The following is a 42,610-nucleotide window of genomic DNA, read 5'->3' on the forward strand; positions in this document are numbered from 1 at the left end:
TTCGCTACCGTCTCCGGTTAGCAAGGCGGCTAAATCTAAAGGGCTCACGGGTAAAATCTGCCCTGTACTATCCTGTCGCGTTTCTATCTCCAAACTTAACAGGTTTCCCGGTTGACTAATCCGGACTAAATTCTCCCCCGGTACAGCCGCAATGGTAATTGTTCCTCCCGGTGCAGTGATGGCTCCGGTATTTACTACTATTCCCCCAAGTAGGGTTAAATTCTGCCCCTGAGTTACGGCTAAATCCCCGGCATTAACCAGACTTCCCGATTGTGATGAGTCAAAGGCAAACTGATTGGGAGTCCCGATTAAGGTTTCGTAGTTATTTTCACCAAAGGCATTAAACCAAAGGTTCTCCCCAAAGCCAATTCCCGTAGCCGTCGTTGCCGTAAAATCCCCCATCACATTTAACTGGGCATTATTCCCAAACACAATCCCGGCTGGATTCATCAGGAATAAATTGGCGTTGCTTCCAGTTACCTGAATTAACCCATCAATTAAGGAGGCATTTCCCCCCACCACCCGCCCTAAAATGTTCTGGATTTGGGGAGTAGACAAAAAGTTAGCCACTTGATTGGCATCGAGTCCAAAGTCTTGGAAACTATGAAATAAATTGTTGCCATCCCCAGACAAAGAGCCACCGGAAATGTTATATTGCTCACCATCAATCGTGACAATTGTACCGGCACTATCCGGCTCTGCGGTGATAGATTGGGCGTTGATGGGGTGAACTTGCCCGTCTAGCAGGGAAATAAACAGCCAAAGCAGGGGAACGATGTGGCTAGCTTTGCTCATGACAGATGCTCCAACTTTCCTGAGTAAAATTATACTCAATTTCAACCACAATCCACAATAAGAAATAGTTGTTAATGTTTATTCGATTGGCGGCAAAGGTGCGTTACGCTCCTTCTCAGCTTCGGGTTATAGCTGGTTTATTTTGTCTTAGTCTAAAGTCTAGTAGTATAGCAACCGCCATAGCGGTTAGGACACATCATTTTGGGTTCTGTTTAAACCTGTTGTGTTTGCCCGCTTCATGGTCTCACGCGATCGCTAAAATCCTGCAACACTTTCCTGTACCCGATGCGACTGATTCAACCTGTGCGATCGCGAATTATTATATAGCTACAGGCGCAAACATTTTCCCATGGTAAAACTATACCATAAAACGTTAGTTTTGCAGCGCCTTTTGAAAAGTTTTAATGGCATCCACATGATTTACCATAGTGATGCAACGTAATAACAAATCCAGATTAATCCCTTTAACCTCCTCACTACTCTTAATCTGTTCATAGTCAAGTGTTTTCCCCTCGCCTCGCAGGTGATAAAGCTCCAACACCCCATCTTCCCAAAACCAAACTTCCTTAATCTTCAGTCGCTTATAGATCTCCAACTTGTTGATACCGCCACTGGTAAACACTACCTCAATTGCCAGATCAGGATTGGTTCGACCCGGCGCTAGTTTATAGGATTCATCAGCTTCTCGCTTAACAACGACTCCTTCACTTTCCAAGGTCATCGAACCAGTTGGAGTAAAGTCAAATCCTGCCATCAACAGGTAAAGCTCCAACAAGGCAGCAATCCTCTTTTTAACGGTTTCATGGGGTTCTCCAGGCATTCGTCGTATCTCCAAAACTCCATCTAAAAAAGAAAGTCTATATCCTGGGCGGTCTAACAATTGCTCAACAGCTTTGAACTCTCTCCAAGTCATTCCCTCAAACAAAAGGGGGGATTCCTTTTTGGGTGTTGCGATCGTGGCTAAAGTCATTTGATCCTCCCGTTTTTTTCGATTATAGATCAACTCAAAGTTGGACAGGTTTACCACCCACCCTTTCTTTTCAAGGCAATGACTATTTTAACTTAAAAGTCAAGAGCGACTGGAACCTTTGAAGCGAGATTGCTGTCAACAGCAAAACAGCCTATGTAGAATTTAGCTTTGATTCTTGAACTAATTCGCATAATATACATACAATACAGTAATTATGTCTATCTGTATGGTTAAACGTTAATTCATGTCACACCAAAGCAAAGATTATGACCAATGTTTTCTCACGGAATAAAGCCAAAATTGTGATCGGACTCTTAGCCATTTGTACTTCATTCCTAAATTTAGCCGCTCAACGTGTTAATTCTACAGAATCCCTAGTAATAGAAAGTCTAACCATGGGGGAAATTCTGCAACGTTTAGTCGTTCAGTCTACCCTTGAACTCGATCGCGCATTAGTAGAAGCTGAAGCCGTTAATCCCTCGCCTCAGATTCAAACGTTGGCTCAAACCCCCACTCAAGTCCTTGGCACAGGGACAAAACTCTCATTAAATGGTCGTATTGTACCCCTTGCTTGGAAACAGTGGCAGGTTGAGGGAGTCATTCGCACAGGTATCAGTGATGTAGGAGTTCAACAACTCTTCGGACTAGAATTGTTGAGTACCCGCAATTGGACACAACAACCGATACAATGGTTCTCTAATCCCCTGACGACGCCCCTCTCTTTCGTGGCTCACCATCGTGATGCTTATCGCTATTTAGATGTTACAGAGTTTGCCCAACAGGTGGGATGGCAATTTCAAGGTCAAGGAGATACATTAGCGCTAACTTCTGTACCTGCACGATTAGACAGTATTCGACAAGAGACGCAGTTATGGGGGTTTAGAATTGTCCTTGATTTAGATCGTCCCACACCTTGGCAAGTGAGCAGAAGTCCTGGTGAAGGGGCGATTATCTTAAACGCGATCGCGAATCCGATTCTAGTTGAACAGTTTACCCCACCTCCGGTGGAAGATGAGGGAGATAGGGAAGATGAGGAAGTTGAGGGAGATGAGGAAGATGAGGAAGCCTTAGACAATCAACCGACTCTCCAAGTTGAAACCAATCAAACTCAAACCACTATTGGGATCTCGATTCCAGAGGGTTTACAGTTGCACGTTTTTAGCTTACCGAATCCCAATCGCTTAGTTGTCGAACTGCGTCCCAATGCCATGGTGGAAAAAGATATTCTGTGGGCGCCAGGTATTTGGTGGCGTCAGAGAACTGTAACCTTGGGTGATCATCAATTTCCTTTAGTCTGGCTAGAGGTTGATCCAAAGAATCCCCAAGTTAAATTAAGCCCGATGTGGAGTAATCCCACAACTCAAGTGGGAACCGCCCCCCTGATTAAGACAGCGCAGTTATGGAAAGCCGCTGCTGCAATTAATGGTGGCTTCTTTAACCGCAATAATCAATTACCATTAGGTGCGATCCGCCGGGATGGATATTGGTATTCTGGTCCCATTCTCAACCGAGGTGCGATCGCGTGGACAGATCAGCATCAATTTAAGTTTGGACGCTTTAGCCTCCAGGAAACCTTAATTACCGCTAATGGAGAACGTTTTCCGAGTCTATTTCTGAATAGTGGTTATGTGCAAGCCGGGATGTCTCGCTATACCCCAGCTTGGGGCGTAACCTATACCCCTTTAACCGATAATGAAGTGATTTGGGTGGTGCAGAATAACCAGATTACTGCTCAATTACCCGGAGGAGTCGCTGGAGAGGAATCCTTTGTGATTCCGGTTAATGGTTATCTGCTTACCAACCGAGGGCATGATCCAAGTGCGATCGCTAAATCACTCACTATTGGTACAACCGTTCAGATTGAACAGAAAACGTTGCCCATTGAGTTTAATAATTATCCTCATATCCTGGGTGCTGGTCCGTTGTTACTGCAAAATCGCCAAATTGTGTTAGATGCCAAAGCCGAAAACTTTAGTAATGCCTTTGCTCAACAATCTGCCATTCGGAGTGCGATCGGTATCACTGCAAATGGCACAGTAATTATTACGGCTATGCACAATCGTGTCGGTGGCAGGGGACCCAACTTGACCGAAACGGCACAGTTGATGCAACAACTAGGAGCCGTTGATGCGCTCAATCTCGATGGGGGGAGTTCGACTGGACTCTATTTGGGAGGTCATCTTCTCGATCGTTCTCCTCATACAGCCGCCCGGGTTCACAATGGTTTAGGGCTTTTCCGACCTTATAAGTAAGTAGGTGGACACAATAAAAGAAGAGCGGTGGAGGTCGTCCTATGTCATTTGTCCTTAGTCCTTTGTAAGGGTTTGAGAATTATTCACAAAACTTAATGAGTCACCTTTTCTTGTGTCCGACTCTTTATCTTAAAGTTTTGATAAAGCTCAAGCCTCTAAATGTAAAGACTTCCTACAATTTTACGAATCCACCCCCTAATGTATTCAAAATCTTAGCTGAATTTGCTAATGTTGATTGTGGTTAGGTTTTGTGTTGTTGAAAACATGGCAATAGCTAAAAACCAAATAAAACGTTTTTACGTGCGATTAATGTCGTAACTATTTTCAGGAGAAAGACTATGGTTCAGCAAGCAGTTCCTCAAGATGCGGCGATCACCCTACCTAGATCGTTGACTGCCGAAGGCGCTGCCGCTACAGAACTAAGACCTTGGGGTTCATTTACTGTTCTGGAAGAGGGGCGAGGATACAAAATTAAGCGGATTGAGGTGAAACCCGGTCATCGCCTCAGTCTGCAAATGCACTACCATCGCAGTGAACACTGGATTGTTGTGAGTGGTATGGCAAAGGTGATCTGCGGAGATAAGGAGTTATTGATTCATCAAAATGAGTCCAGTTATGTGCCTCAAGGACACGCTCATCGCCTAGAAAATCCGGGTGTTATTCCGCTCGTCTTAATTGAAGTCCAGAATGGCGAGTATCTTGGCGAAGATGACATTATTCGCTATGAAGATGACTACGCCCGCAGCGAGTCCACCTCAGAATAGGTGGTGAGGAATCACCGCACTTATAGGGCGGTGAGGATGTCAATAGCTTGACGCCAAATTTACTCCTCCCTAATACTAGGGGAGGAAATTTTTTTGCCCCAGGTGACCAATAGAAGGAGTTTTCGAGAATTGCCTGTCAAGATGATTACACTGAGTCAAGCGGCGACTGATGAAATAAGACGCCTGCAAACCAAGCGCCAGCAACAGCAAGCTCGATTACGCTTAGGCGTGAAGCCAGGAGGATGTGCAGATTTATACTATACTATGGAGTTTGATGATGATGCCGTCAGATCGAGCGATCGCGTCTATGACTGTCAGGGCATCGTCGTTGTCGTGGATGAGGCAAGTACCAAGCATTTAACTACCCTCACCTTGGATTATTCCGAAGATCTCATGGGCGGTGGGTTTCGCTTTTATAATCCCAATGCCATTGAAACCTGTGGTTGTGGTAACTCGTTTCGAGTTAAGACGTAAGGAATGATCCTAGGTTGAAGGAGTAATTAAAGGACAAAGGACGTAGCTTGCTTCTCGCTCTTCGAGTATGACCAAGGACAAAAGACCAAAAAATTGACATTGTTACCTAAAAGTCAGTACAATCAGAATTTGTCAATACTTACAAACGATTCAAGGAATTTCACGCGCCTTAACTCATGCCCACTATCCAGCAGCTTATTCGTAGCGAACGTGCCAAAATTAAGGCGAAAACAAAATCGCCTGCACTGAAACAATGTCCACAACGGCGGGGTGTTTGCACCCGCGTCTACACGACAACCCCCAAGAAACCGAACTCAGCCCTGCGGAAAGTGGCAAGGGTACGTCTGACCTCGGGTTTTGAAGTGACGGCGTATATTCCAGGGATTGGTCATAACCTTCAAGAACACTCGGTCGTCATGATTAGAGGAGGACGGGTTAAAGATTTACCCGGAGTTCGATATCACATTATTCGAGGAACTCTAGATACGGCGGGTGTGAAAGATCGCAAGCAGGGTCGTTCCAAGTACGGAACCAAGCGTCCTAAGTAAACCAAGAGAGCTTTTCTAAATCTGCCAAAACCCTGCTAGACTTACCCATAGCGGTTTGTTCGGGTTAACTTGATCAGGAAAATAGGGAGATGAAGTGGCTTGTTTTTTTCAAGCAACTCCTAAAGCTGGAGAAAAAATAATCAGTTCCAGGATAAATAGTTAAATTTGCCGTGTATGTATTTTGTAAAGGCTTACTATGTCTCGTCGTACAGTTGTTAAAAAGCGTCCAGTCCCCCCTGACCCGGTTTATAACAGCCGTCTGCTTAGTATGATGGTGCGCCGGATTATGCATCATGGGAAAAAATCAGTAGCATCTCGGATTATCTATGACGCCTTCAAAATTATTGAAGAACGCACCGGAAAGGAACCGCTAGAGGTATTTGAAGAAGCGGTACGGAATGTCACTCCTTTAGTAGAAGTGAAAGCCCGTCGGGTTGGAGGGGCAACCTATCAAGTTCCTATGGAAGTCCGCTCAGAACGCGGAATAACATTAGCCATGCGCTGGCTGATCCAGTTTTCCCGAAGTCGTTCAGGGAGAAGTATGGCGAGTAAATTCGCCAATGAGCTGATGGATGCGGCAAATGAAACGGGGAATGCCATTCGTAAGCGGGAAGAAACCCATCGGATGGCAGATGCCAATAAAGCGTTTGCTCATTATCGCTACTAATTCAGTAAGCTAATAACTGACAGCGCCAAGGAGGCTAAAGGTTAATTTTGGGGATTTCGTGGGAAAAAAATAACGTCGCTGTCTGAGTTTTCGAGGAGCGAGTAGGACAACGAACAAAGGACAAATCCCTAAAAAGTTAAACAAAGTATAGAATTGTAAAGAGATAGCAACGCAACGTGTAAACTTGCGGCACAGACGAAGGAGGTAGCTGTGGCACGTACCATCCCGCTTGAGAAAATACGCAATATCGGGATTGCCGCCCACATTGATGCGGGCAAGACAACAACAACAGAACGAATCCTGTTTTACTCAGGAATCGTTCATAAACTAGGCGAAGTCCATGAAGGGACAGCCGTGACCGACTGGATGGAGCAAGAGCGGGAACGGGGAATTACAATTACTGCTGCTGCCATCAGCACGAACTGGCTGGATCACCGGATTAACATCATTGATACACCGGGTCACGTAGACTTCACGATTGAAGTTGAGCGTTCGATGCGGGTTTTAGATGGTGTAATTGCTGTGTTCTGCTCAGTGGGAGGTGTCCAGCCCCAATCGGAAACCGTGTGGCGGCAAGCGGATCGCTACAAGGTGCCGAGGATTGCCTTTGTCAACAAGATGGATCGCACGGGTGCTAACTTTTTCAAAGTATACGATCAACTCCGCGATCGGATGCGTACCAATGCGGTGGCAATCCAAATTCCCATCGGCAGTGAAAGTGATTTCCACGGGATTGTCGATCTTGTGCAAATGCGTGCCCGGATTTATACCAATGACCTGGGTACGGATATGCAAGACACCGAAATCCCGGAAAAGGTTCAAGAGCTAGCCCAAGAGTACCGAGTTAAGCTGATCGAAGCTGTAGCTGAGACCGATGAAGCGCTCTTAGAAAAATATCTGGCAGAAGAAGAACTCACCGAAGCCGAAATTCGCTCTGCCCTGCGTAAAGGTACGATTGCCGGTACGATTGTGCCGGTGCTGTGTGGTTCAGCCTTCAAAAATAGAGGAGTACAGTTACTCCTTGATGGAGTGGTGGATTATCTACCCTCTCCGCAGGAAGTTCCGCCAATTCAGGGACTATTGCCAGATGGGACAACGGACAACCGACCAGCAAAAGATGAAGCTCCTCTATCGGCGCTGGCATTTAAAATCATGTCAGACCCTTATGGTCGTTTAACCTTCATGCGGGTCTACTCCGGAATTCTGCGAAAAGGTAGCTATATTCTCAACTCCACCAAAGATCAGAAGGAGCGTATCTCCCGGCTGATTATTTTGAAATCCAACGAACGGATTGAGGTCGATGAGCTACGAGCTGGCGATCTGGGTGCGGCAATTGGTCTCAAGCAAACGACAACGGGTGATACAATTTGTGGCGAAGAAGCCCCGATTATTTTGGAATCGCTTTATATTCCAGAGCCGGTGATTTCGGTAGCCGTAGAACCCAAAACCAAGCAGGATATGGAGAAGCTTTCCAAAGCACTCCAATCCTTATCGGAAGAAGATCCGACATTCCGGGTCAGTATCGACCCAGAAACCAATCAAACCGTGATTGCGGGAATGGGTGAACTTCACCTGGAAATTCTGGTTGATCGGATGCTGCGGGAGTTCAAAGTCGAAGCCAATGTGGGTGCCCCTCAGGTGGCTTACCGAGAAACCATCCGCAAATCCGTGCAAGCTGAAGGCAAGTTCATCCGTCAAAGTGGCGGTAAAGGTCAGTACGGTCATGTCGTCATTGAATTGGAGCCAGGTGAAACCGGTAGTGGGTTTGAATTTGTCTCCAAGATTGTTGGTGGTTCCGTACCGAGAGAATTTATTTCCCCGGCTGAGCAGGGTATGAAAGAAGCCTGCGAATCGGGTATCCTAGCTGGGTATCCCCTCATTGATGTCAAAGCCACATTAGTTGATGGTTCGTACCACGATGTTGACTCTTCGGAAATGGCGTTCAAAATTGCTGGTTCGATAGCAATTAGAAACGGCGTAACGAAGGCTGCACCCGTGTTACTTGAGCCTATGATGAAAGTGGAAGTTGAAGTGCCTGAAGACTTTCTCGGAGATGTCATGGGCGATCTCAACTCCCGCCGTGGTCAAATCGAAGGGATGGGTACCGACGAAGGGATAGCCAAAGTTTCTGCTAAAGTTCCATTAGCCGAGATGTTTGGTTATGCTACGGATATACGGTCAAAAACCCAAGGTCGAGGTATCTTCTCAATGGAGTTTAGCAACTATGATGAAGTGCCTCGTAACGTGGCTGAAGCTATCATTGCTAAGAGCAAAGGGAACGCATAACTAAGAAAAGGAAAACGTAATTCATGGCACGCTCAAAGTTTGAAAGGACTAAACCCCACGTCAACATTGGCACAATTGGTCACGTAGACCACGGCAAAACAACGTTGACGGCTGCCATTACCATGACTCTGGCTGCATCAGGTCAAGCAACCGCCAAGAAGTACGAAGACATTGATGCGGCACCAGAGGAAAAGGCGCGGGGGATTACCATTAACACCGCTCACGTTGAGTATGAAACGGCGAATCGCCACTACGCTCACGTTGATTGCCCAGGACACGCTGACTACGTGAAAAACATGATCACGGGTGCGGCTCAAATGGATGGGGCGATCCTGGTAGTTTCCGCCGCTGACGGTCCGATGCCGCAAACACGGGAACATATCCTCCTTGCCAAGCAGGTAGGCGTCCCCAACTTGGTGGTCTTTTTGAATAAGAAAGACCAGGTGGACGATGAAGAATTACTGGAATTGGTGGAACTGGAAGTCCGCGAACTCCTCAGTGATTATGAATTCGATGGAGATAATATTCCCATCGTGGCAGGTTCGGCGTTAAAGGCGCTTGAATCTCTTACCTCTAACCCAAACATTAAGAAGGGTGATGATGAGTGGGTTGATCAGATCTACGCGTTAATGGACGAGGTCGATGCTTACATTCCTACCCCAGAACGGGATGTAGATAAGCCCTTCCTGATGGCAGTCGAAGACGTCTTCACCATTACCGGTCGGGGGACAGTCGCCACGGGTCGGATCGAGCGCGGTAAAGTCAAGATTGGCGACGAAGTTGAGCTAGTTGGACTCCGGGATACGGTCAAGAAAACCGTCACTGGCATTGAGATGTTTAAGAAGAGTCTCGATGAAGGGATGGCGGGTGACAATGCCGGAATTCTGCTCCGAGGTGTTGAGAAGAAAGATATTGAGCGGGGAATGGTAATTGCCAAGCCCGGTTCTATCACTCCTCATACTCAGTTTGAGTCGGAAGTCTATGTCCTCAAAAAAGAAGAAGGAGGACGTCATACTCCGTTCTTTTCCGGTTATCGCCCTCAGTTCTACGTTCGTACCACCGATGTGACGGGAACAATTAATTCCTACACCGCTGATGATGGTAGCAATGTGGAAATGGTTATGCCGGGAGACCGAGTAAAAATGACTGTGGAGTTAATCAACCCGATCGCGATTGAACAAGGAATGCGCTTTGCCATTCGCGAAGGCGGTCGCACCATCGGTGCAGGTGTTGTCTCCAAAATCCTCAAGTAGCACTGTTCTCACTCCAAAGAGTAGGAGCAGAGAGGCTGATGCTGTTCTCTGCTCCTTATTCTCTGTGTTGGCAAAACGTTATGAATTCTGAGTGTTGAGTTCTGAGTTCGGGAACATTCATTCAACACTCAACACTTCACAACTCCTAATTATTTCAGAACCTAGACAACTCAAAAAAATGGCAACGATTCAGCAGCAAAAAATTCGGATTCGTCTTAAAGCATTTGATCGGCGATTACTAGACACTTCATGCGAGAAGATTGTGGATACAGCAAATCGCACCAATGCTGCCGCCGTCGGTCCAATTCCCTTACCGACCAAACGTCGTATTTATTGTGTCTTGCGATCGCCCCACGTTGATAAAGATTCGCGGGAACATTTTGAAACCCGTACTCATCGGCGACTTATTGACATTTATCAGCCATCGTCCAAAACCATTGACGCCCTGATGAAACTGGATTTACCGGCTGGTGTGGATATTGAAGTGAAGTTATAGGGTGGAAAATGAGAAGGGTAGGAGGGTAATGCTCTTGCCCCAATCAGTACAAGTAATCGACATGCCATAAAGCCGGACAAGATATGAGTTAGTACCGCTTTAACGGATTTTGTGGCTTCTTGTCCCCAAAAAATCCGTTAAAGTAGGTAAAGAAGCGCAGTTACCCTTTTCTCCAAGGCACAATGGCATCCTCTTCCTCAATTGCTGTTAGAGAACTTCCTTTGTTTCCACTGCCAGAAGTGGTTCTATTCCCGGGACGTCCTCTGCCCCTCCATATCTTTGAATTTCGCTATCGTATCCTGATGAACACGATTTTGGAGAGCGATCGGCGTTTTGGGGTATTAATGTGGGACCCGGTGCAAGGTCAACCCGCCGCCGTTGGCTGCTGCGCTGAAATTATACATTTCCAGCGTCTGCCTGATGATCGGATGAAAGTTTTAACCCTGGGTCAACAACGATTCCGGGTTTTAGAATATGTCAGAGACAAACCCTATCGTGTCGGATTGGTGGAATGGATAGAGGATCAACCCTCTCAAAAAGACTTAAAAGAAATTTCCACATCCGTTGAGCAATTGCTGCGAGATGTCGTCCATCTTTCTGCCAAGCTGACGGATCAGAAAATTGAGCTGCCCGAAGACTTGCCAGACCTTCCCTTAGAATTATCGTATTGGGTAGCGGGCAATCTTTACGGCGTCGCCTCGGAGCAACAAGCTTTGTTAGAAATGCAGGATACATCCGCCCGTTTGGAACGCGAAGCGGAAATACTTACCTCCACGCGCAATCATTTGGCTGCCCGTACAGTCCTTAAAGATGCATTTAATTAGCCGAGTTGGTTTTCAGCATCGCTTTTATCTCATGCACAGGAATGGGCGGCGTTATCGGTCTAACCCAATTACACCGTCAAGCGCCGCCCCCCACAAATAAGTATCTTGCAGGTTCGCACCCCTGAGGTTGGCTCTGCTTAAATTGGCAGAACTTAAGTTAGCATTGGCTAGATTGGCATTCGTCAGGGCGTTGAGGCAAACCCCAAGGATGCCATAAGCAGAGTCGTCATAATTATGCCAATATTGACACGGGATTTTGTCCTCATCTGATTCATAAAACACCTTAATTCGACGAAAAGAAAACTTTGAATTCTAATCCTTGCCCTGATGGTCCTTGAATATGACGAAAACCACCCACAACCAGAGTAAGATTCGGGTTTCCTCCCCCACGTCATTTTCGATCCAATTATAGGGACTCTTCCAAATCAGAGTTAGATCATCCTGTAAACCATATTCAATAAATAATTGCAGTTCTACCTTCTCAAAAGAACCTGCTTCTAACGTCCTGAGTGTAACATCCGTGAAAATTCTGCCCTCAGGTTGGGTGAATCCCCCAGCCCAAGCAGGCGGTGTACTCCACAGTGCCAAGGAAATCCACAGTTGCCCATGTAGGAAAACAGGAAGTAGATAAGTCGCAATTCCCTGACAATACCCACCTAAGCGACTGCCCACGAACCCTCCTGAATAATCGTTTGAAACGTTTGAACGGCGCTTAGGGCATGAACTGGATTCCCTTTGTAAAGTCCTTAGTGCATCAGCGAAATTTTGTCAAGTCCTAAACGAGTAACGGTTTTCAGCCATTCAGGTCGCATCATGATTAAAAAATCCTCCGTTACCGTATTTGCCTGACCGCCATTGGGGTGCAACGCTTTAATCGCCGGTTCGTAATGAGAGACCATTAAAGACTTATGGTAATCAGAGAACACTTGACAACACTGGAGAATTTGGGCGGGGTTGCCAGGATCGGGTCCTCTAAGTTCAGAATTGTACTCACCCGTTAGTTTAGGTCGCATAGACTGGAAAGCAATCCCATCCATTTGCTGCATAAACTCTCCAAAGGGGGGAATCATGCTCAGTCCTGCCCCCTTAGCGGGATCATCAAAGGTAACAATCCATCCTCCCCAACTCGGAGCAACCCAGGCATTAGGGAGCTGTTGTTTAATAATCTGGCGGGCTTGCCGCATATTTTTCATCAGCGCCTGGTAATACTCCCCTGTGGGTAACTTGGTATCATCTTCCCAGGTAATCACTTGCAGAGTATAGCCTTGCTGGAACCAGTTTGACAGCAAACCTTGCTTGTGCCATTCTTGCCAGAAACTCAAATCTCCTTGTTTGTGGTCAAAACTGTTCAGCCAACCGGATAAAAACTGAGGTGACAAGGCTTGGGCAATCGTTTTGACAAGGGGGTCACTTTTAACCTCTGCCAAAAATCGAGCCGGATCTTCACCAATACCCAATTGCCATGGCGAAGGCGTTGGTGTGGAATTTATAGGAGACACCGAAGACGCACATCCTTTGCTTAACGCTAACAGCACAGGGGCTGTCAGTAAACCTTGGATAAATTTGCGGCGAGAGTAACGAGTCATGGGGAGTCGAGACGTTGTAAGAGTCGGTAGTAGGGGGTTTCGAGTAGTGATTTAAACTGAGATAACGGCATTATTTCTTGACGAGTGGGACGCGGATCTGCCAATTGGCTCCAGAATAAACTGACCTGATCCCAATGATGTATCGGCGATTGTGGTTTTGAGACCACCATTCATCCGTGGGATTGCGACTCAATGGTGAACTGGCTCGAACGGTTTCGGTGCGATCGCTGCAAGAACAACCATTGGTTACCCTACCTTTAAACTCCCTACCCCCAAGCACATCGTCAATTACATTGACCATCCTGCCATCCTTATCCATAACCGATAATCCCTGCAAGGTGGCTGGGAAATCTATAACCCCTTCAATCGGCAGTCTCTGCAAACCGTAGCTGCCAACGACTCCGCCGCGATTCTCCAATCCTTTATCGCTCACGGTATTCCTACCCTTTGGATAACTCGGATAGGTCAAGCGGATCAGGTTGATTTAGTCAAACAACTTAGTCTAGCCCTTGCCAATCCCCGCACTCCTTGGGCAACTCACCTCAGTGGCAATGTCGTCACCTTAACCGATTTTGGCGGTATCCAATCCTGGAATGTGAGCGAGGGCGGACTGCAAACCAATGCGATCGCGTCCACCGATTCACCTCTGTTCCTACAGCGCTATGCGAGTCTCCTATTTACCCTTGCTCTGATTAGTGGCGGTGTCGCCGCTTGGTCAACCTACCAACGCCTGGGTCGCCCTCCGCAAATGATTTCCAATCAACCTTTTCCTTCAGAAACGACTCAAGACTCCGAGAAACGATGAAGCAATTCTCAACAAAGATGATAGCCGCTTTCTTGGCTAAGGGATATCTAACTCGACCCCAATTGCATCGGGTCAAAGAATTACAAGCTCAAACCTCTTGCTCTTTGGGAAAAGCCTTGTGGAGTCTCAATCTAGTCAGCAAAACTGAATTTTTGACCTTAGCCAGTGCTGTAACCAATTTGCCAACTCTTACCGAGTGGTTAAAGTCTTCCGGCAATGTACTAGATTTCAGCTTGGCAAAAGCTTTCAAGACACAAGAACTGATTCAGTGCGGTTTCTTTCCCTGTCACTGGCAACCCGAAACCAACCATCTCGTCGTGGTGGTTACAGAAGCCGACAATCAAACTGTCCATCAGACAATCCAACGGGTTTGGCAGCAAGCCCAAGTACAAGAGATTCTAGCGACAGAGGATCAGCTTCTCAACCTGATTGTCGAGAAAAATTTGCAGAACCAACTGTTACAGGAAGGGCAGTTAACCCTGGCTCCAAGCTGCGTTGAATTACTTTAATCGAGATGAAAATTTCTTAACTCGAATGTTTACCCTGGAATATTCCTATTGGTTTGACTATCTGTTACCCGGATTAGAAGCATTGGGATTACCCATTCCTTTAGGCGGAACCAGTAATCATTTCCGCACGGATCGCCTGCGAGAACTAGGAGCCTGGGACCCTTTTAATGTCACCGAAGATGCGGATTTAGGAATTCGTGCCAGTCAACGAGGGTATACTGTCGGTGTGATTAACTCTACCACCTATGAAGAGGCGAACTGCCGCTTCAATAACTGGATTCGGCAGCGATCGCGCTGGATCAAAGGCTATATGCAAACCTGGTTGGTTCATAATCGTCATCCTTATAAATCTCTCAAAACTCTCGGTCTAAAAAACTGGCTATCTTATCAATTTTTTATTGGCGGACATATCTTAGGATTTCTTTGTAGTCCAATTCTCTGGTTATTATTGTTGGCTGAACTGATCACTCAAGCTAATTTTATTGAAAAACTCTTGCCAAGTTGGATGATTTATATCTCCTTATTTAACTTGATTTTTGGCAATGCCATTGGCATTTATTTAAATATGATTGCCATGTTTCGGCGCAAATATTACAAGCTTTCATTATATGCACTACTCAATCCGCTTTACTGGCAACTCCATTCGATAGCTGCTTATATGGCACTTTGGCAATTGTTTACCAAGCCATTCTACTGGGAAAAAACCCTGCACGGTATTAGTAAGTTCACGAAGTCTTCATCGATGAAGATGTCTACATAAAGAGGATTTGTCATGAACATAGGGGCAAGGATAGAATACGGCTTATTATTTATTCTTCAATTAGTGCCATTGAGTCAATGGGTAAGACACTGTAGCTGCCAAAGATTTTCAGAATTTCTGTATGAGCGGCAGCTTCTAAGAGTGCCTCTTGCACCAACGGTGTAGAGGCATCGGCTTCTAAATCAATAAAGAAAAGATACTCACCCAGCGATCGCTTCGTCGGGCGAGACTCAATCCGACTCAGGTTAATCTCTCGCTGGGCAAAGGCTTGCAGGGGTTTAACTAAGGCTCCCGGTACATTGGCGGGCGTGCTAAAAGCCAGGGAGGTATGACTCCCCCCAGGAGACGATTGCTGACCCACAATCCAAAAACGAGTACAGTTGTCTGGATAATCATTGATAGCTGCCGCCAGGATAGGTAATTGATAAAGCATCGCCGCCCGTTGAGACGCGATCACGCCTGCTGTATAGTCGGTATCCAGATGCTGTAAGGCTTCTGTGGTTGAGTTTGTTGCTACAAGTTGTACCGAGGGCAGACACTTCTCCAGCCACCCTTGACATTGGGCTAAGGCTTGAGGATGAGAATAAACTGTTTGGATTGCCTGAAGACGAGATGCCCGTGACATCAGGGCATGTTGGATTGGCAAAACCAATGCCTGTTGAATTTGCAGTTGATCGAGTTGCCACAAAGTATCCAATGTAATCGTGACACTGCCTTCAATGGAATTTTCTACAGGCACCACCGCCAAATCCGCTTGCCCTTTGGCGACGGCGTGCAGAGTTTGGGCAATGCTGGGATAAGGACATAAGGAGGGTTTTGAATCACTTTCACGGGTTAGAGTGCGACAGTAAGCTAAGGCAGCCGCTTCCGCGTAAGTCCCTGGTGGTCCAAGATGGGCAATTGAAATTGACATAAACTGCGCTTTAGTTTATAGTTTTAACCTTTATTTGTCCTCAGTAATGAGATTTAATAATTTCCGTCCCTAGGACTAAACCTTTGCTTTGATCGAGGCACTGAAAGTCTTCTATAGGAAGATAACGGTTGGCGAGCATAATTTCTACAATCGGAGTAAGGATTAAGTTACATGCTGTAGTCTCATCTACGAGACTCGCTCATCCCCCTAACCTTAAAAAATTCCCCCCAGTTATGTAAATAAACTTTAATTAAAGTAAGATTAACTTTAAGAAACTTAGACAAAACCCAACGTTGCTCTCACCCTATGACCAGCCAGTTTACTGCATCGCAATCCGTAGAAATTACTGTACCCGCACAACCTGCCCCCATTCAGCACTATTTACGTCAACCTCAGCGGTTGGTACACGCGATCGCTGATCCGAATCTGATCGAGCAACTGAGTCCAGAGCAGTTTCGCCTAAAAATGCGTCCATTGAATTTTCTGTCGTTAACCTTTCAACCGCGAGTCACCCTCAAAGTTTGGGCAGATGTTAACGGTACAGTTCATCTGCGATCAGTAGATTGTGACATTCCTGGATTAGACTACATCAATCAACGCTTTACCCTGGAGGTCAAGGGAAAACTCTATCCTGAGCAACAGCAAAACACCACTCGGCTCAAAGGTAAGGCTGATTTAAAGGTTCGGGTGGATATTCCCTTTCCTCTATCGATGACACCCCAACCCATTATTGAAACAACCGGAAATGGATTACTCAAAAGTGTGTTGCTGCGAATTAAGCAGAAATTAATGCATCAACTGCTATTGGATTATCGGCAATGGGCTAACGCGGATCGTCAAACCCTTAATCAGCCTAACTCTCAGCATCTTGCACCCGCTGATAATCCCACCATTTAGTCATTTGTCCTTTGTCCTTTGTCCTTTGTTAATTAGGAAATCGCTTTCCCCTCTTCCCCAACTCCCCCATCCTTGAGTTGACACGGACGAAAGGAAAGGCGATGCTGGGGCGAAGGACCCAACTGTTGGAGGGCTAAACGATGTCGTTGAGTTCCGTACCCCTTATTAGCGGCTAAGTCATAATCGGGATACTTCGTCGCTAAACGCCCAACTAAATCATCGCGCCAGACTTTCGCCACAATGCTAGCCGCTGCGATTTCCAGCGATCGCTGATCTCCTTTAATCAGACTTTTTTGGGGTACAGGTAAGCCTACCAATGCCTGTCTCCCATCAATCAAACATAAATCAGGCTGCACTTTTAACTTAAGCACAGCCCGTTTCATTGCCAACAGAGAGGCTTGTAAGATATTAATTTGGTCGATTTCAGTACTGGTGGCATAACCAATACTCCAATCGACGGCTAACTCTTGAATCTCTTGCGCCAATTTCTGGCGTCGTAGACGAGTTAATTGTTTACTATCTTTCATTCCAGAACCAGCCAAATTGGGCAGAGTCGATGCGGGTAAAATAACCGCTGCTGCTACAACCGGACCGAATAAAGCGCCACGCCCAACTTCATCGACTCCGGCAACCAATTTGCGATCGCCCGATAGTTCCGGTAGTTGACAATAGTTAGCTGAATTTTCCATTTTCATGGATTCTTGAGAGTCAACTTAAGGTGAATGATACTGAAATTTTGGCTGGTGGGTTGAGCGAAGTCGAAACCCACCCTACGGTATATCAAGGGTTTCGGTGATCCAAAATAGCTTATTTCAGTGCCATTCAACCTAAGGTAAAAACCAGTACTGGCAAGCCTTGAGGTATGTATCCGTACCTCCAAATGAAAAAAATATTCCACTTCCCTCTCCTTGTAGGAGAGGGCTAGGGAGAGGTTCGGGGAAGGGTTTGGGGAGGGGTCTAATGACCAGCAGTATCCAAGCCTGGGAGAGGGGCTAGGGGTGAAGCCTAACTTGGGGGGTGATACCAAATCCGCTTTTGGAACCCCTTTATCCCTTACTCATTCTCCATTGCTGAAGAACGGCGGCGGCGACGACGAATCAAAGGCGGTTTTGTTTCCGATTCGCTGGTTGAGCTTGAATCAGCCGATGATTCTAAATCAACATCAGCGGCTTCTCCCGAAGAAGTAACTAGTACCTTGTCTGAACTCTCTTCTGAGTCTGACTCCTCTGATGGGTGAGACGTATCCTCCCATGAATCGTCAGTGGTGTCATTGTCAGTGGTGTCATTGTCAGAAGAACCCGATTCAGCTTCTCCAGGAAGCACCACCGAAACCATAACTGATCGGGGATTTCTAATCTCCTTATCTAACCGCACTAATGGTGAAATACCCATCAAGGCATAAACATCCTGTTCTTCCGGCGTCATCTCAACCTGAATAACTTCCGGCGGTTCCATTTCTACCACCGACCGAATGAGCTGGGGTTTGCCCACTCGTTCACTGGAGTCTGACACGATGGGACGTTCAACAGATGTCGTATCGCGCCTCATTCCCTCTACGTCTTCACTCACATCAGAGGAACGTTGGGACAGGGTAATTGGGCGAACATTGCTCTTGGCTACAGGTTCATCCTTAGAGATTACATCCTCCAGGCGGCGACGGCGACGGCGGCGATTAGTGCCATTGGGGATTCCCCGTTCTTGATAACTCGGATGATTAAGTTCAAGTTCATCCGGTTCATTAAAGCCAGGGATATCCAGGGGTTCTGGAAGATCAGAGGTTTCTGTGATTTCAACGCGAGAAATAGGCTCTGGCTCTTGCTGCACTTGAGGTTCTGGCTCACCGGGAAGATGCACCAGATGTCCCAATCCACCACAGCTTGGACAAGTGCGACCAAATAATTCGTAAATATTTTGACCTTGGCGCTTGCGGGTGAGTTCGACTAACCCCAGTTCTGACAATTGGGCGATTTGGGGTCTGGCTTTGTCCATTTTCAACGCTTTGTTGAAATGTTCCAGAACTTGTAATTGGTCACGCCGCGAGTCCATATCGATAAAGTCCACGATGATTACGCCAGCAATATTACGTAGGCGCAATTGGCGGGCGATTTCCGTCGCGGCTTCACAGTTAGTCCAGAGGACGGTTTCTCGCGCCGTGGCGGAACGGGTAAAGGAACCGGAGTTTACATCAATAACGGTTAGGGCTTCCGTCTGTTGGATAATAATATAGCCTCCCGATGGCAGATCGACTCGTGGCTTTAAGGCTTCTCGAATCGCCGCATTAATTCGGAAATAATCGAGAATTGAGAGGCGATCGCGGTGATGGTCAATTAAAACCCCTTCCGGTGATCGACCGCCACTCCAGCTTACTAACTGCTGTTTTACCCGTTTGACCCCAGTATTGGAATCAACCACAATCCGATTCACATCCGCTGTGTACATATCGCGAAGGACTCGTTGGATAAAATCATCATCGCGATTGAGTAGAGCCGGCGCTCTTGTCGAAGTTGCCTCCTGCTGGATGGCTTCCCACTGGCGTTGCAGCGCCTCCAAATCCTCCATTACAGCTTCTTCCGCTCTGCCCTCGGCTTCTGTGCGAACCAATAATCCCATCCCAGCGGGTTTAATCAGCACAGCCAAGGCTCTGAGGCGATTACGTTCGTTTTCGTTCTTTATCCGTCGGGATAAATTAACCCCTCGTCCATAAGGCATCAGCACTAGATAACGACCCGGTAAGCTGATATTTCCGGTCAGCCGAGGACCTTTATTGCCCGTCGGCTCCTTCATCACTTGGACTAAGACTTTTTGCTGCGGGGTGAGCAGTTCCGTAATCGCCCCGGAGCGACGTTTAAGTCGCAGCGGACCCAAGTCGGTGACATGAATAAATCCATTGCGTTCGGCATCACCGATATTGACGAATGCGGCATCAATGCCTGGTAAAACGTTTTCGACAATGCCGAGATAAATATCACCTACTTGGTGGCTGCCCGTGGCAACGACAAGTTCTTGGATTTGATCTTCTGAAAAGACAGCAGCCAGCCGATATTGCTCTGCAATAATAATTTGCTTTGCCATTCAATTTCCTCAAAATTTGGCAGTACGCTCAAGTACTGAAGCTTGGTCTTTGTTGAAATTTTAGATAGCTGATTAGTTTAGAGAACAGGCAAACGAGCCAAGCTTGAATAATGCTTGAATGCTTGTCTGAGTTACCTTTTCCACCAAAAATCTTAAATCGCATACCTAAAATTGATCGGTCACTCTTACTTTGGCTACCCTTTATGATTCTGAAAAGCAAAAACTTTAGCTTTACTTAGAAAACGTAAATCGCGATCGGGGAGTGACTGAAGACTACTGACACTCTCATGGATCTACTTTTTCTCCAATGCTACAGGTAGCCAATGTCATGCCCCTTCGCCCAAGGGCCAGCATTGGAGTTTGGTAACGTGCAAGTCAAAAGTCTGGAAGTGTGAATCAGTTACGGACAGTATCTATGAGATAGTTTGCTACAGGTCGAACCTAGTGTCACTGTAGGTACGCAACTGTTTCCTCAATTTTACATTATACTGCTTTGATTGTTGATTGTTAACGGGTAAGACTATCAGTTTAGCTGTGAGGGGGTTATCGCGGGTTACAGAATCGACGTTTTAGGGGTTTGAGCTTGACGCAAGGACTCAATTGTCGCGATCGCGTGTTGGGCAACCCGATCAATTTCCTCGGCTGTATTATAGCGCCCAATCCCAAACCGAATCGAAGCATAAGCTAGGGATTCTGAATGTCCGAGTGCCAAAAGGACGTGGGATGGCGCTACATTAGTCGAGGAGCAAGCCGAACCCGACGAAACGGCGACGACAGGCTGCAATCCTAACAGCAGGGCGGAACCATCCACGCCTTCCACAGAAATATTCAGATTTCCTGACAATCGCTGACTCGGATGACCATTCAGGTAAATCCCTCCTACCTGAGAGAGACTATTCCAAAGCTGTTCCCGTAACTGGAGGAGGCGTTGAGATTCAGAGGCTTGTTCAGCTAATCCCACTTCCACCGCTTTGGCAAAGCCTACGATTTGCGGTGTGTAGAGAGTACCCGAACGGATTCCCCGTTCTTGTCCCCCTCCCTGAATTTGTGACGCTAACTTAACTCTAGGGTTACGGCGGCGGACATAAAGCACCCCAATACCCTTAGGACCATAAAGTTTATGGGCAGTTAGGGACATTAGGTCAATATTCATATCCTGGACATCCAAGGGGATTTTACCAATCCCTTGGGCAGCGTCGGTATGAAAGAGTACCTGATGCTGGTGACACAGTTCCCCAATCTCAGCCAGGGGTTGTAATACGCCAATTTCGTTATTGGCAGCCATCACCGAGACTAAAATTGTATCGGGACGAATTGCTTTTTCAAGCTGAGATAAGTCAAGTAGTCCATCCCTTTTGACAGGTAAAAGCGAGACCTCAAATCCTAGGTTTTGTAAATAGGTACAGGGGTCAAGCACCGCCCGATGTTCGGTTTGGACAGTAATAATATGACGCCCTTTACTAAAATAAGCTTCAGCCACCCCTTTAATCGCTAAATTATTCGCTTCTGTCGCACCACTGGTGAAAACAATTTCCTCTGGTGTAGCGTGGATAGCATCGGCTAAGATTTGTCGTGCCTGTTTCACCCCTGCTTCTGCTTCCCAACCATAAGCGTGGCTAATACTGGAAGGGTTGCCAAAATGTTCTCTAAAAAAAGGCAGCATTGCCTCTAGCACCCGTTCATCCATGGGGGTGGTAGCGTGGTTGTCAAGGTAAATGGGACGATGAGACATAGGGAGTAAGTCGGTAGGGACAGTTAAAGTTAATGACGGTGATCGTCATTTGTCATTTGTCATTTGTCATTTGTCATTTGTCATTCTCAATGACTATAACCGATTAATAAAGACAATCAGTAAAGGGAGTGTTAGCGATCGCGCTTTTGTTAAGATCCGTTTAGGTATGTAGAAAAAAGCACCTTAGTGGAGAGAGACGCTGATCATGTCCGACTTGGTAACCCAAGAGACAACATCCCAAACTGTGGTAGGCTGGGAACCATCCATGCCGCCAACTGACTTAATCTTTGATGATGGGGAACCGTTGGAAAGTAATCGCCACCGTATTGCTATAAATGTTCTGATTCGGTCATTGCAGCAAGCTTATCTTGACCGCAATGATTTCTTCACCAGCGGTAATATGTTTATCTATTACAGCAGTGAACAGGTACGGAACCGAGATTTTAGAGGACCCGATTTCTTTGCCGTATTAAATGTTGACGGGACGACTGAACGGCAAGGTTGGGTTGTGTGGGAAGAAGGGGGGCGTTATCCTGATGTAATTGTCGAATTAATGTCTCCTTCTACGGCGTCTGCGGATACGGGGACGAAGAAAGATATTTATGAGCGTATTTTTAGAACACCGGATTACTTTGTTTTTAATCCCTTTGACCCCAATTCCTTACAGGGGTGGCATTTGGATGCGTCTCAACAGTATCAACCGTTAGTCGCCAATCAGCAGGGTTGGCTGTGGTGTCAGACATTGGGGTTATGGTTGGGAACTTGGCAAGGAACCATAGACCGAGAGACGGCGGTTTGGTTACGATTTTATGATCAAGATGGTAATCTTGTCCCCCTACCCGAAGAAGCGGCTCAACAACAAGGATTTCAACAAGGGACATTACGACAGCTATTGCGTATCCTCTCAACTCGCTTTGAACAGGTTCCGCCAGATGTTGAGCCACGTTTACAGGTACTGGAAGTCAATCAATTAGAGGATTTAGTGACGGTGGCTTTGACGGCACAAACCCTGGCAGAATTTGTCAGTAACGTGCCGGAAAGTTCATGATAAAATTAGACGCGATACGTCCTATCGGACACGCTTGCGCGATAGCAAGGTCTAATTTTGGTTTTGCTTTGATGAAGTGGGTTAAAACGGGTTGTGATCATCCCTTGGGTTATGTTTTGGGGCGCTGCGGTTGGATTTTGCCGAATGGGGATGTGATTGAACCGGATAATTGTTTCATTCGCGCTGAACGCATGTGGGATTATATGCGCCAGAATGGATTGACAAAGTTACCCGAATCATATCCAGAATTAGTACCAGATTTAATCATGGAATCTTGCTGCTGTACAGAAGCGGAAACTGACCCGAGTTCGTATCAAAAAGCGAAGCTGCAAATGCTGATGGAAATGGGGATGCCTGTGGGTATTTTTATTGAACCTAGGATAGATTAAAGCCCCCATACCACTCGGCGACTCGCCCTACCGACATTGATAAAAGGGCGAGTCAATATCAGTAATCCCTTACCCCATCTACACTAATCCAGCGACTCGCCCCTACACGACATTGAATAATTGAAGACGTTTTGATAGGAAACTCCATGATTTTGATACTGGGGAGTGATGTACAAACTCGTCAGTTTAGCAAATATAGGTCATGATCGATAGTGTAGCCTCATCGATTAACCTTCAATGAGTTTATTTACCAATGCGTCAACATCCAACCGCGATCGCACTTATTTCACTCCTAAGCTTAGGGAGTACGGCTGCATTAGCCACTAAGACTTACCCATCCCCGACACCGACTAAAGACTTATCCTTTGAGTTGAAAGCGATTGATAACCATTTTGACCCCCGCCAACTCCAACCCGGAGAGTTAATGTTTTGATATCAGTTTGTAGAGTCCAGATATGCTTAGGTGTGCATAGTCCTGTATAGGTTTTTCGGAACGGTGTATCGTGTCACACTCTCAACCATCGGCGATCGCACTAGGCAGCAATTTGGGGGATTCCCGTGCCATCCTAGAGGCGGCTATAGTCATGTTAGCGAAAACTCCCGATATCACGGTCACGTCTCAGTCTAGCTGGTATCAAACAGCCCCCGTTGGTCCGCCGCAGCCGGATTATCTCAATGGTTGTGTGATTCTAGACGTACAGCTAACCCCCCACGACGTATTACAAACCCTTATCAGCATCGAAAAACAGTTCGGGCGGGAACGGGGGGAAAGATGGGGACCGAGAACCCTAGACTTAGATATCTTATTATTCGATAATTTAATAATAGACACCCCTACCCTGCAAATCCCCCATCCTCGGATGACCGAACGAGCCTTTGTCCTGGTTCCCTTAGCCGAAATTGCCCCCGACTGGGTTGAACCGGTATCCGGATGTGCGATCGCACAACTCGTACAAAGGGTAGACTGTTCTGGAGTTCACCCCGTATAGTTAGACATGCCTCAAGGTAAAGAACCCCCTCAACTACTCAGACAACGCTTTGTTTATCAGGGACGCAAATTTAACTTTGAAGTTAATCACCTGCGTCTTCCCAATCAAGCCAAAGGCGACTGGGAATGCGTTCGTCACCCCGGTGGGGCGCTAGCGGTTCCTGTGACCCCAGAGGGGAAACTGGTACTCGTGCGTCAATATCGGTTTACGGTACAACGGCGGTTATTAGAGTTTCCGGCGGGTACGGTGGAACCTTTAGAAGATCCCGAAACCACAATCCAACGGGAAATCCAAGAAGAAATCGGGTATCGGGCGCACCGTTGGCAATCTTTGGGGAATTTTGCCTTGGCACCAGGGTATTCTGATGAATATATTTACGCATTTCTGGCGCAAGATTTAGAGAAATTGGAGACACCGCCAGGATTGGATGCGGATGAAGATTTAGAAACGGTGTTGATGACACCCGAACAATTAGAAAAAGCGATTCATGGGGGGGATGCGGTTGATGCTAAATCGATTTGTAGCTTTTACCTAGCGCGTCCGTTTTTGCAGCAATAGTGGGTTAATTGTTGTTGAAGATATCCGGGAAACCAACCGTAAGGGCGCACGTCAGTCATGCGTGTCAACTTAAGCCACAACCCCCTCACCCCCAGCCCCTCTCCCACCGGGGGAGAGGGGAGCTATTGGTTAGGTAGAAAAATAGGGTTGTGTGGCGAACATTGTAGAGACGTTGCATGCAACATCTCTACAACCTGAACGGAACATATATTATCTGAATTTGGTGCTTAATGATTGGATTCGTAGTCAGGGCTTTAGCCCTATTTTGTTGGGTTTCCTGGCGTTGATATAAATAAATGACGACTAGCGAAATTCATGGATTACGGCTAATCTAACACACCAGCCTTGAAAATTTGGTCAGCGTCTAACTCCAAGTCAGGAAACATTGGTGACACTAAATAATCTCCCCGTCGAAACTGTCTCATCTCGTAAGTTTCTCCTTTTAAATCGCAGATAGTAATCGTCGGCTGTTTAGGAGAACCAATAAAAAACGTTCCGCCTAAGCCCAGATAATCAACAATCCAATATTCCTGAATCCCCAAGGCTTGATAATCATCCACTTTGCGGGCATAATCATTTTGCCAATTTGTACTCACCACCTCAACCACTAACTTGACTGAAGTTCCCAGTGTAATAATCGGTTCACGTTGCCATAACGGTTCATCGCGTAGGGCAAGTCTATCTAGTACAATCACATCCGGTTTAAAGACTGAAGATTGACCTAAGGGTTTAATCAGACATCGCATCGGGATAAAGTAGGGTTGCTTAAGATGAGCGATGGCTAGGTTCAACTGCATGTTAATAAAGCCCGTTACCTGTTCATGCGGACCTGTTGGTTCCATGTCAACTAATTCTCCATCAATTAGTTCATAGCGAGGATGATCTCCGTATTCAGCAACAAACTCGTCAAATGTTAGTGATTTTGGTAGGATTTGAATCATCTGAAACTACACTACCTGTAAGTCGTTTGCTTTATCCTAACACTGACCCACAAGCATTAAAACGCCTTAGGTTGAAACCCAAGACTAAAAGCTAAAGTCAGCTAAAGTCAGCTAAAGCTGACTAGATAATAGTTTTAGCCCATTTTAATGCACTTGCTTGATTGATTAACCCGGAGGGCGGGTTTTGAATAAACGTTATAATCGACAGCGAAACCAGAAAGGCTAAACCCGCCCCTACCCATTCAAAACTCATCATTCATGACTGATCTGATTCTCTTCTGGCATCGCCGTGATTTACGAATTTCTGATAATATTGGTCTGGCTGCGGCTTGTCAAAAAAGCCAGAAGGTGATAGGAGTCTTTTGTCTTGACCCAGATATCCTAGAACGGGATGATATCGCCCCAGCACGAGTCACGTACATGATTGGTTGCTTACAGGAGTTACAACAACACTACGCTGAAGCGGGGAGTCAATTATTAATCCTGCATCAAAACCCTACTCAAGGAATTTCCGCTCTAGCTGACGCCCTCAAAGCTAAAGCGGTAGTCTGGAATCGAGATGTGGAACCTTATGCCCAAACGCGCGATCGCACGGTACAAGATGCCCTAGCAGAAAAAGGAATTGCGGTTGAATCATTCTGGGATCAACTCTTACACGCCCCCGGAGACATTCGCACCAATTCCGGCAATCCTTACAAAGTTTATACCCCATTCTGGAAAAACTGGAAAGACCACGCCAAAGCCGCCCCCGCTGAATCCTTAAAAAATGCTGAAGGACTCACCGAAACGGAACAGGATGTAGTGAAAAAAGTTGGCACAATTGAGTTACCTACGGCTAAAGATTTAGGGTTTACGTGGGACAATTCTCTAATGCTAGAACCGGGAGAGAAAGCCGCCCAGGAGAGACTAGAGGAATTTTGCGATCGCGCGATTGATGACTACCAACATCAACGCAATTTTCCCGCCATTGATGGTACATCCCGACTCAGCGCCGCCCTCAAATTTGGGGCGATCGGAATTCGCACGGTTTGGCAAGCCACCCAAACAGAGATAGAACGTAGCCGTAGCGATGAAACTCGTGATGGTATTCAAACTTGGCAACAGGAATTAGCTTGGCGAGAATTCTATCAACACGCCCTTTATTTCTTTCCGGAATTAGCAACAGGACCCTATCGCGACACCTTTCAAGATTTCCCTTGGGACAATGATAAAACCCTGTTTCAAGCGTGGTGTGAAGGTAGAACGGGTTATCCGATTGTTGATGCTGCCATGCGCCAATTAAATCAAACGGGATGGATGCATAACCGTTGTCGGATGATTGTTGCCAGCTTTTTAACCAAAGACCTAATTATTAACTGGCAATGGGGTGAAACGTATTTTATGCAAAAATTATATGACGGTGACTTAGCGGCTAATAATGGTGGCTGGCAATGGAGTGCCTCCAGTGGAATGGACCCGAAACCTTTACGAATTTTTAATCCAGCAAGTCAGGCACAAAAATATGACCCTGATGGGGAGTATATTCGCCAATGGTTACCCCAACTGAGTTCTCTAGATACAAAATATCTGGTGACGGGTAAAATTCCTGCGGATGAAAGTTCTAGTTGTGGCTATCCTCAACCCATCGTGGATCACAAAAAACGACAGCAAGAATTTAAACAGCGCTATCAACAGCAAAAAGGATAGTCATTCGTCATTTGTCATTCGTCATTTGTCATTCGTTGGGTTTTGAAGAATATTTACAGAACGTATTGGACGTTGGATAAATAGCGAAGGGGCACGCGCTATGCCCCCTATTTCCGAAGTGAAGGGTTAGAACTCTCGGATTTGGTCGGGGCGGGTTGAGTCATAGTTGGGTGACAAGAACTGTTAATGGTGAAACCCGCCCCTACACAATCAAAAATCAAGCTTATGGCGACAGACCATGGCATAATAGAGGACATTTGCTCAACTCACACACTCATAGGTACAGCGCAAGCCGATGTACCCCCTGCTTTATGGCAGTGTCTACTTTATCGTTCATTTCTTCGGGAGCGCGAGGCTAACGTGAAGATTTTGGTGGTTGGCAATGGGGGACGCGAACACGCCCTCGCCTGGAAACTGTTGCAATCTCAACGCATTAAACAAGTAATCTGTGTTCCTGGCAATGGGGGTACAGCGACAAATCCACAGTGTCAGAACCTGTCCTTACGAGTGGATGATTTTGCGGGAATTGCTCGGTTTGCTTTAGTTCATAATATTTCATTAGTGGTTGTGGGTCCGGAACTCCCTCTAGCATTGGGGATTACCGACTACCTACGTCGTCAAAACTTGGTGGTTTTTGGTCCAACTCAAGCCGGTGCCCAAATTGAATCGAGTAAGGCTTGGGCAAAAACGTTAATGCAGTCGGCTGGCGTTCCCACTCCTGGGTTTGCTATGTTTGCCGATAAGGATGAAGCGATCGCATACCTGAAACAGCAAGATGCCCCAATTGTCGTCAAGGCAGATGGTTTGGCAGCCGGAAAAGGGGTTACGGTAGCTCAAACCATTGAGGAAGCAGTGGCAGCGGTTGAGTTTCTGTTTAAGAATAAGTTTAAGGCTGTGGTCATTGAAGACTGTGTCACGGGTCAAGAGGTGTCTGTCTTGGCACTAACCGATGGCGTGACGATTCGTCCCTTATTACCCGCTCAAGATCATAAGCGGATTGGTGAAGGAGATACGGGTCCAAATACGGGAGGGATGGGCGCGTTTGCTCCCTCTCCCCTGGTGAATCCTAGCTTGATGGCACGGATTGAACAAGATATTCTCCAACCCACAGTTAAGGCGTTGCAAGAACGAGGAATTGACTATCGCGGGGTTCTCTACGCGGGATTAATGATTACCCCTCAAGGTGATCCCACGGTTCTGGAGTTTAATTGTCGCTTTGGTGATCCAGAAACTCAAGCGATTTTACCGTTACTTGAAACGCCTCTGCACGAGTTACTCTTGGCTTGTACCGGGCGGAAACTAGCAGAATTTCCGCCAATTAGCTGGCAATCTGGGGCGGCGGCTTGTGTGGTGGCGGCGGCGCAAGGGTATCCGGGGGCGTATCAGAAGGGTCATGTTATTAGTGGGATTGAACAAGCCCAGGAACGGGGAACTACGGTGTTTTGTGCCGGAACTCAGTTTAAAAAGGAACAGATGCTAACCGATGGCGGGCGCGTCTTAGCGGTGACAGCAACCGGGGAAACATTAGAGGGCGCGATCGCAGCCACCTATCGGGCGATAGACTGTATTGAGTTTGAGGGAATGTACTATCGTAAAGATATCAATGTTTGAGAGAATTAAGATAAGTTAAGAGAACGTTTCCGTTCACTGCTGATCAACCAATTTTGCTGGCTTTGTTGAAAACCTTCCGAGAGATACTGGGACGATGGTGGTCGGAGTTTACTCTCCAGACCCGATTAATGGCGGCGGCGACCTTAGCCGTCTCCCTGATTATGAGTGGCTTGACCTTTTGGGCGGTCAATACGATTCAACAAGACGCCCGGGTGAACGACACTCGTTTTGGTCGGGATTTGGGTCTACTGCTGGCGGCGAATGTCGCCCCTCAGATTGCCGAAAACAATCTCACCGAAGTCGCTCGCTTTTCTCACCGTTTTTATAGCAGTACCTCTAGTGTGCGCTATATGATTTACGCGGATGAGGATGGCAGAATTTTCTTCGGCATCCCCTTTTCTGAATCGGAAGTCCACAATTCTCTCTCCATTCGACGCCGGATTCAGCTTCCCGAAGACTACGCCAAAAACTCTGACCTACCGATGGTTCGGCAGCATGTCACCCCAGACGGGGAAGTGACGGATGTTTTTGTCCCCCTCACCCATGAAGGGAACTATCTCGGCGTTTTAGCCATTGGCATTAACCCCAATCCCACGGTTGTCGCCTCCTCGAATTTAACTAGAGATGTCACCATTGCTGTGTTTATCTCAATTTGGGTGATGGTGATTCTGGGCGCCGTATTTAATGCGTTGACGATTACCCAACCGATTAAAGAGCTGCTCACGGGTGTGAAAAATATTGCTGCAGGGAACTTCAAGCAGCGCATTGACTTACCCCTGGGTGGAGAACTGGGAGAACTGATTTCCAGCTTCAACGAAATGGCAGAACGCTTAGAGCGTTATGAAGAACAAAATATTGAGGAATTAACCGCAGAAAAAGCCAAACTGGAAACCTTGGTATCTACGATCGCAGATGGTGCTGTATTACTGGATACCACATTGAACGTGATTTTGGTCAACCCGACAGCACGGCGTATTTTTGGCTGGGATGGTCATACCCTAGTTGGCGAAAATCTGTTGCATCATCTACCGCCAGTCGTCAAGTCTGAACTGACGCGACCTCTGTATCAAATTGCTGGCGGCGAAACGACGGCGGAACGGGAAGGAGAGGAGTTCCGTATTACCCTGACTGAACCCACACTGCGTACTGTTCGGATTCTGCTGACGCGGGTGTTTGACCAATATCGCGAGAGCATTAAAGGTATTGCCATGACGGTGCAGGATATTACCCGTGAGGTTGAACTGAATGAGGCAAAGAGTCAGTTTATTAGCAATGTTTCTCACGAACTGAGAACGCCGTTATTTAACATCAAATCATTCATCGAAACCCTACACGAATACGGCGAAGACTTGAGCGAGGTAGAACGGCAAGAATTTCTGGAAACGGCGAATCGAGAAACTGACCGTTTAACTCGTCTGGTTAATGATGTTTTAGATTTGTCCAGATTGGAGACATCTTGCCGAATTTATCACTTTGAACCCGTAGATATTGCTGGACCCGTAGAGCAAACCCTCCGCACCTACCAGCTTAATGCCCGGGATAAAGGGATTGAACTGGTACAGGAAATTTCGCCTAAATTGCCTCCCGTGTTAGGGCATTATGACTTATTGCTGCAAGTCTTTGATAACTTAGTAGGCAACGCACTGAAATTCACAGAATCCGGGGGACGAGTAGTGATTCGTGCCTATCCCCTAAAACCCAATCCCCATCATCCGGATGAAATTCCCCAAGTTCGGGTGGAAATTTCTGATACAGGTATTGGGATTGATTGGGAGGATCAAGAAAACATTTTTGATCGATTTTTCCGCGTCGAGAATCGAGTTCATACCCTGGAAGGGACGGGTTTAGGGCTTTCCATTGTCCGCAATATTGTTGAAAAACATCACAGCCGAGTTTATTTAGTTAGTGAAGTGGGGATTGGTACAACCTTCTGGTTTAATTTGGATGTGTGTACCGAAAAAGACCAATCAATTGAGCAGCCTTCAGAAGACCACTTACTGACAACAGAAGATCACTTACAGCCAACAGAGACGGATGAGACAACGGCATCGGTGACGTAAAGTTTCACCGATTATAAACATGACTGTTCGGATTGCCGAAGAATTAGATATTCCGGAACTCGCACAATTGTATCAAGAAACGGTACTCGCGATCGCGCCGCACTATTACTCTCCTGAGCAAACTCAGATGTGGGCGTCGTTTGCCACAGATAATGTCAGGTTTGGCGAGTTCATTGTACAAGCGACTACATTTATCGCCACCGATGAAACCGGAAGTCTCGGCTTTGCCGGAATAGCCGATGATGGTCATATTACCGCCGTTTATGTCCGGCGCGATCTCATCCACCAAGGGATTGGTTCGACTCTGATGCAAACGCTCTTGGATTATGCCAAAAATCACAGGATTGAGCGCTTATATGCAGAAGCCAGTGAGTTTAGCTTGGGGTTGTTTAAAAAATATGGCTTTCACCACTATGATACGGAGATTGTCGAGCGTCAGGGTGTGGAGTTTAAGCGTTATTTAGTTGAGAAAATTCATTAACTAGACACGGCGATTAAAATCGCAGCTAGACAAACAAAGTCCGCCTACGCGGACTAATGAAATATTGAAAACCCGCGCAGGCGGGTTTCGTTTGTGTAGCTGCGTTTTCAACCGCCCAGCATATAGAGACTCAGGAGTTAGAGAGTAAAGTAAACACGATACTAACTGCAAGCAATCCCAGTAACCCGACTACGGCTGGGTGACGCTGACACCACAATTTTGCTGCTTGTAAGAGAGTACGACGCGGCATATCAATCGACTCAGGTTGGAGCGGAGACTGATCCTTATCCGTGTAAAGGGTACATTCTTTGGCATAGGGACGTTGAGGAAACGTACAAGTATCATCAGCATGATAGAGACAGGTTTGACACAAATACTCTTGTTCCACGGCTCGGTGTAAGGTAATACCCGGATGACCGTGGGCTTTGAAAATCATGCCACAATGAGGACAAGTAATTTCTCGATTACTGATAGATTGATGGCAACGGGGACAATTGGGCATCAGGTCTAACGTTAGCTGGGTGTTTGGGGTAATTTTCTCAAGGGAACAGGGAACAGGGAACAGGCAACAGGCAACAGGCAACAGGCAACAGGCAACAGGCAACAGGCAACAGGGAACAGTAAGGGTTTGAGGGCGGTTTACTTGCACTGGCTCCGGAGCGTGCCGTTTTATGCCAGTCCGACTACTTGTCGTTTCTGTGCCCCTGCTTCTCGCTTCAGGGCGGGTAAACACGGCAGCAGTTGTGGGCAAGATAGCACAAAATGGAACTGGGGGTTGGAATCAACCTCCCTTCCCCTATCCTGGGGTTAGCACGGAGTTACAGGAACAGCGTATGGATAATAGAGATTGGCTGAAGCAGTTATTGATGGTTGGTGTAGGCACAACGTCAATGGTCGCAGACAAACTACGAGAAGTTAGCGATGAATGGGTAAAAGATGGAAAAATTAATCCAGAGCAAGCCCAAGGATTCGTTGATGATATGGTGCAGCAGATCAAATCGGAGCAAGGTAACTTTGAAGTCAACATGGAACGACAGCTAAGGCATCTGTTGCAGGAGTTAGGTGTGCCTCGGCAAACGGAAGTGGATGAATTGCGGGGGCGCATTGATAGGTTGGAACGTCAAGTGCGGGATCTAGAAAATAAGCTGTGGCGTTAATAAAACATTGAATAGGAGGATAGATTTTGAGAGATATTCTAATCAGCTTAGGTGTTATTGTTGCCTGTGGATTGTTGTTGGTCGTGACTCAACTCAGTCGTGGGAGTGCAACCGCCGACGAACTCAACCCAACTCAACCTCAACCCCTAACCCAAGTTACCCAGGCTAAACCCATCCCTGAAAATCAATCAATTGCTATGAGTACGGATTCAACTGAGGAACAGAACACCGAGCAGGATGTTGTAACCACACCATCGGGTTTGAAATATATCGAACTCAAAGAAGGTGAAGGCGCACAACCCCAAAAAGGTCAAACCGTGGTGGTTCACTATACCGGAACCCTGGAGGATGGCACCAAGTTTGATAGTTCCCGCGATCGCAACCGTCCGTTTTCCTTTAAACTCGGTGTAGGACGGGTGATCAAAGGCTGGGATGAAGGCGTTGCCACGATGAAAGTGGGCGGACGTCGGCGGCTGATCATTCCCCCGGAATTGGGGTATGGTTCCCGTGGTGCAGGTGGCGTGATTCCGCCCAACGCGACTCTAATTTTTGATGTGGAATTACTCAAAATTAGCTAAAAACTTGTCCCGCCTCTCCCAGTCAGCTTCATTCTGACTTGAGCTTTTAGCCTTGGGTTTCCACCCAAGGCGGTTGGTGAGACTTACATAAACATAAGACGTAGCTTGCTTCTTTTCGGGAAGCGAGTATGACGAATGACGAAATAATCACTGATTGGGATTTGCAAGATTGCGGAAGCGAGTATACTGAGGGTCGAAAATCAACTTCACCACGCCAGTTGGACCATTGCGATGTTTGGAAATAATCACTTCGGTTATCCCTTGATCTGGCGTATCCGGATGGTAATACTCATCCCGGTACAACATAATCACTAAGTCCGCATCTTGCTCAATCGAACCCGACTCTCTCAAATCGGACATCATCGGTCGCTTATTCGTCCGCGCCTCTACCCCTCGACTAAGCTGAGATAAGGCAATCACAGGAGTATTCAGTTCACGGGCTAACCCTTTGAGAGAACGGGTAATCCTAGACAGTTCTTGGACTCGATTTTCACTACCACCCCCTTCCATTAACTGCAAGTAATCGATCAATACTAATCCCAGCGTTCCCCCTTGTTCTGCCTGGAGACGCCGCAGATTTGATCGCATCTGCATAACGGTGGGGTTAGGCGTATCCTCGATATAAATGGGTAATTCTGATAACGTTCCCAGCGCATGGGAGAGGGGTTCCCATTGATTTTGAGTAATTCGCCCCGTTCGCAAATAGTTACTTTCAATGCCCGCCTCGCTGGATAAAAGCCGCTGGACTAATTGCGCCTTGGACATTTCTAAACTAAAAATTGCGACAGGAAATCTATCGGCAATATTGCGAGCCATAGCCAACGCAAAGCTAGTTTTACCCATTGAGGGTCTTCCCGCCACAATAATTAAATCAGAACGCCCAAACCCACCCGTTATCGCATCCAAGTCATAGAAATTAGAGGGTATACCGGGTAAGGCAAGTCCTTCATGAAGCGTTTCGATTTCCTGAAAGGCTTGAATTAATGTCTCAGAGATTGGCACTAACCCTTGTTGTGGACGCACCTGAGTCAAATTGAAAATTTTCTGTTCCGCTTGGTCAAGAACAAAGTCCAACTCCTTATGTGTCTCGTAACCCAATTGAACAATCTCATTTCCCGATTGGATGAGTTGACGGCGCAGGTACTTATCCATCACCAACGCTGCGTAGCGGTCAATATTCACGGCTGACACCGTGCGTTCAATTAACTGCGCTATCTTGCTTTGACCCCCCACCTTGTCTAATAATTTATGGTCATACAACCACGAGGTAACGCTCATGAAATCCGTTGGCTTACCTTCATGGTGCAGAATGAAGGCAGATCTATAGATTTCTTGGTGAGCGCTAACGTAGAAGGCTTCTGGAGATAATAAATCTACCACTCGACTCATGGCTTCAGGATCAAGCATGATCCCACCCAAAATAGACTCTTCCGCCTCAATGTTTTGAGGCGGTATAGAGCTAGTGATGATTGAAAGGTTAAAGTTTGAAGCCATCGCCAGAGATAGCGAGTACAACCAGAGGGTAGGGGAGCAGGGGAGCGGGGTAGCGGAGGGCTGTAAGGTTCATACTTACTACTTGCAGGTAACTCTAATTTAATTTCCTCTGTCTTTCTTCCCCTAGAAGGGCGGGTTTAGTCAAGTTATCGGGACGGTGCCAAAACGTTATCGGTAAAACCCACCCCTACATCCGGAGTAGAGACTCCTCATGCTACGTCTCTACATCGGAGCAACGTGAATTTCTATAACCGCCGTAACTTCTGGATGCAGTTTGACTTGTGCCTTGTAGAAACCGAGCTTGCTGATATCGGGAAGCGTGATTCCCCGACGATCGACCTCTTGGTTTGTGGTTTCTTGAATGGCTTCTGCTACATCAGCTGCCGTAACCGTACCAAAGATTGCCTCTTGTTCACCCACTTGCTTGCGGATGGTAAAGCGACCTATGGTTTCTAATGCTGTCTTACGGGTTTCAGCTTGCTGCTTTTCTTCGAGTAAACGTTGTCGCTCTTGTTCTTTGCGCCGCTCAACTTGCTTGAGAATACCAGCAGTGGCTAACGTTCCTATCCCATGGGGAATTAAATAATTACGAGCATAGCCAGGAGCGACATCCACCAGTTCGCCGGATTTGCCTAGCTTTCTAACGTCTTGATTTAAAACTAACTGTACACGTTTTGCCATTGTCTTTTTTGGGTACGGGCTATTTAACTTAGATACTGATGCTCAGTCAGAATTTCAATCATACGAAAATTTGCGATCCGAGTGCAACTCCTAGAGTAGAGAGGTAGCATGCTACGTCTCTACACCCTGTGTTAAAACTGATCCTTCATTCCCCGCAATCGGGCAAAGGTTTGCACGGGTTCTGTACTGTTGACCGCTTCTTGGAGTGTCGGTTGTTCCCAGCGCAAAAAGGGATTCGTCAATTTTTCGACGCCCAGTAAGGAGGGGACTGTTGCCTCTTTTCGACGACGAGCCGCTTCAACGTCAGTATAGCGGCTTTGCAGGTCTGGGTTGTTGGGATCAACGGTTTGGGCAAATTTAAGATTCTTTAAGGTGTATTCATGGGCGCACCAGACACGGGTGTTGTCCGGTAACCTTCGCAGCTTACTCAAGGAATCAACCATTTGCTTGGGTGTCCCTTCAAAAAGTCTGCCACATCCTCCGGCAAATATGGTGTCACCACAGAATAATTCACCGACTTCATCGCTGGTGACAGGGGGAAAATAGTAGGCAATATGCCCGCTAGTATGACCGGGAACGAAAAATATCTCAGCCGTGCGATCGCTAAACTGAACCTCGTCTCCCTCTTGTAAAAATACCTGTTGTCCCGGAATTCTGTCCCGATCTTGGGTTCCACCATAGACACAGACATCAGGATACCGCTGGATTAATTCTTGATTTCCACCTACATGATCCCAATGATGATGAGTGTTAAAAATTGTTACTAACTCTGCACCCAGTTTTTCCAGATGCTGTAATACAGGTTGAGCCTCGGCTGGATCAACGACAGCAGCAATGTTCTGTTCAGGTTCATGCAGCAAAAAGATATAGTTATCTGAAAGGGCTGGTAGTCGATGGACTTGCATATTGAATCGTTACTCCTCAGAAAAGTCGGCTATCAATCATTTTCCCTATTCGACAGATAAACCACCTCAATGGCAAATCGTGTCAATAGGCATTAGATTAGAATGGAAATACTCGCATAGCCTTTAACCTTCATCCTATCTCTACTACCGCTCACTCAGCTTGAGATGACAAACCTCGGTTAACTAGGCTATCGTAGTCGAAAATCTAGGTCACCGCTAAAAAAGACTAACCGCCCATGGCAGGAACTGTTCAACGCCCCTCTAGTCCCGCGATCGCCCAAATTGTTGATCGGATTCTCGATACAGGTCAATTGAGCCGTTTAGAGTATCTTCAGTTGGTTACTACGATGCTTTCTGACTATAAAGTTACTGATGAAGAACGTAGTTATATCAATCGTGTCTTGGATGAACGGCAGGTTGGTCGTGTGCGGTTTTTGGAATAGCCATGCTCAAGATTTATTAATGTGTCACCTGTGTCATATCTTTAAATTAGTTATTACAAACGAGTGGTCAACAAAGTTTTTATATTGGCTCCGGATTTATCAGGAGGAGGAGGGACTAGAGCCTACCTCCTCGGTCAGGTATTACAGCAGCTCAACTACGACGTTAAAGTTGGCGGTTTTGTGTTCGGTCAAAGTCTATATCCTGTACCACCTGCGACGCTTCCTGTTCATTGGGTAAGGGGTTGTAATTATCCTCAAATTTTGCATTCAGCCCAAAACTTGCTCAAAGAAATTGAAGCAGATATCATCTATGCCATAAAACCTAGACCAACAAGTTTTGGTCTAGCCTTATTCAAACGCCTACAAACCCATCAACCAATCATTTTAGACATTGATGATTGGGAGTTAAGTTGGTTTGGTGCAGGTCAGTGGAAATATCATCCCACAATAAAACAGTTGGCGAGAGACCTACTCAAACCTAGTGGGGCCCTGAGGTTTCCCGATCATTGGCTCTATTTGCGGTGGATCGAGAAGCTAATTAATCGAGCCAATGCTGTAACGGTTGATACGCAATTTCTCAAACATCGTTTTGGAGGTATCTATCTGCCCAATGGAAAAGACACAAGACTATTTGATCCTCAGCGATTTGACCCGGAAATCAGTCGAGCGAAATATGGTTTGTCCAGTTATCGAGTGCTAATGTTTCCCGGTACAGCACGTCCTCATAAAGGTATTGAGGATGTTTTATTGGCACTAGACCAATTAAATCAATCCGATTTACGGCTGGTTTTAGTTGGAGGTCGAGATATTGGAGATGGCTATATTGAGCATCTCATGGAGAACGGCAAACGTTGGATCATTAAACTGCCATCAACCCCTGTGGATCAAATGCCCGAAATTGTAGCCGCCGCTCATCTGGTTGTTGTGCCTCAACGAGATACAATTACAGCTCATGCCCAATTCCCGATTAAGCTGACAGATGGTATGGCAATGGGCAAACCAATTTTATCCACCCGCGTTGGCGACATTCCAGAAATTTTAGCAGACACGGGTTATTTGGTCGATGCCAGTTCTCCTGAACAAATTGCTGATAAAATTCGGTGGATATTTCAAAACTACCAAGAAGCAATTGAGCGGGGAAAACAGGCGAGAAAAAGGTGTATGGAGTGTTACAGTATAGAGAAAATGGCAGATATACTATCTGAAGTGATTAGTCAATTATAGTTTTAAGTATTGACCATACTAAACAAATAAGACTCTATGGCTTCCAATTTATTATCAAAAGTTATTAGGCGATATCCAATTCGAGTGGCGATAACGGTTCTCTTAGGATTATCGGGTGGATTATTTAACGGTGTGGGTACAGCCCTAATCGCTCCGATCGTTTTAAATCTTTTAGGGATAGATTTAGATTTAAAAAGTGGTCCTCCTATTCTTAAGGCGATCATGTCACCCTTTAATAACCTGCCAGGAAATTATCGGCTGTTAGCGATGGCGGGAGCTATTGTGGGACTAATTCTATTAAAAAATATTTCTAATTATGCCAGTACATTAGCCTCCAGTTCGTTGAGACGCCGAATTACCTGTGATTTACGTGAAGCCGGCGTGAAATTATTACTCGACGTAGATATAGATTTTTACTCTCGCATGAAAGTCGGTGATCTCGTGAATCGCCTAGGGACAGAAATTGGTCGAGCTGCTGGGGAGGTTAGCACCATACTGAATATGATGGTGACGGTAACGAATGCCCTAGTATTTCTCGCCTTATTACTGGCTCTTTCCTGGGAATTGACATTAGCTTCAACAGTTTTAGTTGCTATTGTTGCGTTAGTCAATCAATACTCAATTAGTCGTGCCAAAGCATTTGGCAAACAGCTATCAAGTCTGTCAAAAGCTTATTCGATTGCCGTACTAGAAACGTTGAGCGGAATTCGACTGGTTAAAGCTACCGGTAATGATGAGAGAGAGTATCAACGAATCCAACAGCTAATCCGCGATCGCGAAAAGGCAGATTTTCAATCCCAGGCAAACAATGCAGCCATAGGACCTGTTGGTGAAGTGACTAGCATTGTCGGTTTGCTGACAATTGTGTTTATGGGGCGAATATTTTTTGCTAGTCAGATCGAGGCTCTATCGGCGGTATTACTAAGTTTTCTCATCTTACTGCAACGGCTCTTACCGTTAATTTCCCAATTAAACAGAGCGAGGGGTTCCTTAGCAAATAGTTCAGCCAGTGTGGAAGTGGCACATGACTTCTTGCGTCATGATAATAAGCCCTTTATGAACCAAGGTTCTCAGTCTTACCATCCCTTAAAAAAAGGAATTTATTTTCATCAGCTATCGTTTGCCTATCCGACTCAACCGAACAAGGTAGTGTTGCAAGAGGTTAATTTAGACTTACCTCGTGGGACAACATTAGCGTTAGTGGGAGCATCGGGTGCCGGGAAGTCAACGTTAGCGGATTTATTACCACGATTTTATGATCCCACAGAGGGGAGTATTAGCCTAGATGGAATTGATGTGCGGGAGTTTGATATCAAAAGTCTCCGTAATAATATGGGAATTGTTAGCCAAGATACATTTTTGTTCAATACCTCGGTTCACGATAATATTGCTTATGCTCGACCAGATGCTTCCAAAAAAGATGTCATTGAAGCGGCACGACGGGCGAATGCCTTAGAATTTATTGAACAACTCCCTGGGGGGTTTGATACGATGATTGGCGATCGCGGGGTGTTATTGTCAGGAGGACAGCGTCAGCGCCTTGCTATTGCTCGCGCTATTTTACAAAATCCGGATATCTTGATTCTGGACGAAGCTACGAGTGCATTAGATACGGTTTCTGAGCGTTTGGTGCAAGAAGCGCTGGAGGAATTGAGTCGCGATCGCACAACTCTGGTTATTGCTCACCGCCTTTCCACTGTGCAAAACGCCGATCAAATTGCGGTTTTAGAGAAAGGGTGTGTGATGGAAGTCGGGAAACATGACGAACTTTTACGCAAAGGAGGATATTATGCACGGTTGTATCAGATGCAATTTGCTGAACATCCCCAAGGTACGTCCACCCCAAATCCTGCTTTAATGAAAGCCTCTTACGAAGTCCGAACCATGCTTAACTCTATGATCGGTTCGATCCGGTTGTTAGCGGATGACTTAGTAGATAGTCCAGAAGAGGAGAATGAATTACTAGAAGAATCCTATAGTTCAGCCATTAATATCCTTAATACTATTGAATTGTTTGAGAATAGTGCTAAACTTGCCAGAAAATAGGCATTATTACCCTACTATCCAAATACTATTTTCCAATACTCTGAAATTATATGGAAGATGTGTAACTGGATCAATGAGCAACACGATGAGGGTCGAATAGTGATTGGAATTAATCCCAAAAACTCCAAGCTTTTTGAAGTTTATGTAAATACTTTACAGGCAATGTTTAATCAAAATAAAAAAATCAGTGTTATGCTTATACCACATGATTTTCGGGAGTACAAAGGAATCAGTGATGTAGTCCTATCAAATAGGATATTAAATGAGCTTACTCCCGAAATTAAACCTTATTGTATACAACTATTGTATACAACTTACAACGCCATGCCAAGCCGCACAGATTAAAGCGATAGTTGGCAAGCTAGATTTCGTCCTCAGTGGTAGGAGGCATCTGGCAATTGCATGTCTGAGACTATGCTTAGACATAGACTCATCCCAGCTAAACTTCTTCTTATTAGACTATTTAGAGAAAGTACAAGAATTATGTGGTTCTCTCATGAGAGAATTTTTTCCAGAGATTCAATCTATTAATGATGCTAAAATATAGGTCGAGTTTATGAGATGAAATCTGCCACAGCTTTGACCCGGATTTCTCACCACGATTCCCCAAAGGCTTATAAAGCCTGGATCAACGGTATAATAAGGCATTCAACACTCTGTCGAAATTCTTGGTTCGTCAGAAATGCCCAGAACCTGGTCTAGGTAAAGGTTTTCGGGAGTGCGATCGCAAAACTTGTGAGAAATCCGGGTTTGACTATCAGATGAACCCGCTAACCTGTCGTGCAGCCAAGCTCCAACTTGACATATCCTTAGCTAATGACAGATGATTATGGACTGCGTGTATATTCCTGCTCGGATCAGGTCAAGATATACCCAAAGCTGCTCAAATAAGTAGAGCGCCAGCGATTTACCGCTCCTCTACCTGAGGTAGGACTAACGTCAAAGCCGTCATAGTGAGTAAGTGAGTACAACCGCAAGCTAAATCGAGAGCACGCTTGCGTCTCCTCATCCTAATGACCTAATGCGTCAGTCCGAATCTCAAGATGAGCTAGCTACCTGTACGGCTACATTTAAGGACAATTCCATGAGTTACGCAATTATTGAGACAGGCGGAAAACAACTACGAGTTGAACCGGGTCGTTTTTACGACATTGAACTCCTCCCCGTTGAACCCGAAGAAAAAGTTACGATTGAACGGGTGTTGCTGGTTGAAAATGATGGTGATGTCACCATTGGTCAGCCTTGGGTTGATGGAGCAACCGTTGAAGGCACGGTAATGCGGCATTTTCGCGATCGCAAAATCCTGGTCTACAAGATGAAGCCGAAGAAGAAAACCCGCAAAAAGCGGGGACATCGCCAGGAAGTTACCCGTCTGATGGTTGATGCTATTAGTATGAATGGTTCAGTGTTAGCGGGTGCTAGCGCTGAATCCACAGAAACATCGACTCCGGCGACGCCTGTGGAGGTAATGCCACCAGAAGCGGAGGAGTCAGCCCCTGAAGCAACATCGGAAACTGCTCCAGAATAAGAAGAGGAATCCACTCACACCAAATCCGCCTTTATAACTCCATGCAAGAGGAGGCGATTGAAATCGCTGCTACACAAGCAAAGTCCGCCTGCGCGGACTAGGTTATAACGGGGGTAGCGTTCCCCGGATTTGGTATCACACCATTAAAACAAGAGGAGACTATGGCTCACAAGAAAGGTACAGGTAGTACTCGTAACGGTCGTGACTCTAATGCCAAGCGGCTAGGAGTTAAACGCTTTGGCGGTCAAGTTGTCAAAGCCGGTAACATTTTAGTGCGTCAGCGGGGTACCAAATTTCACCCTGGCACCAATGTTGGTCGTGGCAAAGATGATACTCTATTTGCCCTGATTGATGGCACGGTGACGTTTGAGAGAAAGGGTAAATCTGGCAAGAAAGTGAGCATTTATCCAGTTGCGGCTGAAGCTGAACTGGCAACAGCTCAGGTTTAAATTTGTAGGTTGGGTCTCTTCCCCATCCGCGTCAACTTAAGGTGAAAGCTCGGTTGAGCAAGGGTGTTGGGTGTCGGGTGTCGGGTGTCGGATGTCGGGTGTCTGTTGGAGGCTAAAAAACCTAACACCTACCACCATTGACCTCATCTATTCATCCACAACGTTTTTTCCAAACAGGAAACTTTAATACATAGTGAGGCAAAATTGCTAGCTCCCCCCACACCCCACACCCCATACCCAACACCCAGTATCCTATCGTGGGTAATGTGGCTTAAGTTGACACCAATGGCATTGCCCACCAGCCTACCAGTCAGTAACATTCTCTTCACAACAGTTAACGTGCAAAATTGGGATGCTCCCTTGGAGACGCTTGGCTTTCGGGTGGATTGAGTCGAGGGGGCTTTTTCTATAAATTCAGCTTACACAAATTAACCCCCGAAAAATTTAAGAGAATCTGATATCCTCAGTGAGTAATCCAGCAAAAATAATGTTGATTTGTTCCATAAATTAATGTAATATTCTTCTTTAAAAATTTCAAAATACGCTAGCACTAGCGGTAACAAATTATAGAGGACAAGGATTGGCTTAATACACCTTAATACAGCGCTTCGCGCTGCTATGAGGTACAGTAACAACAATGAGCAAACCAATTTCTTAAATGTTTAGGATTGATTAAATCAAGAGCTACAGCCAAAATTTTATCAATCATAGAACTGGTAGTAGGAGTAAAGCCCAGCAC

General features: G+C 46.2%; 46 protein-coding genes and 1 pseudogene. 32 read left to right on the forward strand and 15 right to left on the reverse strand.

The annotated features are described in order from the left end of the window. Window positions 1–795, reverse strand: a 795-nt coding sequence (locus tag RIG27_RS06890; RefSeq protein ID WP_446343655.1) for a filamentous hemagglutinin N-terminal domain-containing protein, incomplete at its 3' end; no start/stop codon positions are given. A 227-nt stretch (window positions 796–1,022) separates the two neighbouring features. On the opposite strand from RIG27_RS06890, the gene RIG27_RS06895 reads away from it, so the two are divergent. Then, window positions 1,023–1,151, forward strand: a complete 129-nt coding sequence (locus tag RIG27_RS06895; RefSeq protein ID WP_446343657.1) for a hypothetical protein — start codon at window positions 1,023–1,025, stop codon at window positions 1,149–1,151. A gap of 17 nt (window positions 1,152–1,168) precedes the next feature. On the opposite strand, the gene RIG27_RS06900 is transcribed toward RIG27_RS06895, so the two are convergent. Further along, window positions 1,169–1,765: a Uma2 family endonuclease gene (locus RIG27_RS06900; protein WP_446343659.1), complete on the reverse strand. Its 597-nt coding sequence runs from the start codon at window positions 1,763–1,765 to the stop codon at window positions 1,169–1,171. Window positions 1,766–2,031: 266 nt separating this feature from the next. On the opposite strand from RIG27_RS06900, the gene RIG27_RS06905 reads away from it, so the two are divergent. The 9 genes from RIG27_RS06905 to RIG27_RS06945 all read left to right on the forward strand — a co-directional run bounded on the left by RIG27_RS06905 (window position 2,032) and on the right by RIG27_RS06945 (window position 11,329). Further along, window positions 2,032–4,017 carry a phosphodiester glycosidase family protein gene (locus RIG27_RS06905; protein WP_446343661.1) on the forward strand — a complete coding sequence of 662 codons (1,986 nt, stop codon included), beginning with the start codon at window positions 2,032–2,034 and terminating at the stop codon, window positions 4,015–4,017. A gap of 338 nt (window positions 4,018–4,355) precedes the next feature. Beyond that, window positions 4,356–4,781: a phosphomannose isomerase type II C-terminal cupin domain gene (locus tag RIG27_RS06910; RefSeq protein WP_446343663.1), complete on the forward strand. Its 426-nt coding sequence runs from the start codon at window positions 4,356–4,358 to the stop codon at window positions 4,779–4,781. A gap of 141 nt (window positions 4,782–4,922) precedes the next feature. After that, complete coding sequence (locus tag RIG27_RS06915; protein ID WP_446343730.1) at window positions 4,923–5,255, forward strand: HesB/IscA family protein; 333 nt, start codon at window positions 4,923–4,925, stop codon at window positions 5,253–5,255. Between the two features lie 176 nt (window positions 5,256–5,431). Then, complete coding sequence (gene rpsL / locus RIG27_RS06920) at window positions 5,432–5,803, forward strand: 30S ribosomal protein S12 (RefSeq protein ID WP_006103254.1); 372 nt, start codon at window positions 5,432–5,434, stop codon at window positions 5,801–5,803. A gap of 196 nt (window positions 5,804–5,999) precedes the next feature. Then, window positions 6,000–6,470: a 30S ribosomal protein S7 gene (gene rpsG, locus RIG27_RS06925; RefSeq protein ID WP_446343665.1), complete on the forward strand. Its 471-nt coding sequence runs from the start codon at window positions 6,000–6,002 to the stop codon at window positions 6,468–6,470. A gap of 210 nt (window positions 6,471–6,680) precedes the next feature. After that, window positions 6,681–8,756, forward strand: a complete 2,076-nt coding sequence (gene fusA, locus RIG27_RS06930; RefSeq protein ID WP_446343667.1) for an elongation factor G — start codon at window positions 6,681–6,683, stop codon at window positions 8,754–8,756. Between the two features lie 23 nt (window positions 8,757–8,779). Further along, window positions 8,780–10,009, forward strand: a complete 1,230-nt coding sequence (tuf, locus tag RIG27_RS06935; RefSeq protein ID WP_446343669.1) for an elongation factor Tu — start codon at window positions 8,780–8,782, stop codon at window positions 10,007–10,009. Window positions 10,010–10,187: 178 nt separating this feature from the next. Beyond that, complete coding sequence (rpsJ, locus tag RIG27_RS06940) at window positions 10,188–10,505, forward strand: 30S ribosomal protein S10 (RefSeq protein ID WP_044208966.1); 318 nt, start codon at window positions 10,188–10,190, stop codon at window positions 10,503–10,505. A gap of 182 nt (window positions 10,506–10,687) precedes the next feature. Then, complete coding sequence (locus RIG27_RS06945; RefSeq protein WP_446343671.1) at window positions 10,688–11,329, forward strand: LON peptidase substrate-binding domain-containing protein; 642 nt, start codon at window positions 10,688–10,690, stop codon at window positions 11,327–11,329. Between the two features lie 51 nt (window positions 11,330–11,380). Here RIG27_RS06945 and RIG27_RS06950 read toward each other — a convergent pair whose 3' ends face one another. From RIG27_RS06950 to RIG27_RS06965, 4 genes are all read right to left on the reverse strand, one after another. After that, complete coding sequence (locus RIG27_RS06950; RefSeq protein ID WP_446343672.1) at window positions 11,381–11,611, reverse strand: pentapeptide repeat-containing protein; 231 nt, start codon at window positions 11,609–11,611, stop codon at window positions 11,381–11,383. A gap of 30 nt (window positions 11,612–11,641) precedes the next feature. Next, entirely contained in the window at window positions 11,642–12,001 is a 360-nt protein-coding gene (locus tag RIG27_RS06955; protein ID WP_446343674.1) for a hypothetical protein, read from the reverse strand. Window positions 12,002–12,075: 74 nt separating this feature from the next. Further along, window positions 12,076–12,915 (reverse strand): hypothetical protein, encoded by an 840-nt coding sequence (locus tag RIG27_RS06960; RefSeq protein WP_446343676.1) that lies wholly within the window; start codon window positions 12,913–12,915, stop codon window positions 12,076–12,078. A gap of 70 nt (window positions 12,916–12,985) precedes the next feature. Further along, on the reverse strand, window positions 12,986–13,348 hold the full coding sequence (locus tag RIG27_RS06965; protein WP_446343677.1) for a hypothetical protein: 363 nt from the start codon (window positions 13,346–13,348) through the stop codon (window positions 12,986–12,988). A gap of 162 nt (window positions 13,349–13,510) precedes the next feature. Here RIG27_RS06965 and RIG27_RS06970 point away from each other — a divergent pair, with 162 nt between their 5' ends. The 3 genes and pseudogenes from RIG27_RS06970 to RIG27_RS06980 all read left to right on the forward strand — a co-directional run. After that, the gene (locus RIG27_RS06970; protein ID WP_446343679.1) at window positions 13,511–13,720 is read left to right on the forward strand and encodes a hypothetical protein; all 210 of its coding nucleotides are present in this window, start codon (window positions 13,511–13,513) and stop codon (window positions 13,718–13,720) included. Then, complete coding sequence (locus RIG27_RS06975) at window positions 13,717–14,229, forward strand: hypothetical protein (RefSeq protein ID WP_446343681.1); 513 nt, start codon at window positions 13,717–13,719, stop codon at window positions 14,227–14,229. The genes RIG27_RS06970 and RIG27_RS06975 overlap by 4 nt, the downstream gene beginning before the upstream one ends. Beyond that, window positions 14,204–14,989 (forward strand): annotated as a pseudogene (locus RIG27_RS06980) (glycosyltransferase family 2 protein); the annotation flags it as partial. The gene RIG27_RS06975 and the pseudogene RIG27_RS06980, both read left to right, overlap by 26 nt. Before the next feature lie 49 nt (window positions 14,990–15,038). Here RIG27_RS06980 and pheA read toward each other — a convergent pair. Next, window positions 15,039–15,902 (reverse strand): prephenate dehydratase, encoded by an 864-nt coding sequence (gene pheA, locus RIG27_RS06985; RefSeq protein WP_446343683.1) that lies wholly within the window; start codon window positions 15,900–15,902, stop codon window positions 15,039–15,041. 306 nt (window positions 15,903–16,208) lie between these two features. Here pheA and RIG27_RS06990 point away from each other — a divergent pair, with 306 nt between their 5' ends. Next, window positions 16,209–16,799, forward strand: a complete 591-nt coding sequence (locus tag RIG27_RS06990) for a DUF1997 domain-containing protein (protein ID WP_446343685.1) — start codon at window positions 16,209–16,211, stop codon at window positions 16,797–16,799. A 32-nt stretch (window positions 16,800–16,831) separates the two neighbouring features. Here RIG27_RS06990 and RIG27_RS06995 read toward each other — a convergent pair whose 3' ends face one another. The 3 genes from RIG27_RS06995 to RIG27_RS07005 all read right to left on the reverse strand — a co-directional run bounded on the left by RIG27_RS06995 (window position 16,832) and on the right by RIG27_RS07005 (window position 21,603). Next, on the reverse strand, window positions 16,832–17,494 hold the full coding sequence (locus tag RIG27_RS06995; protein ID WP_446343686.1) for a ribonuclease HII: 663 nt from the start codon (window positions 17,492–17,494) through the stop codon (window positions 16,832–16,834). 358 nt (window positions 17,495–17,852) lie between these two features. Continuing rightward, window positions 17,853–19,871: an Rne/Rng family ribonuclease gene (locus RIG27_RS07000; RefSeq protein WP_446343688.1), complete on the reverse strand. Its 2,019-nt coding sequence runs from the start codon at window positions 19,869–19,871 to the stop codon at window positions 17,853–17,855. 553 nt (window positions 19,872–20,424) lie between these two features. Further along, on the reverse strand, window positions 20,425–21,603 hold the full coding sequence (locus tag RIG27_RS07005; RefSeq protein WP_446343690.1) for a cysteine desulfurase family protein: 1,179 nt from the start codon (window positions 21,601–21,603) through the stop codon (window positions 20,425–20,427). A gap of 49 nt (window positions 21,604–21,652) precedes the next feature. Between RIG27_RS07005 and RIG27_RS07010 the strand changes: the two genes are divergently transcribed. The 6 genes from RIG27_RS07010 to RIG27_RS07035 all read left to right on the forward strand — a co-directional run bounded on the left by RIG27_RS07010 (window position 21,653) and on the right by RIG27_RS07035 (window position 24,587). Beyond that, window positions 21,653–21,775, forward strand: a complete 123-nt coding sequence (locus RIG27_RS07010) for a hypothetical protein (RefSeq protein WP_446343692.1) — start codon at window positions 21,653–21,655, stop codon at window positions 21,773–21,775. Window positions 21,776–21,808: 33 nt separating this feature from the next. Next, window positions 21,809–22,651 carry a Uma2 family endonuclease gene (locus RIG27_RS07015; RefSeq protein ID WP_446343694.1) on the forward strand — a complete coding sequence of 281 codons (843 nt, stop codon included), beginning with the start codon at window positions 21,809–21,811 and terminating at the stop codon, window positions 22,649–22,651. Between the two features lie 71 nt (window positions 22,652–22,722). Continuing rightward, on the forward strand, window positions 22,723–23,040 hold the full coding sequence (locus RIG27_RS07020; RefSeq protein ID WP_446343695.1) for a hypothetical protein: 318 nt from the start codon (window positions 22,723–22,725) through the stop codon (window positions 23,038–23,040). 253 nt (window positions 23,041–23,293) lie between these two features. Beyond that, window positions 23,294–23,473, forward strand: a complete 180-nt coding sequence (locus RIG27_RS07025; protein ID WP_446343697.1) for a hypothetical protein — start codon at window positions 23,294–23,296, stop codon at window positions 23,471–23,473. Window positions 23,474–23,543: 70 nt separating this feature from the next. After that, window positions 23,544–24,029 (forward strand): 2-amino-4-hydroxy-6-hydroxymethyldihydropteridine diphosphokinase, encoded by a 486-nt coding sequence (gene folK / locus RIG27_RS07030; RefSeq protein ID WP_446343699.1) that lies wholly within the window; start codon window positions 23,544–23,546, stop codon window positions 24,027–24,029. A gap of 6 nt (window positions 24,030–24,035) precedes the next feature. Beyond that, window positions 24,036–24,587 carry an NUDIX hydrolase gene (locus tag RIG27_RS07035; RefSeq protein ID WP_446343701.1) on the forward strand — a complete coding sequence of 184 codons (552 nt, stop codon included), beginning with the start codon at window positions 24,036–24,038 and terminating at the stop codon, window positions 24,585–24,587. Between the two features lie 326 nt (window positions 24,588–24,913). On the opposite strand, the gene RIG27_RS07040 is transcribed toward RIG27_RS07035, so the two are convergent. Further along, the gene (locus RIG27_RS07040) at window positions 24,914–25,528 is read right to left on the reverse strand and encodes a Uma2 family endonuclease (protein ID WP_446343703.1); all 615 of its coding nucleotides are present in this window, start codon (window positions 25,526–25,528) and stop codon (window positions 24,914–24,916) included. A 258-nt stretch (window positions 25,529–25,786) separates the two neighbouring features. Here RIG27_RS07040 and RIG27_RS07045 point away from each other — a divergent pair, with 258 nt between their 5' ends. From RIG27_RS07045 to RIG27_RS07060, 4 genes are all read left to right on the forward strand, one after another. Further along, entirely contained in the window at window positions 25,787–27,214 is a 1,428-nt protein-coding gene (locus RIG27_RS07045; protein ID WP_446343705.1) for an FAD-binding domain-containing protein, read from the forward strand. Window positions 27,215–27,574: 360 nt separating this feature from the next. Then, a complete protein-coding gene (gene purD / locus RIG27_RS07050; protein ID WP_446343732.1) occupies window positions 27,575–28,825 on the forward strand; it encodes a phosphoribosylamine--glycine ligase in 1,251 nt (416 codons plus the stop codon). 53 nt (window positions 28,826–28,878) lie between these two features. Next, window positions 28,879–30,885, forward strand: coding sequence for a two-component system sensor histidine kinase NblS (gene nblS, locus RIG27_RS07055; protein WP_446343707.1), 2,007 nt, complete (start codon window positions 28,879–28,881; stop codon window positions 30,883–30,885). A gap of 19 nt (window positions 30,886–30,904) precedes the next feature. Then, window positions 30,905–31,366 (forward strand): N-acetyltransferase family protein, encoded by a 462-nt coding sequence (locus tag RIG27_RS07060; RefSeq protein WP_446343709.1) that lies wholly within the window; start codon window positions 30,905–30,907, stop codon window positions 31,364–31,366. Window positions 31,367–31,496: 130 nt separating this feature from the next. Here RIG27_RS07060 and RIG27_RS07065 read toward each other — a convergent pair whose 3' ends face one another. After that, window positions 31,497–31,868 carry a hypothetical protein gene (locus RIG27_RS07065; RefSeq protein WP_446343711.1) on the reverse strand — a complete coding sequence of 124 codons (372 nt, stop codon included), beginning with the start codon at window positions 31,866–31,868 and terminating at the stop codon, window positions 31,497–31,499. 331 nt (window positions 31,869–32,199) lie between these two features. Here RIG27_RS07065 and RIG27_RS07070 point away from each other — a divergent pair, with 331 nt between their 5' ends. Next, window positions 32,200–32,523: a phasin family protein gene (locus RIG27_RS07070; protein WP_044209078.1), complete on the forward strand. Its 324-nt coding sequence runs from the start codon at window positions 32,200–32,202 to the stop codon at window positions 32,521–32,523. Window positions 32,524–32,549: 26 nt separating this feature from the next. Continuing rightward, window positions 32,550–33,101, forward strand: coding sequence for an FKBP-type peptidyl-prolyl cis-trans isomerase (locus tag RIG27_RS07075; RefSeq protein WP_446343713.1), 552 nt, complete (start codon window positions 32,550–32,552; stop codon window positions 33,099–33,101). A gap of 147 nt (window positions 33,102–33,248) precedes the next feature. Here the strand turns inward: RIG27_RS07075 and dnaB are convergent, their stop codons facing one another. From dnaB to gloB, 3 genes are all read right to left on the reverse strand, one after another. Beyond that, window positions 33,249–34,595: a replicative DNA helicase gene (dnaB, locus tag RIG27_RS07080; protein ID WP_446343715.1), complete on the reverse strand. Its 1,347-nt coding sequence runs from the start codon at window positions 34,593–34,595 to the stop codon at window positions 33,249–33,251. 222 nt (window positions 34,596–34,817) lie between these two features. Further along, window positions 34,818–35,276 (reverse strand): 50S ribosomal protein L9, encoded by a 459-nt coding sequence (gene rplI, locus RIG27_RS07085; protein WP_446343717.1) that lies wholly within the window; start codon window positions 35,274–35,276, stop codon window positions 34,818–34,820. Window positions 35,277–35,407: 131 nt separating this feature from the next. Then, the gene (gene gloB / locus RIG27_RS07090) at window positions 35,408–36,181 is read right to left on the reverse strand and encodes a hydroxyacylglutathione hydrolase (protein ID WP_446343719.1); all 774 of its coding nucleotides are present in this window, start codon (window positions 36,179–36,181) and stop codon (window positions 35,408–35,410) included. Window positions 36,182–36,417: 236 nt separating this feature from the next. On the opposite strand from gloB, the gene RIG27_RS07095 reads away from it, so the two are divergent. The 6 genes from RIG27_RS07095 (at window position 36,418) to rpmA (ending at window position 41,871) form a co-directional block, all read left to right on the forward strand. Continuing rightward, window positions 36,418–36,624, forward strand: a complete 207-nt coding sequence (locus RIG27_RS07095; RefSeq protein ID WP_446343721.1) for a hypothetical protein — start codon at window positions 36,418–36,420, stop codon at window positions 36,622–36,624. 63 nt (window positions 36,625–36,687) lie between these two features. After that, complete coding sequence (locus RIG27_RS07100; RefSeq protein ID WP_446343723.1) at window positions 36,688–37,848, forward strand: glycosyltransferase family 4 protein; 1,161 nt, start codon at window positions 36,688–36,690, stop codon at window positions 37,846–37,848. Between the two features lie 36 nt (window positions 37,849–37,884). Further along, window positions 37,885–39,894, forward strand: coding sequence for an ABC transporter ATP-binding protein (locus RIG27_RS07105; protein WP_446343725.1), 2,010 nt, complete (start codon window positions 37,885–37,887; stop codon window positions 39,892–39,894). Between the two features lie 99 nt (window positions 39,895–39,993). Further along, window positions 39,994–40,239 (forward strand): hypothetical protein, encoded by a 246-nt coding sequence (locus tag RIG27_RS07110; protein WP_446343726.1) that lies wholly within the window; start codon window positions 39,994–39,996, stop codon window positions 40,237–40,239. A 739-nt stretch (window positions 40,240–40,978) separates the two neighbouring features. After that, complete coding sequence (gene rplU, locus RIG27_RS07115; RefSeq protein WP_446343728.1) at window positions 40,979–41,422, forward strand: 50S ribosomal protein L21; 444 nt, start codon at window positions 40,979–40,981, stop codon at window positions 41,420–41,422. A gap of 161 nt (window positions 41,423–41,583) precedes the next feature. Next, window positions 41,584–41,871, forward strand: a complete 288-nt coding sequence (rpmA, locus tag RIG27_RS07120) for a 50S ribosomal protein L27 (RefSeq protein WP_446339739.1) — start codon at window positions 41,584–41,586, stop codon at window positions 41,869–41,871. Window positions 41,872–42,610: the final 739 nt, after the last annotated feature.

Origin of the sequence: Coleofasciculus sp. F4-SAH-05 (assembly GCF_040222985.1) — a bacterium.
Classification (GTDB): domain Bacteria; phylum Cyanobacteriota; class Cyanobacteriia; order Cyanobacteriales; family Coleofasciculaceae; genus Coleofasciculus; species Coleofasciculus chthonoplastes.

Bases quoted from the DNA above. Each gene is read 5' to 3' on its own strand.
- rpmA (WP_446339739.1), top strand. From the start codon at position 41,584: ATGGCTCACAAGAAAGGTACAGGTAGTACTCGTAACGGTCGTGACTCT.
- RIG27_RS07065 (WP_446343711.1), bottom strand. From the start codon at position 31,868: ATGCCCAATTGTCCCCGTTGCCATCAATCTATCAGTAATCGAGAAATT.
- RIG27_RS07045 (WP_446343705.1), top strand. From the start codon at position 25,787: ATGACTGATCTGATTCTCTTCTGGCATCGCCGTGATTTACGAATTTCT.
- RIG27_RS07020 (WP_446343695.1), top strand. From the start codon at position 22,723: ATGAAGTGGGTTAAAACGGGTTGTGATCATCCCTTGGGTTATGTTTTG.
- RIG27_RS06915 (WP_446343730.1), top strand. From the start codon at position 4,923: ATGATTACACTGAGTCAAGCGGCGACTGATGAAATAAGACGCCTGCAA.
- RIG27_RS07060 (WP_446343709.1), top strand. From the start codon at position 30,905: ATGACTGTTCGGATTGCCGAAGAATTAGATATTCCGGAACTCGCACAA.
- RIG27_RS07005 (WP_446343690.1), bottom strand. From the start codon at position 21,603: ATGTCTCATCGTCCCATTTACCTTGACAACCACGCTACCACCCCCATG.
- rplI (WP_446343717.1), bottom strand. From the start codon at position 35,276: ATGGCAAAACGTGTACAGTTAGTTTTAAATCAAGACGTTAGAAAGCTA.
- RIG27_RS06900 (WP_446343659.1), bottom strand. From the start codon at position 1,765: ATGACTTTAGCCACGATCGCAACACCCAAAAAGGAATCCCCCCTTTTG.
- RIG27_RS07105 (WP_446343725.1), top strand. From the start codon at position 37,885: ATGGCTTCCAATTTATTATCAAAAGTTATTAGGCGATATCCAATTCGA.
- RIG27_RS06975 (WP_446343681.1), top strand. From the start codon at position 13,717: ATGAAGCAATTCTCAACAAAGATGATAGCCGCTTTCTTGGCTAAGGGA.
- RIG27_RS06905 (WP_446343661.1), top strand. From the start codon at position 2,032: ATGACCAATGTTTTCTCACGGAATAAAGCCAAAATTGTGATCGGACTC.
- RIG27_RS07035 (WP_446343701.1), top strand. From the start codon at position 24,036: ATGCCTCAAGGTAAAGAACCCCCTCAACTACTCAGACAACGCTTTGTT.
- RIG27_RS07040 (WP_446343703.1), bottom strand. From the start codon at position 25,528: ATGATTCAAATCCTACCAAAATCACTAACATTTGACGAGTTTGTTGCT.
- RIG27_RS06990 (WP_446343685.1), top strand. From the start codon at position 16,209: ATGACCAGCCAGTTTACTGCATCGCAATCCGTAGAAATTACTGTACCC.
- RIG27_RS06995 (WP_446343686.1), bottom strand. From the start codon at position 17,494: ATGAAAATGGAAAATTCAGCTAACTATTGTCAACTACCGGAACTATCG.
- tuf (WP_446343669.1), top strand. From the start codon at position 8,780: ATGGCACGCTCAAAGTTTGAAAGGACTAAACCCCACGTCAACATTGGC.
- RIG27_RS07000 (WP_446343688.1), bottom strand. From the start codon at position 19,871: ATGGCAAAGCAAATTATTATTGCAGAGCAATATCGGCTGGCTGCTGTC.
- RIG27_RS07025 (WP_446343697.1), top strand. From the start codon at position 23,294: ATGCGTCAACATCCAACCGCGATCGCACTTATTTCACTCCTAAGCTTA.
- RIG27_RS06960 (WP_446343676.1), bottom strand. From the start codon at position 12,915: ATGACTCGTTACTCTCGCCGCAAATTTATCCAAGGTTTACTGACAGCC.
- gloB (WP_446343719.1), bottom strand. From the start codon at position 36,181: ATGCAAGTCCATCGACTACCAGCCCTTTCAGATAACTATATCTTTTTG.
- RIG27_RS06945 (WP_446343671.1), top strand. From the start codon at position 10,688: ATGGCATCCTCTTCCTCAATTGCTGTTAGAGAACTTCCTTTGTTTCCA.
- RIG27_RS07070 (WP_044209078.1), top strand. From the start codon at position 32,200: ATGGATAATAGAGATTGGCTGAAGCAGTTATTGATGGTTGGTGTAGGC.
- pheA (WP_446343683.1), bottom strand. From the start codon at position 15,902: ATGTCAATTTCAATTGCCCATCTTGGACCACCAGGGACTTACGCGGAA.
- rpsJ (WP_044208966.1), top strand. From the start codon at position 10,188: ATGGCAACGATTCAGCAGCAAAAAATTCGGATTCGTCTTAAAGCATTT.
- rpsG (WP_446343665.1), top strand. From the start codon at position 6,000: ATGTCTCGTCGTACAGTTGTTAAAAAGCGTCCAGTCCCCCCTGACCCG.
- dnaB (WP_446343715.1), bottom strand. From the start codon at position 34,595: ATGGCTTCAAACTTTAACCTTTCAATCATCACTAGCTCTATACCGCCT.
- RIG27_RS07015 (WP_446343694.1), top strand. From the start codon at position 21,809: ATGTCCGACTTGGTAACCCAAGAGACAACATCCCAAACTGTGGTAGGC.
- RIG27_RS06910 (WP_446343663.1), top strand. From the start codon at position 4,356: ATGGTTCAGCAAGCAGTTCCTCAAGATGCGGCGATCACCCTACCTAGA.
- RIG27_RS07095 (WP_446343721.1), top strand. From the start codon at position 36,418: ATGGCAGGAACTGTTCAACGCCCCTCTAGTCCCGCGATCGCCCAAATT.
- rpsL (WP_006103254.1), top strand. From the start codon at position 5,432: ATGCCCACTATCCAGCAGCTTATTCGTAGCGAACGTGCCAAAATTAAG.
- rplU (WP_446343728.1), top strand. From the start codon at position 40,979: ATGAGTTACGCAATTATTGAGACAGGCGGAAAACAACTACGAGTTGAA.